Below are 56,447 nucleotides of genomic sequence, written 5' to 3'. Positions count from 1 at the left end.
AAGTGGTTCTTGTTGCCCTTGAGTCGAATTTTTGCCCGCACATAACCCGGCCCCAACTCCACCACGCTGAACCGGTTGCGCGGCGCGAAGGGAATCAGGGTGCCAATCAGTCTGTTGACCGCCGCGTAACTGCTGGTTTTTCGGGCCCACGCAAGGGGGTTTGCCAGCGTGGCACTGGAATCCGTCTGCGTGATCCATTTCCCGGTGGTTTCGATAAACGAGTCGATTAACGCCATCGCGCTACTCCTGTGTTCTGGCGGCCATCGTCAGCCGTATCGAAGCAGAATAAGGCCATTGCGCCAGTCCGGCAACTGAATCAGCCAGCTGCCAACGCCGGAGCGCTGGCGCTGACGACGGTTCTGGGCGTCTCACACCCGGAAACGGGATACATTATCGGAAAGCGCGTCCCCAATGCTCTGAATCTGGCCGCTGTGGACGTCATTCTCACTGGCAGACTTCGAGGCTTCCTGACCCTGATCGGCAATGCGGGTGATCGACGCATTCAGCTCCTCGGTCACTGAGGTCTGCTCTTCCGAGGCGGTGGCTATCTGTGAGGTCATTTCATTGATGGAGGTAATTGACTCGGCAATTCGATTCAGCGCCTCCATGGCATCCTGAGCCTTCTCCATACTGACATTCGAGACCGCCGTTGACTCTTTCATCACGCTGACCGCGTTATCCGCGCCCTGCTGGAGCTTGCCGATCATATTGTTGATTTCTTCGGTACTGGTCTGAGTCCGCTGAGCCAGATTTCGAACCTCGTCCGCGACGACAGCAAAGCCGCGCCCGGCCTCGCCTGCCCGTGCAGCTTCGATGGCGGCGTTCAGAGCCAACAGGTTGGTTTGCTCGGCGATGCTTTCGATCACTTCCAGGACGGTGGTGATGGAAGAAACGTCCTGCCCCAGCGTGTTGATCACCTCGGCAGCCGAGGTGACTTCCCGCGCCAGTTTCTGCACTGCGTCGCGGGATGCCGCCACGGTTTCCAGCGAGGCCCGGCTATCGATATCGGCGTTGTTGGCCGCATCCGCCGTACGCAGCGCATTTTCGGCAATTTCACTCGCTGCCGCGGACATTTCGTTGATTGCAGTCGCCACCATATCCACCTCGGCCTGCTGCATTTCCACACTGGACCGGCTGTTACTGGCGGTCTCCCGCAGAGAGGCGACGTGCTGCTTGAGGTCCTCACTACCCTGCTGGACGTCCCGAACCACGGTCTGGATGTTCTCCACGAACCGGTTGAAACTGTCCGCCAGCTGCGCGAACTCATCCCGCCCGGCAACATCCAATCTCCGGGTCAGGTCTGCTTCTCCGGACGCGATGTCCGCCATGGCTTCGTTCAGCCGGCGAACCGGTACCAGTAATGCCCGGATACCCACATGAAGCACCAGCAGAGACACGATCAAACCAATGAGTGCCAGCGTGATGCCGGTAACCCGGGCTTCACGTACCGGAGCATGGATGCGATCGTCGTTCACAAAGATCCCCATGTACCACTCCACGCCCCGCGCGTCGGAGATCGGGAAAAAACGGGCATACCAGGCATCGCCATCGCGCTCGTAATGCACGGGGGTGCCATCCAGCTTGACGGTTTCGCCAACCAGGCTCCGGATTTGCTTGCCGACAAGCTCTCTTTTCGGGTGGTAGATGATCATCCCATCGGCACTGACAAGCCCCGCGTAACCGGCACCCGCAAGTGATACGGCTTCCAGCTTTTTATCCAGCGCCTTCAGGCTGATGTCAGCACCGGCCACACCGGTGTATTCGCCCCGCTTAACCGGTGCCAGGGTCGAGATAATGGTCTCCCGGGTGCTGGCATCCACGTAGGGTTCGGTGAAAGACGCTCTGCCCTCACGCTCGGCTTTCTTGTACCAGGGCCGGGTGCGGGGATCATAGCCATCAGGCAAGGCTGCGTTATCCTCGGCAGTCTTCATGAGCATGGCACCGTTGCCACGCCCAACGTATACATCCTTAAAGCCCCCGCCTGCCGTAAACGAGCTCAGTATGACCCGCGCCTCACTGTCGCTGCGCGATGATTCCAGCGCCTTTGCGGCCGCTTCGGTCAACGCCAGCCGGGTATTGAGCCAATCCGCCACACTGGCCGTACTCTCGGCGACAGAGTCTTCGATCAGGGTTTCAACGTAGGTTCCCGTGGTCTTTTGCAGGCGCCAGTCCGCAGAAAAAGTAAATGCCGCCATAATAAGGACGATAAGAACACCAAATGCGACGAGCAGCTTCTGGCCAAAGGTTAGATTCACAGCGGGTCCTCTCTGAGCTCAAGCAGTAATAATGATAAAGGGCGTGCTGTCAGTGATAGTACCTACGCCAGCCCCCGCGGTCGGTTGTGATTGCGATGCGCTGTGTATCGGTCTGTTAGGGGAAGTCTTTAGCCTTGTCTGTTAGTATTTTTTATCTGTAGCTAGATGCCCGCTTTTTTCATCACTTCACCGGACATGGGAGCTGTACCGTATGGCGCACGAAGAACTCCATCTCAATCTTCGCAACCTGGAGCTGGACGACTACGACCAGCTCCAGGAACTGATGGACAGCATCTATGACGACATCGGCGGTGCCTGGCCAAAAGACACCATCAAGGCACTGGTGGAACAATTTCCGGACGGCCAGATCTGCATCGAGGACAGCGGCCAGCTCATCGCTGTAGCTCTGACGGTGTGCGTGAAGTACGACCAGTTCAGCAACCCGCACACCTACGATGACCTGATCCTGAAGAACGAAAAAATCCTCCATAACGCGGGCGGCGACTCGCTCTATGGACTGGATGTATTCATTCACCCCGAGTACCGGGGATACCGGCTTGGCCGCCGGCTGTACGAAGCCCGCAAGGAACTGTGCCGCTCCATGAACCTGCGAGCGATTCTCGCCGGTGGCCGGATTCCGAACTATTACAAGTATTCCGATCAGTACACCCCGGCGGAGTACATCCAGCGTGTCGACCGGAAGGAGATCTACGACCCCATCCTGACCTTCCAGCTGTCGAATGATTTCCAGGTTACCCGCCTGATGCACAAATACCTGCCGGAAGACCAAAAGTCCCTGGGTTATGCCACCCTCCTGGAATGGCGAAACATTCTCTATACGCCCCCTTCGGCGGTATTGAATGCGAAGAAAACCCAGGTTCGTCTCGGCGCGGTTCAATGGCAGATGCGGGAGTTCAATTCGGTCGAGGAGGTGCTCAAGCAGGTGGAGTACTTCGTCGATGCACTTTCGGACTACAAGAGTGATTTCGCAATCTTCCCGGAGTTTTTTAACGCACCGTTGATGGGACTGACCGATCAGATGGACCAGACCCGGGCGATTCGCTTCCTGGCCGGCTTTACCGACCAGTTCCGGGAGCAGATGTCGGAAATGGCGGTGAGCTACAACATCAACATCATCACCGGCTCCATGCCACTGCTGGAAAACGACCGGCTCTATAACGTGACCTACCTTTGCCACCGTGATGGCCGGGTGGATGAGCAGCGCAAAATTCATATCACGCCCCATGAACGCCGGGACTGGGTCATTGAAGGCGGCAATGATTTTCAGGTGTTTGAAACCGACGCCGGACGCGTGGCGATCATGATCTGCTACGACATTGAATTTCCCGAACTGGGGCGGATTGCGGCAGCTCAGGAAGTCGACATCATCATGGTACCCTTCTGGACTGACACCAAGAACGGGTACCTTCGCGTGCGCCAGTGCGCTCAGGCACGGGCGATCGAGAACGAGTGCTATGTGGTGATCACCGGCAGCGTGGGCAACCTGCCGAAAGTGGAAAACCTGGACGTCCAATACGCGCAGTCGTCCGTATTCTCACCGTCCGATTTTGCCTTCCCCCACGACGCGGTGATGGCGGAAACCACCCCGAATACGGAAATGATCATGTTCTCCGATATGGATCTGGAAAAACTGACTCTGGTACGCGCGGAAGGTTCAGTAACAAACCTGAAAGATCGCCGGACGGACTTGTACGAACTGCTGAAACGATAAAAAATCCGCATTGCCAATCCGCCTTCAGGTGATAAATTGCCTGAGGGCGGCTCGCTAGGCTACTGAAGATATTGTCAAACTCAGATTCAGTGTCTATGGTTTAATCAAGCTGACCCGGGTGCCCAGGCATTGGGCTGCAGTCGATAGGGATGTCATTAGAGAAATGTTTCCATGCGTGAACCGTTACCAGATCTCATCGCACGATTTCATATCAAGCAGAGCTTCTTCCGAAAGGAACTGGTTGAAGCGGGCGTCTATGACCTGGACGCCTATGGCTGTGTGATGAAGACCGACAAGATTTTCCAGCCCGGGGATACCATTGTTCTGGATCTGGTGATGGACATGCCGCTCAATGAAATACGGGCCGAAGGCATTACCGGGCTTATCACAGAGAAAACAAAGCACTGCAGCAATTTCTTTTATTCCATTGATTTCCCAGGAATTGGATCGGATAACAGCTCACCGACATCCGATAAACTCCGCCGCATTCGCGAAGTGGTGTTGAAAAAGCAATCTCTAAAATCCAGGCGCTCGCCCGGATCGGTCCCGGGCGCCCGCCAATCCGCCTAACTCTTCGTTATCGTCACATTCTCAGTTGCAAGGAGACTCTGCATGGGCAAGAAAGCCAAACCGAGTGTCGACAAGGTCGTCACCAAGGTTAACAAGGAATTCGAGAAAGCCTCATCCCAGATTGAAGGCCTGTTTAACGATGCGCTGAAGCAGTTCGATCATCTGCAGCAACAGGTTCAGGAACCGGTTCGAAAACTTCTGAAGGAGGTGGACGATCTGCGGGAACGAGAAATGAAGCGTTTCAACGATGAGTTTGAGCGCCGCATGGGTGAGTTCCGCGAATTGCAGGAATCCATACTGGACCGTTTGGGCGTTGCCGCCAAGTCCACGGAGAAAAAAGCCAAGCAAGCAAAAAAAGAGCTTGAGTCGAGCGCTAAAAAGGCCACCAAGCAGGCAAAAGCCAAGTCACCCGCCTCGCCCAAAAAGGCGACGCCCGCCAAGAAAAAGGCGACACCGAGCCCGCGAGCTTCCGCTAAACCGGCAAAAGCAACCGACAAGAGCGACCTGACAGCGATTAAAGGCATCGGCCCAGCCACAGCCAAAAAGATGAAAGATGCCGGCATCACCTCGATTGATCAGATCGCCAATCCCAGCGCGGCGGATCAGGAAAAGCTGGAGGCATTCTCCAGCGCAAAAGGGTTTGACCAGTTCAGCACTGAAGCCAAGAAACTGCTCTGATGCGAACGCCAGACCAGCCTGTCTTACGGGACATAGTCCTGGTAGGCGGAGGGCACAGCCACGTCGGTGTTCTGAAGCGGTTCGCGATGAACCCGGTACCCGGCGTTCGGCTGACTCTCATCTGCCGTGACACGCATACCCCCTACTCCGGAATGCTGCCTGGCTATGTGGCCGGGCACTACAGTTACGATGACGTGCACATCGATCTAAGCCGGCTCGCCGAGTTCGCCGGTGCCCGCTTCTATCGTGATGAAGCCATCGGTATCGATAGGGATCAGCAGCAGGTGCTGTGCCGGAGCCGGCCGAGCGTCCCCTACGACCTGTTATCAATCAACATTGGCTCCTCGCCCCGGGTTCACGATGTCGAGGGCGCAGCGGACTATGCGGTTCCTGTTAAACCCATCACTGGGTTCAACAACCGGTGGCTGTCTCTCCTGTCGCGGGTGGAAAGCCATGACGGGCCACTGACCGTTGCTGTCGTCGGTGCGGGAGCCGGAGGCGCCGAACTGACCCTGGCCATGCAGTTCCGCTTGCAAAAGGAATTGCGACAGCGAGGCAAAGATCCCGACGAATTACACTTCCACCTGTTCGACGCGTCTGACGAAATTTTGCCGACCCATAATCCCAAAGTGCGCGCTGTTTTCGAGCGCAAGCTTTCGGAGCGCGGCATCAAAACGCACCTCGGCTCACCCGTCCAGCGGCTTTCCGACGGCATCGTAATAACAGACGCGGGCGATACCCTTCAGGCCGACGAGGTATTGTGGGTGACTCGCGCGTCAGGCCCCGAATGGCTCGATAAGACCGGCATCAACCTGGATGACGGCCTCTTTATCCGCGTACGGGACACCCTGCAGACGGAGAACGACGACAATATCTTTGCGGTTGGCGATATTGCCAATGCGATCAACCATCCGAGGGAAAAAGCCGGCGTGTTCGCCGTGCGGCAAGGCCCGCCTCTGGCAGATAATCTCAGACGGATGGCGCTTGGAAAATCGCCCAAGCCTTTCAAGCCGCAGAAAAAGTGGCTGGCTTTGATCAGCACCGGCGACAAGTTCGCCGTCGCGTCACGGGGTGAGACGGAATTTCATGGTCGCCTGGTTTGGCGCTGGAAAGACTGGATCGACCGCAGGTTCATGAAGAAATTCAATGATCTGCCAAAAATGAAAGAAGACGCCAGTTTACCGGACACCTCGGCGGCGCAAACGCCTGAGGAAGCGACCCAGGCGATCTCTGCCGTCGCGATGAGATGCGGCGGGTGCGGGGCCAAGGTTGGCAGCACCGTGCTGTCACAGGCACTCGGGGAACTCCGCCCTATCGAGCGGGAGGATATAATTATCGGTCTGCACGCGCCGGATGACGCGGCCGTGCTTCGGGTGCCCCCCGGTAAGGCCGTCGTTCATACCGTCGATTTCTTCCGCGCCTTTATCGACGATCCCTATGTTTTCGGTCGAGTCGCCGCCAACCACAGCCTCGGCGATGTGTTTGCCATGGGTGCCGAGGCGCAGAGTGCCACCGCAGTGGCAACCGTTCCCTACGGCATCGAATCCAAAGTGCGGGACGTTGTGTTCCAGATGATGTCCGGAGCAGTTGAAGTTCTGAACGAAGCTGGCTGCGCCCTTGTTGGCGGGCATACCGGCGAAGGCAAGGAGTTGGCGCTCGGTTTCGCGGTAAACGGGCTGATTGATCCGGACAAAGTCATGAGCAAGGGCGGCCTGCAAGCCGGTGATGCGCTGATCCTGACCAAGCCGATCGGCACAGGAACCCTGTTCGCAGCCCATATGCGCCTGGCGGCCCGCGGCCGATGGATCGACAGCGCCCTTACATCGATGATGCACTCCAACAAAGTCGCCGCAGAATGCCTTCAGCGCTACGGCTCACGCGCGTGCACGGATGTCACCGGATTCGGGCTGCTTGGCCATCTGATCGAAATGACGCGCCCGTCCGGAGTGGATGCGGAACTCGATCTGTCGTCCATTCCCGTCTTGCCCGGTGCAGAGGAAACTGCAGCAGCGGGCATTCTCAGCTCGCTGCAGCCGGCCAACATTCGGTTGCGTCGGGGCATTCGGGATCAGGAAAAATGGGTCAATCACCCCCGGTATCCACTGGTTTTCGATCCACAGACCGCCGGCGGTCTCTTGGCCAGCGTAGCCGCAGATCAGGCAGAAGCATGCGTGCGGGAACTCCGTTCCCTGGGTTATCCGCATACAGCCATCATCGGCCGTGTGCTCCCGCAGGATCCCGAGGGCCCCATAGAGCCCATCAGGCTCCGGGAGTAAATTTGCTAGCCCTCATGTTCGGTCCGGCGCTGGATCGCAAGCTCCAGAGCTTGCGCCAGCCCGGCCTGCTCTCTCTCGGGGGTGAAACGCGGCGCTAGATTCGCTACCTGATGGGTCAATGTCGCGAGAAACGCAGGGTCACTTTCGACGCGAACCAAGAGTTCGGCCAACACAACTTCATCACCGGGCGGGAAATAGCCCTGGTAGCCATCGCCCAGCAGCCCCCGGTTACCGGGAATATCCGAAGCCAGAATGGGAAGCCCGGCCCGGCAGGCTTCTGACACAACGTTCGCGCCGCCTTCCATGATCGAACTGATCACCATTGCATGGGAGCTCTGAAGTAGTTGCGCCGTGCGTTCCCGATCCAGTTCACCGAGCCATTGAAACCGCTCATTCTCTGCCGTCTCATGCTCGGTTCGTGTTTGCCACTCTTTGTTGTGGGGTTTGCCGGCGCCAAGAATCCGAACCCGAGATTCAGGCGGAAGAAGTCGGGCTGCCCTGGCTGCGCGCAGAGAATCTTTCTCATCCCGGAGGTGGCCAATAACACAGACTCGGAATTCGCCCGAATCGGACTCCGGGCCAGTGCGCTCGAGAGTATCCGCCGACTGATAGACTGTTACCAATTTCGACCTGAACTCTTCTGGTATATCCTCGTACACGAGGTGGTGCAGCCCAATGAGCACATCAGCCGAAGCCATCGATGCCCGGGTTGGCAGTGGATATGCGTGCTGGTGATGGTAGATATCGGTTCCCGTGAGCACCACGATCAGGGGTGTCTCGGGCCAAGCCCGCCGAAACGACTGGATGGCATCATGGCTGCGCCAGGCGTGCAAGGCGATGAAAACATCACAGGGACCGCCTGAGTATTCGGTTACCGTGGTCACGCTGTGCCCCGCGTCTCCCAACAAGCGTGCCCAGCGCTCGGCCGTCGCCCTGTTACCAGAGCGCGAGCCGGGTGGTGCTGGCGTGATTATGATGATATCCATCAAACCCTCATCGAAAAGCCATTTTCAAGCCTATGATTTATTTGCGTTGAGCCATTTAGATATGGCCCCCGTATAGCTGTTCAGAGTTGCCTTTATTCGCGGTATCCTATGCGTAAATGGCTGTCTTGCGCTACTGTTCTTCTTGACCCATCCACCTAAAGTTCAAGGAAATCAAATGACTCTAAAGCCTATAAGGACGTTGCTTTCATCCGTAGCCCTGAGCATTGCCTGTTCAACCGCTTCAGCGGAAACCTTCGTTTTTACCGCCATCCCTGATGAAGACGAGACCAAGCTGGTAGAGCGTTTCCAGGGCATTGCAGATTACCTCTCGGAGGAGCTCGACACCGAGGTTCGCTACATACCGGTCAAGTCTTACGCGGCCGCCGTGTCAGCGTTCCGAAACAATCAGGTTCAGCTGGCCTGGTTCGGCGGTCTTTCGGGTGTGCAGGCGCGCAGACTGGTACCTGGCTCCGAAGCCATCGCGCAGGGCGTTGAAGACCCCGATTTCAAAACGTATTTCATCGCCAACACCAGCACCGGCATTGAGCCTGCTGACGACCTTGCCTCCCTGTCTGAAGATCTCAAAGGAAAGACGTTCACGTTCGGCTCGAAAGGTTCTACCTCAGGGCGCCTGATGCCTGAATACCACTTGCGTGAAACCTTTGACCAAGCCCCTGATGAACTTTTCTCCCGGGTCGGGTTCAGTGGCAATCACACCCGGACCCTGCGCCTGGTCGAAGCAGGCACCTACGAGGTGGGAGCACTGAATTACCAGGTGTGGGAGAAAGAAGTTGAGCAGGGCAATGTCGACACCGACGCTGTTCAGCTGATCTGGGAGACCCCTGGCTATCCGGACTACCAGTGGACCATCCGCGGTGATGTTGATGAACGTTTTGGTGAAGGCTTTAAAGAGAAGGTGAAAGAAGCCCTCATCAGCATGGACGACGAAGCGCTGCTGCAGAGTTTCCCGCGCTCAGGCTTTATCCCTGCCTCGAATGAGGACTTTGAGCCCATCCTGAATACGGCGGAAGACCTTGGGCTCATCGATTGATGGCGGGATTCGAACTCTCTGGCCTGTCAGCATCTTTCGGGGGCACCCGGGTCGTTGGCCCGCTGTCCCTGGCGATCAGGCCAGGAGAACAGGTAGCTCTCGTGGGCAAGAGCGGCGCAGGCAAGTCCACGCTGATCCGCCTTGTTCACGAAGAGGTTAATCGCCATACCTCCCTGGTTCCCCAGGAACTGGGGTTGGTGAACGCCCTGCCCGTTTTTCACAATGTGTTTATGGGGCAACTGGATCGGCACTCGGTCTGGTACAACACGGTAACGCTGATCAAGCCCTTTGCGGAAGATAAGAAAGCGATTCGCGCGCTGCTGACCGAACTCGACATGCCAGAGAAACTCTGGACGCCAGCGGCGGCGCTTTCCGGCGGTCAACGGCAGCGGGTCGCTATCGCCAGAGCCATGTACCGCAAGGCAGAACTGCTGCTGGCGGATGAGCCCGTGTCCGCTCTCGATGGCCCGATGGCACACTTGGTGATGCGGAGGCTCAAGCAGCATTTTCCCACCAGTCTTATTGCCTTACATGACGTGGAGCTGGCATTGGCTTACTGTACAAGGATTGTAGGTATTCAGGATGGACAGGTCGCTCTGGATGAGAGCAGCGACAAGCTGACCGCCTCGGACATTGTGTCACTTTACTAGCATACGGCCGCGCCATGTTCTCCTACCCGACGGTGAAAGTCAGCTTTATTTTCCTCGGCATTGCACTGCTGGGGCTGCTGGCAGCTGACATTGCCATCACCGCATCTTCGCCCTGGCGCGATCTTGGCAATTTCTTTCTGGGCGTGGTTACCCCTAATTTTTTCAGTACAGAAGGCTTGCTAACTGCGCTACTGAGAACCGTTGCTTTCGCCTTCGTGGGGGTTGCGCTGGGCAGTCTCGCTGGATTTGGTCTCGCACTCATCTACCGCTTCCTGCCCGTTCGCATTTTCTGCGCCTTTATTCGAGCCATTCACGAGTTATTCTGGGCACTGATCTTTCTTCAGTTTTTCGGCTTCCACCCATTAACCGGGGTGCTGGCCATTGCTATTCCCTACTCTGGAATCTTTGCCAAGGTGTATTCCGAGATTTTGGACGAGGCCGACCCAGAGCCAAGGCGACTCCTGCCACCGGGCACCGGCGTCATCTCCGCGTTTTTATACGCACGGATACCGGATTGCTGGGCCCAGATCCGAACCTATACCGCGTACCGGCTGGAATGTGGTATGCGCTCGAGCGCGATCCTGGGCTTTGTTGGATTGCCAACCCTCGGCTTTTATCTGGAATCGTCATTCTCACAAGGCCTATATTCCGATGCCGGGGCGATGTTGATCCTGTTCTACGTGTTAATTGCGACCATTCCACTCTGGGTTCGCCCCAGACTGTTGCCCTTGTACGTGCTCGCTGCGCCCTTTTTCCTAGGCGACGGCTTGCCTATTGTCTGGGGCAATGTGAAGCGTTTTTTCACCGAAGATATCGTGCCAAGCCCTATTCGTGATGGTGAAGGTCTCGGCGGTTTAATGCCCTGGCTTGGAGACCTCTTCGCGACCGAGGCGCTGCCCGGCATCTGGAACACAGTTGTACTCACCCAGATCGCACTCGTGGCGACCGGAATTCTCGCGTTGCTGACGTTTCCTCTGATCTCAAATCACTTTGGCGGCCCGGTACGGCGAACTGCCGGACATGTTTTTCTGGTCATCGCCCGATCAACACCCGAATACATATTGGCGTATATCCTGTTGCAGCTCTGGGGGCCGTCCATGCTCCCGGCAGTAGTGGCCCTGGCACTGCACAATGGGGCGATCATTGGACACCTCATCGGCCGGCAGACCAACACCATAATGCTCAGGTCGGATGCCATCGAGGGATTCAACCGCTATACCTGGGAGCTCGTTCCGAGAATCTACCGATCGTTTCTGGCGTTTTTGTTTTACCGGTGGGAGATCATCATGCGGGAAACGGCCATTCTCGGGATTCTCGGGATCTACACCCTCGGCTTTTATGTCGATAGCGCTATTCAGAACATCCAGTTCGATCGGGCGATGGTTCTCATTCTGATCACAGCGATGCTCAATATAGGGGTGGATGCCCTTGGCCGGTTTATACGTCGAAAATTGGCGCTGCAAACCATGCCCACCTGCTGAAATCCGGTACCCACAGTTGATCGCCAGGAAACAAAAAAAGCCGGGCATAAGCCCGGCTTCTGAGTAATCCCGCAGGAATTACTTGCGACGGCGACGCGACGCGCCAAAGCCAACCAGGCCGACGCCCAGAAGTGCCAGCGTGGAGGGCTCCGGAACGGACACTTCGAACTGCTGGTAGACACCACCATCGTCGTTCCTCAGAACCAGCACATTGGTCGATGAGTAGCCGCTGCCAATGTAGATGCCAGTTGACCCCACGCCGGGATCCGACATCGTTGTGCTGAGATCAGCAAACAGACTCGACCCTAGCGAGAATTGCAGCAATTCAATGCCGTCCTCGAGAGTGAAATTAAATCCATCCACTCCACCGGTTGCATTGGTAGCCGCAGTCCACGTCAGGAAGTCTGAAGTGCTGGTGCTAAACGATCCCATGGAATCGGCGTGCGTACCCAAGCTTTCAAATTTGAACGTTTCGTAGGAATCCAGATCCTGGTTTTCGAACTCCAGATCACCAAACCATTCAACGATGTTATCGGAGTCAACAACGCCAGGCGCGGTCCAGCGAACAGACCAGTTACGCGTGTTATTCTCATCGTTCCAGATGTAGTAACCCGCATTATCCAGATTCAAACCTGTGCTTGAGGTCGTTATCCCTGTGTACTGGGGAGTCGCGAATGCAGCACTTGCTGATGCTGCAAACACAAACCCAAGTGCGGTCCTTTTCAAGTTCATCCATCTTTCTCCATGAAGGCGGTAATGCTTTTAGGTGCAACCCGGCTGTCTCACATGGACCCGTGGCTTTCCGTCCCACTCTCTCGAATGGTTTGGCTACAGCGATGGTTTCCTTACCCATCCGCTTGGACTAATGCGAGAACCATGCCAATCAAGCCGAAGCCCCGTGGGAGAGAGGCTGCGCAATGCGTCGCCAATGACGGTGTAAAAAATTCCGACAGACCTAGTAAGTAATTAGAAACAAGACAGGCGGTAACTGAAAGCTTCAGGATGATGGTTTGCGTTTGCATCCGGGTCAGGTTTTCGTGAGACGTTTGATCGGGTTCACAGAAACATCAATTCGCTCAGTCATTTGGCTCGAACTGCCAAGCAAAACCGAGGCCTTAGTGGTTACATTGAGTTACAGTACGCGTGTGCGCTGAAATTGACAGGGAATGTGACGCAGATGACAAGTGGCCTGATTGTTGTGACAGAAATTACCTTGGTTGCCTTGTTGCTACTCATGGCCTTTCGAGTGCTTGCTCTGGTGCGGTCTGCGCCTGCGATGGACGCCGCCGCATCGCACGACGTCGCAAGTCTTAGCTTGAACCGGCCACAGCCATTCCATAATCAACATCTGTTGGCCAGTGACCGGGCGGAGCTTACTTCGAGGCTGCATATTCTTGCAGCGCTGCAAAATCGCGACAGCAAAACGAACGGGGTCTGCATCCATGATGCGCCACCCGTGGTCCGGGCTTACGCAGCCGCATGGCTGTATGGGGCGGCAGTTGCTCTCTGTGAGCCGCGAGCGCGATGTTCCGAACAGCTGACGGAGTTGGTGGCCCACATTGCGAAGCTAAAACTGGGAATTGAGGAGGAGGAAACCTGCGAAGTCATTGCAACGCTGACGGAAAGCAGTGCCACTCTTGCCTGCTACCGTGAGGGTCTGGAAGGAGCGAAGTTCTGGCAGCAGCACCAACACGTGTCGCCAGAACACAGTCTGCATGGAGCGGTAACATCCAACGCCTTTGTCTAGGCGGTCTGATTGGTTTTGGTTTCCAGCGTCCAGTCTGAGCCCAAAGAGACGGTGTCAGGCCGCTCAGGTTGAATTGCAGGCGTTCCCATGATTACCGGCTTTGAAAAACCACCATCCTCCAGGTGTCTCATGGTATCCACATCAACAGAGCGAACGATGTAGGTCTTACCATCATGAACAACGCGCGCTCGATGCGTCAGGCCAAATACGAACCGACAGTAATCGAGCTTTAGCTGAAGTAAATCCTGTTCCGCCTTGTAGATCTTTCTCAGCAGAACCTGCTGTACGCTTTTGCCATAATCCATAGTGTCTTCCCTGGCTAATGGTGTGAACGGCTCTCTGCATTGTACATATTGACGGCATATTATCAGCGGGATGCCTCACAATCCGGGCTGATCACGCGTTCAACGGCTGAAACAACAACTTCACAGAATTGATCGGCGGCGAATCGGCCTTACCTTGTAAATCCACCTGCCAGCGCATCTTTTCGCCGGTGCTGCAGAACGGAGCCGCAAACATTGCTTCGTAGCGTCCCTCCCCCGTCTGGCTCAACGGTATCGGGTATTCACCCATATACATGTCCACCCCGCGCAGTACCGCCATCAGGTTTCCAGATTCCTGCGGAGATTCCACAAGCAACAGGTACTTCGAGCCGTCGTCATCGTTCATCGGGCGTATCTGAACGGTCCAGCGGCCCTTTGCGTCGATCCACTGGCAGGATCTCTCGGCCAGCTCACAGGTTACCTGACGCTCCTCCCGTTCTGATTCGCCGGTCTTCAGCCAGCGAGGACCAAACACCGCGACAATTAATGCACTGAGGATTAAACCCGCAACCAAGAATACCCGTACCATGTCCTTTCCTTTGTCAAAGTCGGCGGCATTATGCCGCTTATCTGCATGCTGGCAAAGCGTTCTCATCCAGGGCGAGTCATGACAGAATACGCGGCATTCCAAGGGATTCATTTTTATGGCGGGCAAGACTGTGGAACCGGACATTTCCGTTAAACAGCTCAGCAAACAATACGGCGATGGATTTCAGGCCCTGAAGGACATCAACCTGGAGATTTATCGCGGCGAAATTTTTGCGCTGCTCGGCCCAAACGGTGCCGGCAAAACCACTCTGATCAGCATCATCTGTGGCATCGTAAACCTGTCCGACGGCGAGGTTAAAGCCGCGGGCTTCGACATCAAAAAGCAGTACCGGCAGGCCCGCCAGGCTATCGGCCTCGTTCCGCAGGAGCTGAACACCGATTCCTTCGAAACCGTTTGGAACGCCGTATCCTTCAGTCGCGGTCTGTTCGGGAAAGCACCCAATCCCGATCACATAGAGAAGGTGCTGAAAGACCTGTCCCTTTGGGACAAGCGCAACAATCGGATCATGTCACTCTCTGGCGGCATGAAGCGCCGAGTGATGATTGCCAAAGCCCTGTCACACGAACCGCAGATCCTCTTTCTGGACGAGCCCACGGCCGGCGTAGATGTAGAGCTGCGAAGGGATATGTGGGAGATGGTTCGCCAATTGCGCGAGAACGGCGTGACCATCATTCTGACCACCCACTACATTGAAGAAGCCGAGGAAATGGCAGATCGCATCGGGGTGATTCGCCAGGGCGAAATCATGCTGGTGGAAGATAAGCATCAGTTGATGAGCAAACTGGGCAAGAAAGAACTGCGGCTTCAGCTTCAGAACAAACTGGATCAGCTGCCAGGTGAGCTCACTCTTGAACCGATTGAGCTGTCTGAAGATGGTTATGAGCTGATCTACACGTTTGACTCCCAGCAAGAGCAGGCGGGAGTGGCCCGACTTCTTCGCACCCTGGGTGACCTGGGTATCGAATACCGCGACATTCAGACCCGCGAAAGTTCCCTGGAAGACATTTTCGTCGGTTTGGTTCACGAATAACACGCATTCGATAACGAGAGTTCATCATGAATTTCTACGGCGTTCGCGCGATATACAACTTCGAGATGGCTCGCATGAAGCGGACTCTCATGCAAAGCGTTTTATCGCCGGTCATCTCGACCTGTCTCTATTTCGTGGTGTTCGGCTCCGCGATTGGTTCGCGCATGGGTGACATCGACGGCATCAGCTATGGCGCGTACATCATTCCGGGCCTGGTGATGCTCTCGCTGCTGATGCAGAGCATCTCCAACGCCGCCTTCGGGATTTATATGCCGAAATTCTCAGGCACCATCTATGAAGTGCTCTCGGCCCCGGTATCGTACTTTGAGGTCGTGCTCGGTTACGTTGGGGCGGCCGCCAGCAAATCGGTTATCCTCGGCTTGATTATTCTGGCAACAGCGCGGCTGTTTGTGGACTACACCGTGCTGCATCCGTTCTGGATGCTGTCGTTCCTGGTGCTGACCTCGGTTACATTCAGCCTGTTCGGTTTTATCATTGGTATCTGGGCCGACGGTTTCGAGAAACTGCAGATCGTGCCCATGATGATTGTCACTCCCCTGGTATTCCTGGGGGGAACCTTTTACTCAATCGATATGTTGCCCCCGATCTGGCAGACCATCAGCTTCTTCAATCCTGTGGTATACCTGATCAGCGGGTTTCGCTGGGCCTTCTACGGTGTCTCGGACGTGCATATCGCTATCAGCATCGGCATGACGCTGGTCTTCCTGTTCGCCTGCCTGCTGACCATCTGGTACATCTTTCGCACCGGGTACCGCCTGCGGTCATGAAAAAGCGTCTTCGGGCATCAGCTGCTTGTGTACTCCTGTCCGTTTCGGTATCGGGGTGTGCCGCCAATTCGTCAACCCCGCAAGCCGAATTGCCGATAGAGCGGGCCTGTTTCGTTACCGATGAAGTTCGAGTACCGGTGCTACTGGAAGTGGCTCGCAAGCCCGAACAGCGCCAGACCGGGCTGATGGCCAGGACATCGCTCCCTGCAGACCAGGGCATGATGTTCGTGTATCCGTCAACCCAGCAACCAGACCGTGGATTCTGGATGTACAACACGCTGCTGGAGCTGGACATTGCCTACCTGAACGAGACAGGAACAATTAGCGCGATCCGGCGTATGACGCCCTGCCCTCCTGCGCAGGGTTTTGACTGCCCGACCTATCCGGCCGGGGTGCCCTTTACCTATGCCGTAGAGATGAACGCTGGTTTTTTCGAGAAGCACGGCGTGGAGGTGGGCGACAAGCTGATGGTCCAAAAAAACCAGTGCAACCCGGAATAAGCCACTACGATAAGGGAATCCAGTGACAGCTCACCACCCGAAACGCATCTACCTGGCCGGCCCCGAAGTCTTCTTTCCGGCCGACGCGCATAAAACCATACTGGCCCATAAGCTAAGCCTGCTTCGGGATGCCGGCTTGGAGGGTGTGGACCCGCTGGACACCACCATCAATTTCCCGCCCGACGAATCGCTAAAAGAGCGGGGCTTCCGGATATATCGAGCCAACCGGGACCTGATGGACAACTGCCACGGCGTCATCGCCAACCTGACTCCGTTCCGGGGAATCAGCGCCGATCCCGGCACCGTCTTCGAGGTCGGCTACATGATCGGACACGGAAAGCCCGCCTGTGGATTTACCGTCGACTCCCGCACCTATTACCGCCGCGCCGGAGCCACAGAGTTCGACGATGACGGCCTCACCATCGAAAACTTTGACCTTGAAGACAACCTCATGATTTCATGCAGCATTGTCGAAAGCGGGGGCGTGGTGGCAACCGGAGACACAGAAGCGCCAGAGCATGCCTTTTTCTGCGCCAAAGCTTTCATGCGCTGCGTGCAGACGCTTGCAGAACACTTAAGCTAATTGCAATTTCCCCTGTTCCCAACCCTCAAGAGATGCTTCCTTGGACTCTACCCGCATTAAAGGTTTGACGATTGCCGCCCTTGGAGTGCTTTTCCTTACCCCGGACGCCTTACTGGTCAAGATCACTTCTGTAGAAGCCGTCGTTTTCCTGTTTTGGCGAGGCCTACTGTTGGCATTCAGTTTTTTGATCATCAGTTGGGGTCGATACCGTACAACGCTCGGTCAACAAATCAGGCTGTGCGGCTCTAAGGGGATGTTCTGTGCATTCGCTTTTTCGCTAAGCACCCTGGGCTTTGTATTTGGCATGAAAAACACGGCAGCGGGGAACGTTCTGGTGATCCTCAATACTGCGCCGATGATCGCCGCGCTGATCGCCTGGATCTTCTGGAAAGAAACGCTTCCGCTGCGAACCTGGGGCATCATTTTAATCTGTGTCAGTGGTGCCAGCCTGATGGCCATCGGCGAAATGGGTCACGGTGAGCCATTGGGGCTGTTAATGGCAGCGCTGGCAGCGACTGCCCTCGCTTCCAACCTCAATGTTGCACGCTCCCGGCCAGAGGCCGACATGAGTGTCATGCTTATGTTTGGCGCCGCGCTGGTGGCCGGTGCCGCAGCTCTTTTTGGTGGTGCCCAGCTACCATCTGCCCGTGATGCATTCTTCATTGGCCTTCTGAGCCTGGTTTTTTTGCCCATTGCCAGCGTGCTTATCCAGATTGGCCCGCGCTACATCCCTGCTGCGGAAGTCAGTTTGATGCTGTTGTTGGAAACCGTTGTTGGATCGTTTCTGGTCTGGCTGTTTCTGGGAGAAGTTCCGCCCAGACTAAGCCTCTTTGGCGGCGCAATTATTTTGAGCGCACTGCTCATTCATGGCTGGATTGAGGTGCGGCGTTATCAGAATCTGAAAGCGACATCATAATCCAAACCTCAGGCACGAGCCCCAAAGACGGCGCTGTAAACTTTGAGTTGAACCTTCTTTACGTTAACTATCCGCTCACAAAGTTCCGAGAATAGCGAAAGCGCAACAAACAGGAACACAACCCACATAATCCGTTTGTATGCATGATCCCCAATGACATCATAAAAGTAAGAGGAAAAGGCATATATTATTGGCATATGTAAAATGAAGACCAGAATCGTATTCCTGGAAAAGAAATTGATTAAGCGACTAGAAAACAGCCTTCTCGCAAGCTGAAAACCTAAAAACGTGTTCGCAATGTATACCAGGGATATAACAATCGACTGCACCATTACACTCACGCCCGATTCCATGCCAGGCAATGACCGAAACGGGAATTCATTACCTACTGACAAGCCCCCACCGACCCACGCCCAAGTGAGAAGGCCCATCAGCCAGAGCAAGGCAATGGCCAGTGTGCCAGCGCCGAACTCTTTATCTTGCTTATCGGAAAGCCACATGCCCATCAAAAAGACGGAAAGCCAGTTAGGCAGCATCATATACGCCATAAAGTCTTTATTGATATAGGTTAATGCGGCTCGAAAAACGATCTCAAACACAAAAGCGCAACCGAACAGAGCCGGCGTGATGGACTTGCCACGAAGGAACAGCGCCCAAACCAGCAAAACATGTAAATAGGTGCCGATATACCAAGTCGTTGGGTTCGCAGGAAAATAATTGAAAAACACGTTTATCCCGGCAAAAAAAGGCAGATAATTGCTTTCGTTAATATCGCCTTTGGTAAACCAAAAAATGCCGCTCAGAATAAGTGCACAGATAATTCCGTAAAAATAGATTGGAAATAAGCGTTTGAATAAGACAGGCATCCAGTCGCCACGCTCCCGCGCCAAGCCCCAGCCCATAATGAATATAAAGAAAGCGACACCCAATTGCTTCGTATAGATCGGCTGGGCGACTTCATTGAACATGGCATGCGGGCTTCCCACTACATGGCCGGTCACAATCAGGAACATGCCAATTGCCTTCATCCAGTCGATAAATGCCTGCCTTTCCGTGGTGACCATCTGGGAATCAGCCTTCTTCTGGAGTCAGGTTTTTTATAAAACGCGCAGGGTTGCCTGACATCACCACCTGGGGTTTGGTATCGGTCGTTATGACCGATCCCGCTCCGATCATGCACCCTTCTCCGATGTTAGCAACGATGATGGCACCCTCGCCTACCCAGACATTTTTCGAGATAGTTATCTGAGTTAAGCGATCGGGCGAGTACGCACTCCAGGTTCCGTCTTCCTCCAGAATATGCAGCGCTCGGCCACTCAGAATGCTGACGCGGGAGCCGATGAGGCTGTGCTCTTGAATTTCAACCGCTCCGATCAGTGCGTAGCTTCCAATATAAACGTGATCTTTTATGATGGCTGAGCGGTGAGAGATGATCGTGCCAAAGCCGATATGGCAGTGATCGGAGCACTCCTCCAGTGTCAGCGAATAAAAGGCACGCCTCAGAAAAGCACCGGGCATGCCTGGAAGGATCGCAACGGCCTGGGAGCAGATATTGTAAACAAGCTCGGTATGGGGAGAGATTAGCCACTGCTCGAGTTTTGTGGGGACAGCCAACGGCAACACCAGTAACTTGCTGATCAGGTTCAGTATGGTTTTGAGGTGTTTCACCATATCAAACCTTCTCTCTTCTCATGCGCTTGAAACGTTGATTGAAGGTTGGCTCGTCGGTGATGATGATTTTTCCTGGCACCTTGTAGGACGGCAGTCTGTCTTTACAGTATTGAAAAACCCGCTTTTTGAGTTCCCTCAGCGGAAGCTCCTCGGCAAGACTGAATTTCGCGCAAACCACATTTCCGGTAATGCTGTGGCCGACCCCGTAAACCACGACATCATTGACCTCGGGCATACTGAGTAAAACACTCTCTACTTCCGCCGGAAATACCTTCAAACCACCCACGTTGATGATTTCACTGGCGCGCCCCAAAATGCGGATCCACTCACCGTCCTGCTCGACAAGATCACCGGTATCGAGATAACCGTCCTCGTCAAACGGGCTGGGAGCGTTTAGATAGCCCAGCATTCCAGAATCCGCTTTAACCCGCAGCGTCCCGCCGACGATTTTAGTTTTGAACTCGTCGCCACCCACCTTCATCCAGGTGGAATCCGATGATCGGGATTTCGAACGGAGAATCCCGACTTCTGATAAGCCGTAGGTTTGCTGCAAGGTTGCCTCCGGCAGGATCTCGCCTAGCTTGGACAGAGTGCTCTCCTGCATGGGCTCGGTACCGTAGGTGATCAGCTTTAGCGAAGAAAGGTCAAAGCGCTCGTAGGCTTTGGATAGCAATAGCAGATTCAGAAAAGTTGGTGAGGTCGGCAAAACTTCAGCGCCAAAACGCTCTACGGCCTCGCACACCTTATCTGGCGTGCGCGCATCAGAGACAATGGTCGTTCCTTTGTTGGCCAGCGAATACAGCAAGGAATTTACGCCACCGATATGGTCCAGCTGCAGGAAAATCAGCATGCGCATCGCTTTTCGAGGCTGCCGGAATTTACCCATCAGCTTTTCGAGGTTCTGCACAATCGCTTTGCTTTTCCCGGTGGAGCCCGAAGAGAAGAGCACCAATCCGGGTTGTCTCGCCTCACGAAGTTGCGTATAGAGCGGATGATAAGCCTTGCGACCCGTGACCACTAACTCAAGGGTGTCGCCATCAACGGTTATGTCGTACTCCGTCTCACCAATCTCTCGAAACTCGGCAAACTGCTTGCTCGAATCCTGAGACAGCGGAATCACAATGTTCCCTTTTCTGGCCAGCGTCATGAATAGCGCTATGGAGCCGGGCGAGTAGTCGCCACTAAAGGATACGACAGCGCCCTCAGGAATTTGATGGGCATCCAGCCATTTCTCATAGGCGCCTATCAATCGGGTTAATTGGCCGAAAGTCACCGAAAAATCAGAGGACACGACCGCTTCATGTTCCGGGGATGTGCGTAGGGATTCCAGGAAAAAATCAATCATCACGATACACCCCCCAGATACAGAACCTGGCCAGTGATAAATTCACTCTCAGGTCGCAAGTAAAAGTCCACCACGTTAATTACATCACGAGGTGTCGCCATTTTGTTGATGGACTGACGCTGCAAAAGCTCTTGTATTTTTTCTGGAGGCACCCCTTTGATCAGCGCGGTATCAATCGGGGAAGGCCCAATAGCATTGCAGGTGATGCCAAAATTGCCGTACTCCTTGGCAATGATTTTGGTGAGTGTTTCCACAGCGCTTTTGCTGGCGGCATAAATCGACTCACCTTCCAGTTGCAGCGGGACCGCTACGGTGGTGAAGTTGACGATCCGGCCATGGTCAGATCTTCTAAGCATGCCGAGAGCCTTCTGGCAACACAGATAGGTACCCTGAACATTAATGTTAAAAATCTGCTGGAAGGTATTGGCCGGCGTTAACGCGAAGGCATTCATGCTGGCGATGCCGGCGTTATTGATCAGTGCGTCCAGAGACTTGGTTTCTCGGCGCAAATCAAAAAAGAAGGCCTTTACTGACTCATCAGAGCCAATATCGACGGAAAAATGGTGATAGTTCTCGTGGCTCAGATCAGACGCGCCGCGGGAGCATCCATAGACAATATCCCCCTCTGCCAGGAGGTGCTCTGCGATCGCGCGCCCCAAGCCCCGGCTTGCGCCAGTTATCAGTATTCTACGGGGCTCCATCAGGATACCGACTCGTTAATCGTATCCTGGATATAGTTCTGTAGAGTTTTAACCGACCGAAACGGGCTTCTCGACTGAGACATGGCACGGTCATCGCTCAATGTTACCTCAATACCCTCGTCCAGCAGTGCTTCTTCGATGCTGATCAAGAGCCCCACCAGCTCCATGGAATCAAGCTCACCATCATTACCAAACAGCAGCGTATCTTCAGAAATCAGGATCTGACGATCATCTGCCCTTGCGTGATTGATCAACTCCAGTGCGTCAAAAATAATTCGCTGTATGTTTTCGCCGGGCATTACTACCTCCAATGTGCTACCCCTGTGTTACTCACCCTGCAACACTTTCTGAACCATTTCCGTCTGGTCTTGATATCCCCCCGGTTAATTGGCTTCGCTACACGCCGTTCGTTCCTTTGGGTAGGGAAACCACCCAGGCGAAGGGTGCTGAGTCTTTCCGCGAGATGGAAGTTACCAACACACTGTTTTATATAGTGGCTTAACTGGCCAAGACTGGCAAAGCCAGTAACGTGCGGCAGTTCCCTTTTTAGGCTCTCACCTGAGTCTGAGCTTCAGCCAGCGAACCTCCCGGTAAATCGAAAAATTTACCAACGCCTTCAGCATATCTCTAACATAGGTGATCAAAATCGTTGCAGGGCTGTATACAGGTGGTGCGCCGAAATCGTGCTGCTCGGGTTTAACGGGCGAGCGTGGCCTGGATTTGAATTTTTGCTGTACCCCGTCGTTCTGCATCATCAGCGCGAGCAAACGTGTGTACTGAGCTTCTTCTGAATCCGCTAACCGCTCACTCGCGTACCGGTAAAATTCATCGGCGCGCGCCAGAAAGTCTGGCGCTTCGGATTCCGCAAAGTAGTACATAAAACAAAACAGATTGGCTTTACGAATGTCCTGAGCGCACCAGGTGTCATTGGGAAATTCCAGCTTTTCAGGCGTATCCAGATAATACCGTTCGTTATTGAGCATCCAGTGGCCAAAGTGCAACAAACATTGTCTGGCGTACCAGTAATCTGGATCAATTGAGTTTAAGGATTCCTTGAGGAACAAAAAGCGGCCGACGGCCTGAAGAAATACCGTATAAAACCAACTGTTTTCTATATCATCCAGATTTCTCAGCGTGATATTTTCATCGGGATGGCAAGTTTGGCGAATCACGTACCCCATTTCCCGCAACAGGTGCCGGTTGCCAGTCACGTCGTAGCAATCGATCAGGGCATTGAGGTAATTTCCGATACCCCGATCCAGCGGATACCGGTAGCCAGGCGCTTTGATGCCAATGTTGGTGAACACGTTTTTCTTGAAGTCGATCGTCAGCAAACGGAAAGTGCGATCCAGCACTGTGCCATTGCCGTTGTAAAATTGCCGGATCCAATCGGTCAACTGAATGACTTTCTGTTTGGCCCTGGTATCACCGAATAAAAAGTACTGAAGCGCCAGTCCGGTGGTGTAACAGTGTTGCCCGCCCGGGCCACCCCCGCCCTGAAAATCCTGATACACAGCCGTATGGTGCTTTGAATAGGAACGATGACCAGAGGTTTCCGCCGGCAAATAATGATTGGTGTGCCAGAACAGGCCACCGTTATATTCCGCCTTGTCCTGATCGGTGTCGTAGATGTCGATATCCTGGATATGCAGATTCAGTGGTTGCACCAACTCCAGCCACTGGGTTTGCCCGTGTTGCAAGTATTGAAGAGTCATGCCCATTAACGGATCGTACTGATTGTTGTAATGGGAAATAAAATAAGGTTTCGGTTCCAAACCGTGACATTCGTGGTCCGCCCATAAGTCACCGAAGTTACGCCAACCGAATTCATCAACGCGTTCACGCTTTTCATAAAAACTGCAAGATCCACTCAGGCCTGCCTGGATCAAGTCGGTCAGATCACTTTTTTCATCCGTAAAATGAAGGTGCGGTAAGACCTCACATTCATTGAGGTAATTTTGGTTGTACGCAACAAGAGGGACGCGGAAGGCATTGCGCTTGAACGTCGGCGTACCTGCTTTTGGGTACACCCTGCCTTTTATTGACCAGGTTTTGCTTTCGCCCCCACATAACTCCGTCTTTTCGGGAAACAGATCCAAGCTTAACTTGTTCTTGGAGGCGTTAATTCTGGCCGGAAAGTTCTGCCAGAAATCCTGCGGCTGCAACACCATACACTGATCGTCGAATTTCAGCTGCAAAACTGGTTCTGCTCGGAGGCCACTGGCGAGCTGCTCCCCTTCACCACGAGTAACGACAAATCCATTGGCTTTGACGGTTGAGCGCTTGCTCTCGTCCCAGTGGACTGGGCTTTGCCAGTTCTCGCCACCACTTCCCGTCTGATGCAGTTCAAAATCACCATCGGCCACGGAGTAAACTGGCACCGCATCAACGCCATCACCTCGTGCCGATCCGGTATCCTCGCACAGGAGCTGGATCTCTGTTTCCTCTGGCTCTGTTGGGGCAAGGCAGAGCCTGAAAAGGTTTATATAGCGACTGCCCGAATCCCCCAAATCCCAACAGCCGTCCGGGTGGGACGCTGCTGACGGGTTGTGTATGCGAACCTTCAACTCGAACTCACCGGTGTCGTGGCAAAAGCAAAAGATGAGGGTGAGATTGAGGGGCAAGGGCGAGCCCTCTTCGCCAGGTAATTCCGACGTTACGCAGTCAAAACGGATGGTTTGCCACAATGTATCGGTATTTTTATCAGGCTCAGCTTTTGCCAATAACCATTCACGGGCTGAATCATTCCCGTCCACGTCAATTTCAAAATGCATGGCCAGGCTGTTGAACAACTGCCAGGCAGCAGATTCGTCCTGCGTCGCCTGCGAGCCCCTGTTGTTAAGCCGCTCGATCGGTAATGTTTCACTCGCCGCAGGCTGGCGCCGCGGCCTCTCGTCCACGCACAGATCAATCGACCCTGCCTGATTAACAATCGCTTCACATAGCATCCAACGCAAAGAACCGTCAGGCCAGTGCGACAGGGCTTTGATCCGGCATTCCAGCGGCGCACCATCCTTCATCAGTCGCACGGCAGCTGGATCAAACACCGTTGAGCGCGGGCATGGCAAACCGAATCTCGCTAACGATGCTCGCTGCAAGGGGGTATGTGTGAGGGTCACAACGCTGTCGAAAAAGGTGCTCATTGAGAGGTGGGCATACCCGGTGTGCTGATTTGTTAGCAAAGTGTAACCTGCCACGCTGGGGTTTGATCGGACCGGGAACACATTCCAGCCATCCTCCGCGAGTCCGAGTGGTCTGGCCAGGTTACCGAATCGCTGCAGATGACGATGATTTGTCTGCGTTTACAGACTCGCACTCTTCATGACGTAATTTTGTGTTCTCCGTCTGCCTAATTGTAGGCGGAATCAATCCGGCTGCGCACACACCGAATGAGGAGATGATCAAATCCGTTTTATATCGGCCGGTGCCAAATCTTCTGCCGTAGAAAATTGCCCGAATAGCAGTCTGGAGAGATCGCTGATGAGAAGGAAACCTAACTGTTTTTCTAATGGTGCCCGGAGCCGGAATCGAACCGGCACGACCGTGAGGTCGAGAGATTTTAAGTTATTTGTGTGCTTGTTTGACGGATTTTGAAGATATTTTAATAACCAATATAAAACAGCCTATTACAGACATTTTCTCGAAACCGTCGTTTGCCGTTGTTTGAAGAAATCCGATAGAATTTGACCGATTTTGTCTACATAGTGTCTACATGGGGACACAAGAGACTCACAGGGAGACTTCCGTGGATCGGTCCGAAACGACGTACACCCGCCTTCAGAACTTCATCGAACAGCGCATGTCGATGTCGCACATTTACCATCCGGTCATGCTTGCGTACCTGCTCGAACATCACGGCGAGGCCTCGGCGGAAGACATTGCCGAATCCATCCTCCTGCACGACGATTCTCAGCTCCGTTACTACCGCGAAATCGTCAAAAAGATGCCCGGCCAGGTGTTGGCGAAACATGGGATCGTGGAAAAGGGTCCTCGCGGGTCCAGTCGTTATTTCTTAGCCGGGTATGACGAACTCTCTCCGTCCGAGCGCAAACGGCTCCAGCTGCTCTGTGAGATTCGCCTCGCCGAGTACATCGAAAAGCGCGGCAAGGAGGCGATCTTCGCCCACCGCGACCACAGCCGCGACGAGATTCCGGGATCGCTGCGCTATGAGGCGCTGAAGCGCGCCGAATTCCGGTGCCAGCTATGTGGCGTGCTAGCGTCCGAGAAAGCCCTGGAAGTGGACCACATCATCCCGGTCAATCACGGCGGCACCAACGATCTAAACAATCTGCAGGCCCTCTGTTATTCCTGCAACGCCATGAAGCGGGACCGAGACGATACCGATTTCCGGGACTGGCCCAAGCAATACGAACACCGGGCGCCCGATTGCCTGTTCTGCCACCCCGAACAGAACCAGATTACCGTGCTCGCGGAAAACGAGCTCGCCCTGCTGCTGAAAGACAATTTCCCGGTCTCGCCAGGGCACTGTCTGGCCATCCCCCGACGACACGTCCAAACCTATTTCGATCTGAACCCGGCGGAACTCAACGCGATCAACGCCCTGCTCCACGAGCGCCGCGCTGTTCTAATGGAAGAAGATCCCTCGATTACCGGCTTCAACATGGGCACCAATGCCGGTGCCAGTGCCGGACAGTCGGTCTTTCACGCGCACATCCATCTGATTCCCCGCCGAGACGGCGATCAGGAGAACCCGCGCGGCGGCGTCCGCAAGGTGTTCCCGGACAAAGCGGATTATTGAGGGGCCAGCCATGCGAATCACCAAGAGCTTTGTCGATAAGGTCGAGATTCCCGCCCCCAAGCCGGACGGATCGGCCGCCCAGGCGTTTTACCGGGATTCGGCCATCGCCGGGTTTGGCCTGCGCGTCACCAGTGGCGGCGCCAAGTCTTTCATCGTTGAAAAGCGCGTCGATGGACGGGTTAAACGAAAGACGCTCGGCCGTTACGGCAACCTGACGGTCGAACAGGCGCGCAAAGAGGCGATGAAGTTTTTGGGCAAAGTTGCCTCGGGCGTTGACCCGATTCGGGAGGTTCAGGAAAAACGAGCTCAACGCGTTACGCTCAAGGACGCCTTCGAGGATTATCTGGCCACCCGGAAGAACCTGAAGCCGAACACGCTGAACGACTACCACCGCTCCATGCGGGAGATGTTCAAGGACTGGCAGAGCAAGCCGCTCAAGGACATTTCCCGCGATATGGTCCTCAGCCGTCACGCCGAGTATGGCCAACGCAGCCATGCCCGCGCCGATAACGGAATGCGAATTCTGCGCGCCGTGTTCAATCATGCGCTGCAGCGCTATCAGGATGCGTCCGGAAAGCCGTTCCTGGTCGCGAATCCGGTTAACGTGCTCAGCCATCAGCGCGCCTGGTACAAGGTGGAAAAGCGCCAGTCCCTGATCAAGGATCACCAGCTCAAACCGTGGTACGACGCCACGCTGCAGCTGAACAACCAGACAACCCGCGATTATCTGCACCTGGTGTTATTGACGGGCCTTCGACGGACGGAAGCTGCCACCCTCACCTGGGATCAAATCGACTTCCACGACAAAACCATTACGATCACGGCGACGAAGAACAGCCGCATCCATTGTTTGCCATTCAGTAACGCCATCGAAGCGTTATTAAGCCGACGCTTCAAGGAGCGCAGCAGTCCCTACGTGTTTCCGAGCGATGCCGAGCGCGGTCACCTGTCTGAGCCGAGAACAGCGATTAACAGAGTCGCGAAGCTCTCCGGCGTCGAGTTCACACTCCACGATTTGCGACGAACCTTTATCACCGCAGCCGAACGACTCGATATCCCGGCCTATGCTCTCAAGCGATTGATGAACCAAAAAGATCCCAATGATGTGACTGAGGGGTACATTATTTTTGATGTTGAGCGTTTGCGAGTGCCCATGCAGAAAATCACGAATTTCTTTCTGACCAAAGCAGAGATTATTCCCCACTCATCAACTGAAGAACCTGGAGCGTAACGATGTTGACGGACTTTGATCACCTGAGCATATGGGAGATTGCTCACCGTTGGCACAACACCGATCCAAATACATCAGACCCGGATGCACCACCTCTCCCTGTGCAAGACCTGCTGCGCAGCATTACTAATATGCAGGTGCGTCACCACTTGCCAATTCTTACGAAAGCCGGAGTCGAGCTGAAAAGCGAACGTAATTTTCCATCGTTCAGCGAACACCTCGCAGGCATAGAGAAACCTCATGACCTCAAGAACGAGGATGTTTGGTACGCTGAAATGCGCGAAACCTATTTTGAGCGGAAGGAGCGATGGTGCAAACGCCATGATGAGGCCGCAGAGGGATTAGAGCAGTGCTACAAGTACCGCGTTTACGATAAAGAAAAGCTCGATAGCATCCACTTAGACCGCGGAATCATTGAAGAGTTTTGCCGCAAAAAGGGTGTCGACCTGCCCGACTTTTGGTTCACCAAAGAAGAAAAGGAACGGTTTGCCGAGGGAGAGGACGTCGAGGATACCGTTGCTAAAGAAACATCGCCCAGCGACGACGAGGAACCGCTCACAACGGTCGGAAAGATCAAGCAAGCAGAGGCGGACCGTTTTTGGAGCCGACTAACGGACGCCCAGCGGCACCGGATGCTTTGCAGAGAAGTGGCAGGTAACCTCTGGAAAGCAGATAAAACCCTAACCCAGGGCGCCATCATGGATCACCCGGTGATTCGAGAGTATTGCGGCGCAAAATATTACACGGACCCCAATACCGTTCGTAACTGGATAAAAGACCTCGACCCCCGCCCCGAAGATAAACGACGAGGCAGGCCGAAAGGCTAACGGTTCCTCCAGCTCAAGGTTATCTTGCGCAGGTCAACCAACCCTGATCTGTGCATTTCCCGAACAAACAGACGTTGCTTCGGAGCTAATTGTTTCTTTTTGTTTTTTTATAGGTTTTTTGAATGGATTTCCAAAGCGGAAATCGTTTAACTGGGTGCGCAACCTTTGAAAATAAAATAACTAATCCGTCGCGCTGGCGGAGAACACGGCAAGGTGCAATATCCATGGAACTATTCAAAGATCAAAACAATAAGCTCGACTTAGAGTTCACGTCTCCCAAAACTGAAGACGAGGTCTTTCAGATTTTGGAAAAAGCACTTGGCACTGAATTTCAGCTGGTCAAGATGAAACCTAAGAAAAAGAAAACTGATACACGCGACCTATATTGCCGCGTAAAAACTAAAATGCTTTCCCCAACTGTGTCAGTCGCTGGCCCCATCTCTTTGATGGTCAAGGATGCCCGCGCCAAAGTGATGATCGACGGGGAGACGAGAGCGAATCGATGGTTCCTCTTTTTGTTCGTAATCAGCGTTTTCTTCCCTCCCCTTTTTCTTATTCTGGGCGTCCTGTTCATGAGCCAGAAAAAAGCATCCAAGCACGCATTTGAGCGAGTGACCGAGCGTCTCGACTTCGATACTGCGCAGTTCGAGTGAACTGGGAAACGCGCTAAATTCACAGAAGATGAAGAACCTTTCTAGTTTCGGATTAGACGTTTCCATGCTTTCAGATCAGCAAATTCAAATAGAATTTATGGTCTACACATAAAAAATACTGGTCTAACTTAGACCATATTTTTCTCTCCCCCACCGGGAGGCACTGTACCCCTGTCATTTGAATTTACGTGCAGGGGTACACATGAACCATTCACTCTTTACAACCAAAGAAGCCGCTCAGTTCTTGGGCGTCAGCAAAGCATTCCTTGAGCGCGACCGCTGGGCTGGAGCTCGCGTCCCGTTTATTAAAGTCGGCAGCCGTGCTGTTCGATACCGCCTATCCGACCTTGAAGAGTACGTCGAGCGCCAAATCAGACATTCAACTTCTGAGGTCGCTTGATGGTTACTCGACCCGATCAGTTGACGGCCCAAAAGCCCGTTAACGGTTCCCTGCGCAGGATATCCATAACAGGTTCCGTTAACGATCTAGGCAGCTTCCGCAAACCGTTAACGAAGGGACCCGGACCTTATAGGGGCACACCCAGTCCGTTAAGGGGTGTACCTGTATCCAACGTGGACCTAGTCGGGTCGCTCCCCGGAAGAACTGAGGAGCGTTTACGTTGAACCCCTCAGCCCAACAGCAATTCAGGTACTACCGGACCCAAGGCCGGCTTTACACCATCGGTACCCGCCAAACCCGGCAGGCAGTCACCCGTTTTCGCGAACGGTTCCCCTTGGTGTTTCCCAGGCTTGAACCCCGCCTGTACCTAATAGGTCAGGATCGGGGGTGCATTGCGCTGGAAATGGAGTTGGAAGCACTGGAATCAAAGCTGCAACGACGCGACCTGAAGTTCACGCTGGATGATGCTCAGCTAAAAGATTTCGCTAGATCCAGAGCAAAAGTCTGCAGCGAAACAGACGCCCGCTTCAAAGACACAGCCCAAACGCTCAAAGCCATCCAAAAGCTACTAGCTCGATACGGGTTCGAGCTCCCGAAGAGTCAGACACACAAAGGCTGTATCGAGAGAGCCAAGGACGAAGTCTGGTGGCGACGACTTATTCGAAAGAAACAAAAGCGGGTATTGGACAATGTAGCTCGAGACTACGGCCTTGTTTCCAAGCAAAAAGCCGTCTACGTATCGGATTGGGGATTAAAGCTCCACCAAGAGCAGATCTCCCGTAATCGCTCCCTCCTCGAAGAAATGATCGCTGTTAACGATCAGTGCCAGGAATACACTCTTGCGGAGCTGGCCGCCCTGTCAGTCAGCAATCCCTTCGTACGCCGTTCTGAGTTAATCGTCCGCGCCTCAGGATTCGAAAAGATCGCGCAGGACCTGAGTCATGTTGGGGTATTTCTCACGATCACGACTCCCAGCAAATACCACCCGGTCAAAGTGACAGGCCAACCAAACCCGAAATACAACGGATCGACTCCCAGCGAAGCCCAACGCTACCTGAACTCGGTCTGGGCCCGCATTCGTGCTCAGCTGGATCGGGAAGAAGTACGGACCTACGGGCTACGGATTGTCGAACCCCACCATGACGGGACCCCGCATTGGCATTTGATGCTCTTTGTTGAGCCTGAACAGAAAAGGCGTATGGTCGAAATCATTCGGGACTACGCATTGCTTGAGGATGGCGACGAACCCGGAGCGCAAGAAGCCAGATTCGAGGCGGTCGATATTGACTACGACCGAGGGTCAGCAACCGGCTACATCGTGAAGTACATCTGCAAGAACATCGACGGCGAGTTTCAGGAAAACGGTGAGGATGCTGAGGATTGGTACGGAAACCTAACTAAGGACGTTGCCGCTCGTGTTCGTGCTTGGGCCAGTATCCACGGAATCCGACAATTCCAGCAGATCGGCGGACCGCCTGTAACCGTCTGGAGAGAACTTCGTCGCTTGGACCATGCTGATGACGAGATTGTTGAGAAGGCTCGACAAGCAGCGGATAAAAGTGATTGGGCTGGCTTTATCGAAGCCATGAATGGGCCGGTTGCGAAACGGGCAAACCAACCGATGTAAACGGCCAAATGGCTGGAGGTCGATCAGGGAACCGGCGAGTACCTGGATAGCCCTGTTAACCAATATGGAGAGCCTGCCAAGGGCAAACTGTTTGGCCTACTCGCTCAAGGTCGCTACTGGATAACTCGGGCTTTGCGCTGGGAAGTAAAGCGACCGAAAAAAGCTGCGCCAGCACTTAATTCCGACTCCTCTTGGCTGGATCGCCTCAAGCAGCTAACTCAGGTACGGACTCCGACAGAAGCAGAAATCGCCGCATTGCCCGACGACACCGCTTATGCCTGGGAGAAGCTGAGTGGTGAGGTTCACTCGCCACCTTGGAGTTCTGTCAATAACTGTACGGAGGTGCCCGTCTCAGGTGGGTTTCAATCAATAGCCCTACAGGATAGAGGAATGGGGGCGCCATCGTTCATAGCGTTAGGTTGACCGCTGGCGCAATAAAAATCTCTACAGCCTAATAAGTCCGAGTAGGTTCACTTGTCCTGGGGAGTAGGCTGACCCCACTAGACCGATATGAATGTGCTGCGCTGATCACTCATCCCGCGCCTGCTGAAATAGCTGAACGGTCGTTTCCAGCCATTCGAATATTGGCCGAAAGGCTTCACAATCTTGTAATGTCGCGTTGGCTTGAAAGTACTCCGAAAATGGAATTTTGGACTGTTCATCAACCTTTTGCACCAGATAACGATCATCATCTTCAAGATGTCGACCAAGCTCATCAGATATGTTGACTGGTACTTCAAAATTTGCATTTTTTGCTTTAGTCATTTCATCGCTGAACGAGATTTCACCAGCAGCAATCGATGCCGCCATGAACTCTTTTGAGACCAGCGTTTCTATGGTTACCGGAAGTTGAGCTTCGCGCCCCTGGTCCTTGAGCGTTGCCTCAGCCGCCGTCACCCAGTCGGGCTTAGGCAAGAACCCTAGATAGATTCCTCGAACACCATCTAGGGTTCTTAATTGAGTGCCCGCAAGCGATCGGTAAGAATTCTGTTTGTTCACATTAAATTGACTTCTCCCTTCGTGATCGTCGTCAAGAAGCCCTGTAATAGGAAATGGGTATTCCCTTCCGAGATCTGCCACACCAAGCACAAAAGATACTACCTTTTTTGCGCTTGCAGCTGATATAAACTCAAAGATTGGGGCTTGATCAGGGTATAGGAGCCCATAGACATGATTCAGAATTGTAACATCGGTCGGGCCTTCCACTATCACCTGAGGCGTTTCCGCATCTTGCAAACGACCCCTAAGCTCTTCTGAGGAAACCTGCAACAGCTCTATTTGATCATGTAACTCCTTCGCCCTCTCAGATATAAGCGCCGCCACACCCACTGACTTATCGAAGTCGGCGACAGAGTCTAGCGAAAATGCAGCAGTGGCTTTACCTGAAAAATCATGCCCGTCGCAACTTTTTACCAGCCATTTTTTGACGTTATCCTGATCCAGCGAATAAAAAGCGGGCGAATGAGTTGATAGAAATATTTGGTTATTTCTCGCAAATTCCGCTTGGAACTGATCAGCGAGATCAAACGCTCTGCCCATCTCTAAAGAGTTTTCAGGCTCCTCGTAACCCCAAATGTGGTTTTTTCTGGACTGTGATGCAACGAAGCTGAGTATGAAAGGAATGTGTCTTGCTTGAATTCCATCTCCGCGCTTTTTTAGCGGGACTTCGTGATGAGAGAATTTTGTTGTGAAATCCAATGCCGTAAACAAATGCTTTAGATCTCGCGGCATGCCTATAGAGCTCTCGAAACCCAGCCTCGCCTCAATGTCCTTAGCCATCTCCTCAGTGCTTTGATTGATTCGCGTCACGAGCCCAGTGGAAGCTTCTGAGATACCTGCTTTTTCATCATCTATGAGGGCATCGTGGAGCATGGTCAAATAATGCGAAAAAATATCGCGCCCTCGGACGGCTGGTACGTAGTGAAAGGCGATTTTTGAAAGGAATCGTCCAAGAGTCGTGTTCGGGATTTTCTTCTTACTCCCCACAACGACCGTTTCAGGCTGGTCGGAATACCGTGTCCACGTGCGCTTAACCACGAAAGTTTCCGGAAGGGAGCTCCAATTTTCGTAGTTTCTAAATGTAACTTTTATCCAGATCGTGGTTTTGCCCTTGGCGGCACGTGCCTCCTCGGCGCGTGATCGCGATAGATCCTCCAAAAATTCTACCGGCGATGTCAGTTCTGTTTCGTTATTAAAGAAAAGGTTGAGCGCCTTGAGGATATTAGACTTACCCGCATCATTCTGTCCGATAAGAATGTTTACATCCTGACACTTGGCCAATGAGAGCGAGTAGACAGAGCGAAAGTAACTAATTTCAACCTTTTCAATAATCTTCATTTTATTCAGCACTTACCTATCTAATTATTTTTTTCTCGCCCCAGTCGAAGCGAACCGGCAGTAGACGAGTGTCACTAGTGATTAGCCATTGTGAAGGCACCAAGGGTCACGAAGATCAAAAAGGGAGGTGCTGCTTTTCAATGAAGCTATGAAAATATTTGTCTACATTGCGTCTACATGAAAAAACGAAACTAAGAATGAAAAATTAGAAATTCGTAACACTCTGTTTTTATTGGTGCCCGGAGCCGGAATCGAACCGGCACGGCCTTGCGGCCGAGAGATTTTAAGTCTCTTGTGTCTACCAATTTCACCATCCGGGCATTCGAAGGGAGGGACAGCGGAACGCATTGTATAAGCGCAGGTGCGGTAACGCAATTCCACAATTTTGAGCCACCAAAGTGAGATTGGTCAGGCCTTAACCGCCCGCCCTTTGTACACATACCCTGCTATTTTGGGCGTCTTGGGGATATACAGGTTTTCGAGCTCCAGAATTTTGAACCCGCTCTGCTGAATGAGATCGCCAATCGGCCGGTTCAGGTGGCAGCCGCCTGCAAACTTTTTCCACACCGGTGTGACTCGATGCTGCCATTTGCAGACGCTCGCATCCGGTGACTGGCCGTGCTCCAGAAACAGCAGCTCCCCACCCGGCTTCAGAACCCGCTTCATCTGCTGCAGAGCCGCCGACCAATCCGGAATGGTGCACAGGGTGAAGGTGAGCAGCACAGTATCGACGCTATCATCGGCAAGCGGAATCTTCTCGCCTGGCAAATCCAGCCACTCTACCGGCACTGGAGACCGCTCAAGGTTACTATGAGCTTTACGCCGCATGCCCTCGGAAGGCTCCAGCCCATACACAAGTTTTACGGCTTCCGGGGAGTAAAATTCCAGGTTAATGGCAGACCCCATGCCGACCTCCAAGACGGTGCCTTTGGCATGGGGTACAACCTGGCTACGAAGCTTCATTACCTGACCATCCGAGCAGACCCAGTCGATGAGGTGCGGCAGAACACGATCTTCATAGAAGCTCACAGCGGCACCTCCGGTGGCCAGTTCAGTCTTAGCGTGTTTCCACTACTTCGAAAGTCAGACCGGCTTTGCTCGTCAGTCGTTCCAGCAGGTCACCATCCAGCAGAGTAGATGGTGTCCAGAAGCCGCCTTCCTTGTCACTCGGCACATCGAACGCCAGGCACATGCCAGCTTCACCAAGCATTTTACCGGTCGATCCGTAGCCAGGATCCCGATCGCCGGTCACTTTGGTGATCATGGTCTTGCCGTCTGCCGTTCGCCCAACGAAACGCAGGTCATAAAAGCCGTTCTTCTGCTCGTCCGGCGTGGGACCTTCACCAGGCTGAGGGACAAATTTGCCAACCAACCAGCGAGTGGGTTTGAACGCAGAGGCGGTGAAGAAACCGGCCAGTGCTCCCGTTACACCGTAAGCGCCCAGGCGGCCCTTGTTGCCTTTCCCGGTCATCATGGCTTCGTCGTAGGTAAACTCCTTGCCATACCGCGCGCCCTGGAGTGCGTTGGAGCGATGCACGATGCGGGTATTGATAGCCCCCATCACAAACGGGGCCAGCCAGACGTCAAAAGTCTTGTCGAACTCGGCGTTTTTAAGGCTTGGCTGACGGGTTTCAGAGCGGTGCTCCGGAGGGCACAGCGAGAACGGGTTTGCCAGCTCTTTACGAAGCTGGGGGTCTGCTCCGGCTTCCCGGGCAATATTCATCATGGAGGCAACGGTGCCACCTGACATTCCGCCTTTTGCTGCCTTTACGCGCATACGCACGTCCTCGCAGGGCCCGCCAAAGGTTTCCTCGGCTTTGTTCTGCAGGAACCAGACGCCCATATCCGATGGAATCGAGTCGAAACCGCAGCAGTGAACTATTCGAGCTCCAGATGCCTTGGCCTGCTCTTCGTATTGCTGGATCATCCGGCGAATCCACTGCACCTCGCCAGTCAGGTCGCAGTAGTCGGTGCCGGTTTCGACGCAGGCCTTGACCAATGGCTCGCCATAGAGCGCGTAAGGGCCAACGGTGGAAATAATCACCCGGGTTTGCTCGCACATGGCGCGGAGTGCGGTTTCATCGGCGGCATCCGCGATAATGAGCGGAATGTCTTTGGCGCCTTCGCCCAGATCCGACTTCAGGGTTTTGAGCTTGCTCTCGGAGCGCCCGGCCAGCGCCCAATTAACCGTCTTTCCGACGCCGTAAGTGGATAGTAGGTAGTTAGTAAGGATCTGGCCGACAAAACTGGTCGCGCCAAACACCACTATATCGTAAGCCGTCTTTTCCGATTTGGTCATTTTTTATCCCTTTTATCCAGACAGGTGAGATTTAATAAGAGCCGGTAGCTGGCCTTGTTCCGCCCAGTATCCGCATGATAACGGCCACGCCAAGCCCCCAGGCTCCGTTCAGAAGAAAGCCGCCTATCCAAGTCTGAGCGCTGACATCCAGACCCTTGAGCGGGAATACCAACAGCATGGCCACTGCAGTCGGCGCAAGAGCGCCGAGCACGATATGCCCAAGCCAGTACCTTGCAGACGGCAGCCGGCCCACCACAAGCCAAAGCGCCATAGCCCACAATCCACCGAAGAAACTTATGGAAACCACCGAAGGCACACCGAGCGGCGGAACCGGTGTCATGTTGTAAGCAGGAACTGGTGTCATTCCTCCCAAATGCAGCAACGCGAACAACCCTTGATGGAATATCAGCGTCGATAAAAAACCAGCAACAAATGCCTTTAACCAGATCATGATCGATTCCTTGATCAATGGATGGGTTTAATTCATTGATTCTGCACGGTGAATCGGTGTAACGCAATTCATGGTACCAGTGGATAGGCGTTAACTTCTTTCACCTTCTGGCTGATTTCACTGTCTTCAGAGCCAATCGATTGTCATAATTCCAGAGGCAAACTGCCACGGAATACTCCCTTAGGCCAAGGAGGCTTTAATTGGCTACGTTTCTTATCGCGCTCACCCTGCTGTTGGTCGCCTTCAGTGCTTTTCTTTGCTGGCAACTGATCATGCAGCAGCAACTCATCACCCGAATGCTGAAAGAAAACGACCTTGCCGGGTCTATGGAGGAGCCAGAGCTGGTTCTGACCTTGCGTGTGATTGACCCCATCGGTCTGGCAAAAAGAGAATCCAAGTCAGCACGAGTGCTGGCTGACAAGTTGCCGATCATGGTTCGCAAAATGGTGTACCAGGAAGTCATGAAAGAGCTGCAGCAGGAGATGTCCGAGCGCAATATTCCTGTGAAAATGCACATAGAATACCGCTAGGAGTTTGACGAATGTCGGCTTTGTCCAGCGCCACACTCCTGCTCCAACTGATTGCACTGGGCTTGCTAAGCTATGCAGCCCTCCTGCTGCGGCGCACCAGAAAACACCTGCGTCTGTTGCTGAGTCATCAAATCGCGGCTCAAAGCGCGATCCAGAAAACACGGCTGGATATGCTGGAACTGAGAAATCGTACCAGGCTACTTGAAGGGGCCGTCACCAGTGGGGCAACGGCAGTGGAAAAGGTTCACAAGGCGATAACAAATACCACCTTTGGCCTTATTGACCTGTTTTCAAAGGACGAAGAGTTCAAATCCAGCGCCCGCCAGGTGAAAACCAGCCACGACGAGACGAGCCAATCGTTCTACCAGACCGTGCGCACAACCAACCGTACCTTGCGGAGCCTCGCTGACGTCATCATCGTGAATAAAGTCGAAAAAAAGATCGCGTCGGAAAAAGACTCGAAGCCAACCTCCCCCGGTCCAATTCGGTCAAAGGATTGAGCAAAGGCTTTATGTTTTCACGTGCCGGGGGCTTTTGCTCGCAAACTGAGCACGAATGGGCAAGGCTCTGGGGAAAAGAGTCCCTTGGATGCCAACATTTGCATTATTTTGAGTGCATGGACCGCACCGCCCAGAGCGGGCGCAACCCTCGCTGCTAAGCCCCATAAATCAGGAGTACGGCACTCTCATCACTCATTGGGTGCAGGGTTCGCCTGAACCGATCTAAAGGAGCGGAGAATCACATCTACCGTCACCATTATGGAATCAAGCGCTTCCGCTTTCGCCTTTCCCTCTGCGCTGGCTCGGTAAAGATGCGGTGTCATCGCCAGCAGATCGAAGATTTGCTCCTGCTTGTCTAAGGCCTGCACATAAGTCATCCGGTTTTCCTCCACAAGCTCATAGCCTGAAGGAAGCTCCCGTACATTACCCTCTGGCTTCAGTTCCGGGTAGATGATCTCGCGTAGTTCCCGAAGATGGTCAGGCCCGGCATCGACCTGAATCAGAATCCCCCCGGGCCTGAGCACTCGGCTGAATTCGTTGTAAATGGGAAAGCCAAAGAGTGATAGCACGACATCTAGCGTGTCCGTTTGTATCGGCAGGTTCGCGTTGCTTGCCACAATCCAGCGAACACCCGTCCGCTGTTGCTGCGCCGCCTTGAGTACGGCCCACTTCGAGATATCATTGCCGATCAGCGCGCACTTTGTTTTATCCGTCAATGCCGCGCTCAGTTTTCGAAGGTAGTAGCCCTCTCCGCAGCCAGCATCAAGGCAGCAGATGGTTTCGCCACCCTCGCTGGCACGCATCACCGCCTCGTTAACCGCGCTGGATATCGGATCGTAAAAACCTTGCGCCAGAAACCGCTGCCGGGCCGCTATCATGTCTTTACTGTCCCCCGGTTCCAGCGATTTCTTCTTCTGCACCGGCAGCAGATGGATATAGCCCTGACGGGCGACATCGAAGCTGTGACCTCGGGCACATTGCCACGTCTTTTCGGACTGATTGAGAGGTTCGCCATCGAGAGGGCAAGCGAGGGCATCAAACGGGGCAAGGATCACGAGCATCAGAATCCAGATCGGGTTTCGGCGGTAGGCGCCAGTGCAGTGTAGGTGGTAAAAACGAAAAAAGGCACCCGGATTGGGTGCCTTTTTCTGACTGAATCGAAAGTTACAGAACTTTCTTCAGTTCTTCTTCCAGCTGCGGTACCGCTTCGAACAGATCTGCAACCAGACCATAGTCAGCAACCTGGAAGATCGGTGCTTCTTCGTCCTTGTTGATCGCAACGATCACCTTGGAGTCAGACATACCCGCCAGGTGCTGGATAGCACCGGAGATGCCAACAGCGATGTAAAGCTGCGGGGCAACGATTTTACCGGTCTGACCAACTTGCATGTCGTTCGGAACGAAGCCGGCATCAACCGCTGCACGGGATGCACCAACGGCAGCGCCCAGCAGATCAGCAACGCTTTCCAGCATCTTGAAGTTGTCGCCGTTCTGCATGCCGCGGCCGCCGGACACAACGATGCCGGCGCTACCCAGATCGGGACGATCGGATTCTGCCAGTTCTTCGCTTACGAACACCGACAGACCGGCATCCTTGACCGTATCCAGCTGCTCAACCGCTGCAGAACCGCCTTCGGCAGCGACAGGATCAAATGCGGTTGGGCGCACAGTGATGACTTTGGTGCTATCGCTGGACTTAACCGTCGCAATCGCGTTACCCGCGTAAATCGGACGAACGAAAGTGTCCTCAGATTCCACGCGGATGATGTCAGACACCTGAGCAACGTCCAGCAGTGCAGCAACGCGTGGCATGAAATCTTTGCCAGTGGTGCCGGCGGCAGCCAGAATGTGGCTATAGCCTTTGCCAGCTTCTGCGACCAGTTCACCGAGGTTCTCGGCCAGGAAGTGGCCGTAAGCGGCGTTGTCAGCAACCAGTACCTTATTCACGCCTTCTGCCTTGGCAGCAGCTTCAGCAACGGCACCACAGTTTTCGCCAGCAACCAGCACGTCTACGTCACCGCCGATCGCCTTGGCAGCCGCTACAACATTCAGGGTAGCCTGCTTCAGGCTGCTGTTGTCGTGTTCAGCAATTACCAGGATGCTCATTTAGATCACCTTCGCTTCGTTCTTCAGTTTATCGACCAGCTCAGCTACGTCAGCCACCTTCACACCGGCCTGGCGAGAGGCTGGCGCTTCAACTTTCAGGGTGGACAGGCGCGGTGAAATATCGACACCCAGGTCGGCCGGGCTTGTGGCGTCCAGCGGCTTCTTCTTGGCCTTCATGATATTCGGCAGAGAAGCGTAACGCGGCTCATTCAAACGCAGGTCAGTGGTAACAACCGCCGGCAGGTTCAGGCCAACAGTGATCAGGCCGCCATCAACTTCGCGGGTTACGTTAACCTTGTCACCGTCCACAACCACTTCGGAAGCAAAGGTGCCCTGCCCCATGCCAGTCAGCGCGGCAAGCATCTGGCCAGTCTGGTTGTTGTCGGAATCGATAGACTGCTTACCGAGGATAACCAGCTTCGGCTCTTCCTTCTCAACAACCGCTTTCAGCAGTTTGGCGGCCTCGAGAGACTGAACCTCGTCGTCAGTTTCAACGTGGATACCGCGATCAGCACCCAGCGCCAGCGCGGTACGAATTTGCTCCTGGGCAGCCTTCGGACCAATGGAAACCACAACGATTTCACTGGCAACGCCCTTCTCTTTCAGGCGAACCGCTTCTTCGACTGCGATTTCGCAGAACGGGTTCATTGCCATCTTTACGTTGGCGAGATCAACACCGGTGTTGTCCGGCTTGACGCGCACCTTTACGTTGTAGTCGATTACTCGTTTTACAGCGACCAGAACCTTCATAGATTCCTCGTTCTTCTACGATGGGTTTAAAGACGTCATCAGGGAAATTCGTTACTCGGCGCCGCTAAAGACGCACTTCAAGGCGATCCTGATGCCTGTCATGTTGGCGTGGAACCGAAATTATGGGTGCCCTCGCCAAACGTTACAAACAGCTAGCTGGGTGGCCCGGCTGTCATGGCGGACTAATACTGCAATCAAAGTAAAGGCGGGTCAATAGGCCCGGCTTACCAACCATCCGCGTAGTCAGGGCCAATCCAGCCGCGATTCCCGGAGCCCGGGAGGCTTTCGGAGAATACGTACAATGCCAAAGACGCCCCGGAATTTCAAACAAACGTTTGTTTGAACCCGCAAATGCGATATCCTCAGGAGCAGTAAACCGTGGGGAGGCTGTGATCGGTGGTCGTCTGTACGCAATTTTACCGGTATCATATCGCCCTTCAAATTAGCCTGCGGGCACTCTAATCATTAAAGAAGTTGAGGAGACCAACGTGGAACGCGAATCGATGGAATTTGATGTTCTTATCGTCGGCGGCGGCCCTGCGGGCCTGTCGGCAGCCTGCCGAGTCATGCAGTTGGCACAGGAGGCTGGCGAAGAACTGACCGTATGTGTGGTAGAAAAAGGGTCTGAGATCGGCGCGCACATCCTCGCCGGTACCGTTTTCGAGCCAACTGCCCTCAATGAACTGTTCCCGGACTGGAAAGAGAAAGGCGCTCCGCTGAATACTCCGGTTACCCGGGATGACATCTTCCTGCTGAAGAACCAGGAAACCGCCAGCAAGATTCCAAATGGCTTTGTGCCCAAGAACATGCACAACCATGGCAACTACATTATCAGCCTCGGAAACCTGTGCCGCTGGCTCGCCGAACAGGCCGAACAGTTGGGCGTCGAGGTCTATCCGGGATTCGCGGCTTCTGAGACCATCATTGAAGATGGCCAGGTTAAAGGCATTATCACGGGTGACATGGGCGTAGCCCGTGACGGTTCCGAGAAAGACGGATTCATGCCGGGCATGGAACTCCGCGCCAAGTACACTCTTTTCACCGAAGGTTGTCGCGGCCACCTGGGCAAGCGCCTGATCAAGGAATACAGCCTCGATGAAGGCAAAGACCCCCAGCACTACGGTATCGGCATCAAGGAGTTGTGGGATATCGACCCGGCCAAGCATGAACCCGGCCTGGTTGTGCACACCACTGGCTGGCCGCTGAACGAGAGTGGCTCCACCGGCGGCTCTTTTCTGTATCACCTTGAAAACGGCCAGGTGTATGTCGGCCTGATCACCGATCTGTCCTACAGCAACCCGCATCTGAGCCCGTTTGAAGAATTCCAGCGCCTGAAGCTGCACCCGGAAATCCGGAAATACCTGGAGGGTGGCAAGCGCGTATCCTATGGTGCCCGCGCGATCGCCAAAGGTGGCTACAACGCCCTGCCCAAAATGAGCTTCCCGGGCGGTCTGCTGCTCGGCTGCGATGCCGGAACTCTGAACAGCTCCAAGATCAAGGGCTCCCACACCGCCATGAAATCCGGCCTGCTCGGTGCAGAAGCGGTATTCGAAGCCCTCAAGGAAGGCAAAGCCGGGGAAGAGATCACCGGCTTCCAACAACGCTTTGAAGACAGCTGGCTGTACAAGGAGCTCTACGCCGAGCGCAACTTTGGCCCGGCCATGCACAAGTTCGGCAACATCGTTGGTGGTGCGATTGCGTTCTTTGAACAGAACATCCTGCGCGGCAGCCTGCCGTTCACCTTCCACGACACGACGCCGGATTACGCAACTCTGAAGCCCGCCTCGGAAGCCAAGAAAATCGACTACCCGAAGCCAGACAATACGCTGACCTTCGACCGTCTGTCCTCGGTGTTCATCTCCAACACCAACCACGAGGAAGACCAGCCGATCCACCTGAAGCTGACGGATCCTGACATTCCGATTCAAGAAAATCTGCCGAAGTTCAACGAACCGGCGCAGCGGTACTGCCCGGCAGGCGTATACGAAGTGGTGGAAAGCGACGACGGGAGCGGTCAGCGCTTTCAGATCAATGCCCAGAACTGTGTTCACTGCAAGACTTGTGACATCAAGGACCCTGCGCAGAACATTACCTGGGTAACGCCTGAAGGCGGTGGCGGTCCGAACTACCCGAATATGTAATTCGTTTACGTGCACGAAAAACGGCCCTCGCGAGGGCCGTTTTTTTTGACCAATGCAGAGACAAAAAAACGGCTCCCGAAGGAGCCGTTTTTGCCGAAGCTTCGGAACAAGGCTTAGTGCACGTGGCCGTGCTCTTGCTCTTCATCCGTCGCTTCGCGAGCCTCAACGATTTCTACGTCGAAGTGCAGAGTCTGACCTGCCAGCGGATGGTTGGCATCGATGGTCACGGTTTCCTCAGCTACTTCAACAACGCGAACAACCTGGGGGCCGCCCGGAGTCTGCGCCTGGAACTGCATGCCCGGCTCGATGGTATCAACACCTTCGAAAGCGGAACGGGGTACCGGCTGAATCAGCTCTTCGTTCACCTCGCCGTAGCCTTCAGCCGGATCTACGGATACTTTCAGCTGCTCACCCGCCTGCTTTTCCTGCAGAGCGTTTTCGAGTCCGCCGATGATGTTTTGCGCACCTTCCAGGTAAGACAGCGGCTCACGACCGTCAACACGGGAGGAGTCGAGCTGCTCTCCCTGATCATTGGTGAGCGTGTAATGGATGGTGACAACACGAGGTTGGGCCATGGGATCTCCTTGCGGGTCGTAATGACTGTTTGAGTATGTTTGGGTAATCGAATCTGATCTTGGACAGCCTCACTGAACAGAGGATCTAACGACCACCAAGCCTCGTTATAAACTCTCATAACAAGATAGAAAGCACAGTGTAACAATGGACACTTTACGTTTTCTACCGTTTATCATGGGGCCGGCGTAGGGGTTTTCAACCACCTTCGGCAATCGCGAAGAATTCACCTGCGCTATAGACTCCGAACACGGATCGGCCCTCATAACACTCTTCAACAACATGTTCCGCCAATTCGTAATAGGCGGCGGTCACAAGGCGGGCCTCCACGCCATGGCGAACCCAGACAACCGGCCGGGGCTCACCAGAGCCCTCGTAGCTGCCAACTTCCAGGGGATGCGCGCTGCCAAGCTGAAGAACCTCGCCAACGTTGGTTCTCAGGGTCATTACCTGGCTCCTGCCCTCCCCGCTGACTTCCAGGGAGTGCGCCAGCAGCGGAGCGTCATCAACCTGAATCCGCCACTTCTCAACCGGTGTGACCAGATAGAATTCGCCGTCGGCCTCCCGGCGCAGAATACTGGAGAACAACCTGACGATTGCCTCTCGCTTGATAGGTTCGTTCCGGTAAAACCACTGGCCGTCCCGATGGATGCGCATATCCATCACCCCAGACAATTCAGGATGCCACTGATCCAGAGGCGGACTGCCCATCTGCTTGATGGCATCACCAACACGCGTCGCCAGACCTTCCGGCTCCATGCTCATACTGTCACCTTGTTGTGAGTTACAGGCCGCGCATCCATTCAGCCCGAAGTGGGACCGCGCCCGGACTGGTGATGGCAAGGCGAATTTGTTCGAGCATCTGCCGCTTGTCGCGACCAAGAATGCCCTTCAGTACCAGATAATTAGACGCGTGATCGCTTCTGAACACAGTATTTTCGAGCTCAAGATGCTCGAGAAAGACCCGAATCTCCTCGAACAGCCCCTGCTGGGACAGCGGCACGAAATCGTTGCCGAATCCTTCCCGGAAGCGTTCTTCGCCTTGCGGAAAGCTGACAACAAGGGTGGACAGATAATCGGGTTGGGCTTCATTGCACAGCGTTGCGGTATTGACCGCATGCTGGCGCGACAGGACTTCGCCGCCCAGACCATTCAGGACCATCACCGAGCTTGTCAGCCCGGCCTCCCGAATTTTCAGCAGCGCGGAGCGAGTCGACTCCCAGGTCTCACCTTTATTGACTCGTCGCAAAACCTCATCGTCACCGGATTCCATTCCCACGTAGAGCATCTGGAGGCCTGCTTCACGTAGCTGCTTCAATTCTTGCACCGTCTTTTTCGCGAGGTTGCGTGGCAGGCAGTAGCTTGAAACGCGCTCAAGGCCCGGGAATGCAGATTTCAGATCAGTGAGAATTTCAAGTAGACGGCGTGTCGGCAATACCATGGCGTCGCCATCCGCAAGGAATACCCGCTTGACTCCCCCGAGGGCTCGCGCAGCCTTATCGATATCGGCGCGAATCTGCTCAGGCTTTCGGGCACGAAACTTCTTTTGCGGCTGAGTATACATTTCACAGAAAGTGCATTTATTCCATGAACAGCCATTCGTCACCGGCAAAATCAGGGATTTTGCCTCGCTGGGCGGGCGAAAAACCGGTTCGATGTAATCAATCGGAAAACTGTACATAGCGTTGAACGGTCTCAAATACGGGTGTCATGCAGATGTATTCAGGGCAAAAACTGGTCTTTCAAGTCGGCACAACCCGGACCGACAACAGGAAGGTCGAGCAGCACCGCCTGGGCCGTCATAAACGGAATGCCGCGCCGATGGCCATCCACCAGCAGTGTCGAAAAGCCACCCACGAAGGGCATGTGGGAAACAAGCATGAGCGGATATTCGTCCGTTTCCAGCAGAGCATCCAGGCACTGCCCGGGATCATCATCCGGCGTCAAAAATTCACGCTCTTCGACCGGGCAATTGAGGATTTCAGACACGATGGCCGCGGTTTGCCGCGCGCGCACGAAAGGGCTGCTCCAGATTATACGGGGGCGCCACTCGGACTCAGCGATCTGCGCCGCGACTTCAGCGACCTGATATCGACCGGCCTCGGTCAATTCGCGCTGATTATCCAGCGTATGCCAGCCAGCCTCGCCATGGCGCATGATGAACAGTTCCATTTGCCGCTGCCGCCTCCCGTCACTGACTGATGGTACGCGGCAGAATGAACTCCACGTCGGAGTTCTGAACTGCCATCATCAGGCTATTAATGACGGCTCTGATCGAGGCAGAGCCATAGAGAATTTCATACAACCCGCGAACCAGGGGCATATAAATGCCGACGCTTTCAGCCTTCTCTTTCACCAGCTCCAAGGTATAGATGCCTTCCGCCACCTGCCCCAGCTCCTTCACGGCCTCATCCAGGGATTTTCCTTTGCCGACGGCGTGCCCAACCCGGAAATTACGGCTTTTGGACGACGTACAGGTCACGATCAGGTCGCCCACACCTGCCAGCCCCATAAAGGTCATGGGATTGGCTCCAAGACTGACCGCAAACCGGCTCATCTCCGCCAGGCCGCGGGTGATCAGCATCGCTTGCGCGTTTTCGCCCATTTCCAGGGCCTCAGCCAGGCCGGCAACGATGGCATAGATGTTTTTCAGCGCCCCCGCGAGCTCAACACCATAGACATCGACGTTGGCATAGACGCGAAAGTATTCACAACCAAGCAGATCCTGAACCGTGCGACGAACCTCAGGATCCTTGGCGGCAATGACCGTGGCGGTCAGGTCGCGGGCGGCAATCTCCGCCGCCAGGTTTGGGCCACTGAGCACGCCGATACGACAACGCGGAATCTCCTCCTGAAGGATTTCCGACATCAGCTTGAATCCGTCCCGCTCAATACCCTTGGTCAGACTGATGACAATCTGACCATCGCGAAAATCAGACTTGTGCTGTCTGATTACGGCCCGAAAAGCCTTACTGGGAATGGCGACAAACACAATTTCGGCGTTGGCGATGGCCGACGCCATATCGGTGGTTGGCTGGATATCACCGCTGAGCTCCACACCGGGCATGTAGCGGCTGTTTACCCCTGTAGCCTCGATTTCTGCGGCCTGCTTTTGGTCCCGCATCCAGAAATGCACGGTATGACCGTTTTCTCCAAGTACCTTCGCCATGGCAGTACCGAAGCTGCCACCACCAAGCACCGCAACGTCGTGGGCTGCTCCCTTTGCCCCGTTTTTTTGGGGCGAGTTTGATTCCGGCATAGCTAATCCGTGTTGTTATGGTCTGGGTGAACACCCGATTAGGTTCAGGCAGCGGTTTGCGCCATTCAACTTGGCTCTTCGCACTCCAGCGCCTGCACCAGATTCTTGAATTCTTCTCTGTTACGGCTATTTAGCCCCATCAGAACCTTGTGAGCATCCAGCACCTTGTCACGAACCTGTTGTTCGCTGGCTTTCAGAACGGGAATTTCCTCAAGCTCTTCGATTCGGGATGCGGGTTCGCGGACAATGATGAAGATTTTGTCGAACCCCATGGACGTGATGATGCGGGTTACATCGGGGTTGGTGGAGATGAGTGTGGGCAGGAAGTGGCTTTGCTGCTGGGCTGCCATTGCGATTTTAGCAAGCAGACCGAGCGTGGTGCTGTCGATGACCTCAGTTTCGGTAAGGTCGATCACCACGGTCTTGAACTGGGGGTCTCGGGTGATGGATTCCACCAGATTATCCAGCGTTGAACACAGATTCAGGCGAATTTCCCCGATAAACTTCAGGACATAAATGCCCTGGCTTTCAGCCTGCAGGATCTTATAACCAGCCATTATGCTCCACACTGTCACTCGGTCGACGACGGGGAATCTGACGTATTCAAGGTATCAGTCACCGAAACGATAGCTATATCGTCAGGTAATTCCGTGATCTCGTCGAGATTAAGAGCCTCATTTAAAGAGGCGATAGTGTGACGCCCACCTGACACGAGTTCAAGTAACGTCTTCTCCTTATCGTCAAGTCCCCGGGCCCGAATCACCTCGAGAATGCCGTCAGAGAACAGAATCAGGTGGAATGGTTTGTCCAGAGGGGTCTCGTAAACCTCCCACTCAGGACTTTCAAACAATCCCACCGGAAGACCACTCCCCTCAAGAAACGCGGTGGTGCCCCCCTCAAACGACAGAATGGGCATCGGGAAATGCGCCCCAACGGCGTAGGTTAACGTACGCTTGCTGAGTGAAATCAGGCCAACGAATACCGTTACGTGTTTACCCAGCCCTGTATCCAGCAATTCCGAATTGATCCGCTCTAGAAACCGCTGGGGATAAAGAATATCGTCGCTGGATCCACGACGCAGATTGCGCTGCAGGCGGTTAGTCAGGTTCTTGAGCAAAACGGTTACGAACGCCGAACTGGCACCATGCCCTGAAACGTCAGCAATATAGACCAGAACCTGGTCTTCGGTAATCTGAAAATAATCCAGGAAATCACCGCTAAGGTAGAGCGACGGTTTGATCAGATGCTCCACGTGCAGACCCACAATGTCCTGCTCGCGGTCGGGCAACATTTTGAGCTGAACCTTGCGACCGGCGCGCTGATCGGCCCTCAGCTCTGCGATGCCATTGCGCAGATCCCGATTGGCTTCTTCGAGTTCCTGCCGGTAAAGCTGATTCAGTCGATTGACCCGCACCCGGTCAAACAGCTTTTCGATGACGTCATCCAATGCGGCCTTGTCGCCTTTACAGGGCTTGAGCAGGAAGTCTGAGGCCCCCGCCCGAAGCGCAGCGACCACGTCTGCACTCGTTCTGCCAGCCGAACAGCAAACAATCGGCGTGAAGCTCTCCGCCTCTTCAAGCCGGTTCGCCAGCTCCCGGATCGTATCCGGTGGAAGGTCGACAAAGATTACGTCTGGAATCCCCTCAACAAACACTGCCTCGGCAGAGACAACATCGGCGAATCCGGACACATAAAAGCCGCGGGCTTCCAGATAGTGGGCAAGGTTGGTTCGGGCCGTTTCATCGGCGTCGATTATTAGAATGCGCTCGGTGCGCGAGGTCATGGCTGTTGCCCTAAGCTACCAGCGATAAACAAGAAAATGACAATACTAAGCCTATTCTGGCACGGCTCTGTGATATAACAAGGGCTGTTTCGCCAAATCAGGAGATTCAGCGACATGAGACGTGCAGTGAACGACTTGCTTGGCGCCTATGACAAGCTCATCATGGATCCAGTTCACGGTGGGATTCCGCTCTATCGGCATGAAATCCAGGTCATTGATCACCCTCTGTTCCAACGTCTCCGTAATATTTGTCAGAACGACATTCTGAGCCTGGTATTCCCCGGTGCGACTCACTCCCGTTTTTTGCACAGTATTGGCGTCATGCACGTGGGAACCCGTATGTTTCGGTCGATGATCGATGCGTACCTGAGAGAGCGAAAGCTCAGTGAGTGCGCAGATCTCAGCCTGAGCCAGCTCGACGCCATTGATTACCTTGCCAAGATCATCCGGCTCGGCTGCCTGTTGCACGATAGTGGCCACTCTAGTTTTTCGCATCAGTTCACCAGGGCCCGGCGCATCCGCGAACTGATGTCACGCCCGGAACGCTTTGCGGATCTGTGGCAAGGCATGGACGCCTCGATCTATCACAGCCGGGAACCAGAAGAGCTGGAGCACGAGCACTATTCCGTACGCGTTGCCCATGAGGTTTTGTCCGCTGTAGACCTCGCCGGCGCGGGCCTGTTCGCCCGGGACGTTATCAGTATCATGGAGACCACTGAAGTCAGCCCCAGTGACGCTTTCCGGAAACACGCCCACACCTTCTGGGAATTTATTGCCGGTCCGGAAGCCCGGTCCGATGCAATGAGCGGTACGGACATACCGCGAATGGTGAGGGACCTCCTGAAATCGATTGTTTCCGGCGAAATCGACGCCGATCGGGCGGACTATATGCTCAGGGACGGATTTCACTCCTCCGTCACCATCGGTGGTTTCAACCTTGACCATCTGTTGAGCAACCTCCGTTTCGGGTGGAATGTATCAGAGCCCTGGCTGGGGCTGGCGATAACCCAAAAAGGTCTCGGCGCGTTGGAGGATTTTGTCTACAGCCGCCACCAGATGTACCGCAAAGTCTACGCCCACAAAACCGCCCTCGGCTTCGACTGGCTTCTGCGGGAAGCCATCAATGAAGTACTCGAAGACCCGGAGAATTTCGACTGGGTGGATACCTGCCTGAGCAATATGGATTTCTTCGCGGAACTGACCGACAACTTCTTCTGGGAAGCCTTCCGTAAAGAAGCCCGAAAGAATCCTGCCAGCTACTCCTTCTGCATCGTCAATCGGGTCAAGCTGAATCATCTGGATACCCGGGAAGACCTGAGCGAGGCCGGCATCGTTGACCATGCCACCTGGTTGGCCAGTGCGCTTGGTCTGAAACCTGAGGACGTCGTTACCTGCTCCATGAGAGCCCGTTTCTCGAACATTCAGGACAACTTCAACGGCATTAAAGTACTCACCCGTGATCCGATCAACCGGTCGAGGTCGCTGCACAAAATTACCGACGTGAGTGCGTTTTTCAGCAAGTTCCGCGACGGCACCATCACGCACTTCTACACACGCCCGTCGCCGATCAAGAACTGACTATCATGCCCTGGGTAGCGTCAGCGTTCGTCAATGAGGGCGTCAATCAGGCTGCAAGCGCTGTTGAAGGCACCCTCCACTCGCCCACCGCTCAACCAGTCTCCGGCCAGGCCAATGCGATGGTCCGGAAACCACAGGTGTCCGGGACGCTCAGCATCCTCCGATCGGGCATACAACCAGCGATGAGCCAGCACGGTATCCGGCTCATCGACGTACCCGATTAACTCACGGAACGCTGAGAGCACCTGACTGGCGACGTCTTCCGGCGACGCATCGACCTGTTCCTGGCTCCACTGCGGATTAGCGTGCAGCACCCACCATTGGCCATCGTCTTGGCGACCGGGCTTACTCGAATTATTGGCCACCCAGTACAGCACCGAGTCCTCCACTCGCATGCCGTCGTGATCGGTCCACGGGGCTTTTTCGAAGTGTGCCACCACCGCCCAACACGGCAACATGGCCTTCACCTGGTCGTCCAGACTTTCGGCTTCCTGCGCCAAACCGCTGGCCGCAAGCAGATCCTGACTCTGAGCCGGCGGCGCGGTCAGGATGATCTGGTCGAAAGCGCCGAGTGAACTATTCTGAGTGTCATAGAGAAGCCATCGGTTACCGTGCCGTTCGAATCGCTCCACGCGGGTTTCAGACACCACAGTTACATGACCCGAAAGTGCCCGGGTTATTGCCGTCATCCGTGGGCAGCCAACGTAACGGGATTCTTCCGGAAATTGTCCCCACTGTCCGCTTTCCGCCCTGAATCCAAGGCGAGCTTGCCAGACATCGAAACAGCCTTCGCCGGCGTACTGGCGAAGAAAAGGAAGGAATGCCGGATTTCGGGCAGTGAAGTACTGGGCGCCAATATCGGCCGAGCCTCCAGGAACACGCTTGGCGGCAAGACGCCCTCCGGGGCCCCGGCTTTTTTCGAAGACGGTTACCTCCTGCCCGGCCTGCTTCAGGAGAATTCCTGCTGTCAGGCCTGCCACGCCTGAACCAACAATGGCAGTGCGACGTACCGAAGGTGACAATTCATTTGGTTTAGGCATTGATCAGGTGCATCCAAAATAACAGGTTTGAACGTATAACCATTTGAACATGCTGCCGGAATCAGTCTCAAAACAATACCGGCGACTTTGAATTCGACGACGGAAGGTGTACAGGGTATGACCCGAACAAATGGCTGGCTTTTGAATATTCTGCGGTGGTTCGACTCCGAAGCCGGTTCAGATCACATCGACACATCGTCACGACAGTTTAATGTGATCAGAGTGATCCCGTTCCTGTTTTTGCATCTCGCGTGCTTCCTGGCCTTCTTTACCGGCGTAAGCACCTTTGCCCTGGTTTTCGCGGTTGGCTTTTTCCTGGTCAGAATGTTCGCCATTACCGGGTTCTATCATCGCTATTTCGCTCACAAAACGTTCAAGACCAGCCGCCCGGCGCAATTCATGTTTGCCCTGCTTGGCGCAAGTGCTGCGCAACGAGGCCCACTGTGGTGGGCGGCACACCATCGCCACCACCACCAGCATTCAGACCAGGAGCAGGATCTGCACTCACCCCATCAGGGCGGGTTCTGGTGGTCTCACATCGGTTGGTTCACCTGTGACGCGGGCTTCGCCACCAACGAACGTCGTGTGCGCGATTGGCTAAAGTTTCCTGAACTGCGCTGGCTAAACCGGTTTGACGCTGCCATACCGGCCATTTCAGCGGTACTCATCTTCGGCCTTGGTGAAGCGCTCGCCGCTTGGGCGCCTCAGCTGGGTACCAACGGCTTTCAACTGCTGGTTTGGGGGTTCTTCATCTCCACCGTTGCCCTGTTCCATTCCACTGTCACGATCAATTCGCTGTGTCACGTGTGGGGCCACCGACGCTTTGACACGCCAGACGGCAGCCGGAATAACTTCTTTCTCGCGCTGATCACCCTGGGTGAAGGCTGGCATAACAACCACCACCGGTGGCCTCAGTCGGTGCGGCAGGGCTTTCGCTGGTACGAAATCGACATCACCTGGTACGTACTCTGGGTGATGGCTCGCCTTGGCATCATCTGGGACCTGAACCCGATACCGGAACACATTCAGGAAGAAACACGAAAACTGGACACTGCAGGGAGGAAACGCTCATGAGAACCGCCTCAGCCGTCGACATGGGAGCAGCGAACCTTGCCGTTCCTGCAACACTCGATCGCTTTACTGCCCTGTTTAACGAGCTCGACAAGGACAACATGCACCGGCTCCCGGAGATATACAGCGACGACGTTCGCTTTCAGGATCCGCTTGGTTCCGTGCAAGGCCTCGACGAGCTGACCCATTATTTCAACGCAGCGTACGCCAATGCCATCAGCTGCCAGTTCGAGTTCGCTGATCCTGTGGTTGACGACCAACGAGTCGCCATTCCCTGGGTAATGCATTTGAGGCACAAAAGAATCAACCGAGGCCGGGAAATCGCTGTCCAGGGCATCAGCCACCTGACTATCCGGGACAGCAAAGTCTGCTATCACCGCGATTACTTTGATGCAGGCCAGTTGCTGTACGAAAACCTGCCGATGGTTGGCAAAGTCATTCGCTGGGTGAAGGGATACGCCGGATGAGTCAACGCCTTGAATCCGCCACAAACATCTGGATTACCGGTGCTGGCACGGGCATTGGAGAAGCGGTGACCCGGGCCCTCGCTCGGGGCGGGCACCGACTGATACTCACTGGCCGCCGTTCGAAACCATTGGAGGCGCTGTGTGAACTAGCCCCGGAGCGGATGGTCACAGCGCCGGGCGACACCACCAGCAAAAAGGACCTGGAACAGATCGCCAGTGTTCTGGAAAACCAGGGTGACCTGCACATGGCCATCCTGAACGCCGGCACCTGCCAGTACCTCGACGTGACCGAGTACGACAGCCATGTCATCGAACAGAACATACACACCAACGTCATCGGCACCGCCCGCTGCGTGGACATTGCCTTGCCGGCGCTGCGCCGCACACGCGCCAAAGGGCTGCCGGCAACGCTGGTGATCGTGAGTTCGTCGGCGTGGTGGTTTCCTTTTGGTCGCGCTGAAGGCTACGGGGCATCCAAGGCTGCCCTGACCTATTTCGCGCACTCGCTTCGGGCCGATCTGGCCCCCGAAGGAATCGACGTCGTTGTGGTATCTCCGGGGTTTGTAAAAACGCCCCTGACCGATCGCAACGATTTTCCCATGCCGTTCCTGGTGTCCGCCGAAGACGCGGCAGAACGAATCGTCAGCGGGCTGGCCAAAGGTAAAAACGACATTGATTTCCCCAAGCGATTCACCTGGACACTGAAATTGCTCAGCAACCTTCCCCAAGGGCTTATCGATCGAATTGCCGCCAATATGGCGCGCAAGGGAACCTAACAACAGGACATCACTGGATGAGTAACGAACGTCAGCGTATTGCTGTCATCGGGGCCGGCGTTTCCGGCCTCACAGCCGCATGGCTGCTAGCTGAACACCACGACGTACAACTGTTTGAAGCGGCCGGTTACGCAGGCGGTCACACCAACACCGAACATGTTGAGGCTGGGGGCAGAAGCTGGCCCGTCAACACCGGATTCATTGTCTTCAACGACTGGACCTACCCGAACTTCATGCGGCTCATGGATCGTCTGGGCGTGCCGTCGGAAGTCAGTGACATGAGTTTCAGTGTTGAAAGCCGCTACACCGGCCTTCAATACAACGGGACCAACCTGAACAAGCTGTTTGCTCAGCGCAAGAACCTGCTCAACCCCTCGTTCCTGCGGATGATCCGGGAAATTCTGCGGTTTAATCGGGAGACCCGTGAAGATCTCGAAGCGGGCGCAATTACGGATCAGGAGACTTTGGGCAGTTACCTGAACCGTAACGGTTACTCCCGATATTTCCGCGACTACTACATCGTGCCGATGGGCGCGGCCATCTGGTCGGCACCAGAAATCGTGCTGGCTCAGTTTCCAATCCGGTTCTTCCTGCAGTTTTTTAACAACCACGGCATGCTTTCGGTAGACGATCGCCCCACGTGGCGCGTGATCTCGGGCGGATCGGCCCAGTACGTGACCAGGATGATGGAACGTCTGGAACCGCATACCCATCTGAACAGCCCGATTGAGCGTGTAAAACGGGACGATGATGGGGTCAGTCTCTGGACTGATGGGCAGGAGCAGCGTTTCGACCAGGTTATTTTCGCCTGCCACAGCGACCAGGCGCTCTCGATACTTGGCGATGATGCCACTGAGCAGGAGCGCGAGGTGTTGGGTGCTATCGGCTATCAGGACAACGACGTGGTCCTTCATACCGACAGCCAGGTGCTGCCCAGCACGAAACTCGCCTGGGCTGCCTGGAATTACTACATTCCGAGCCACAGTACGGAGCCGGTGTCGGTTACCTACAACATGAACATTTTGCAGAACTTCCACGATGCGCCGGAAACCTTCTGCGTCACCCTGAACCGCAGCCATGACATCGACCCGACAAAGATCATCAAGAAATTCCGCTACGCGCATCCGGTCTTCACGCTCGAAGCTGTGGCGGCCCAGAACCGATACGAGGACATTGGAAACCGAAACCGCAGCCATTTCTGCGGCGCCTACTGGTTCAATGGGTTCCACGAAGATGGCGTACGCAGCGCATTACGGGTGACCGAGGACTTTGGGGTGGAGTTATAGCCATGAACAGCCAGTGGCTCGAAGGCTCTGTGCGGCACCGGCGAATGCAACCTACCCGGCACCGGTTTGAATACAACACCGGCATGCTTGCGGTGGACCTTGATGAATGGAACTGGGTGACCGGCATCAGCCCCCTGTTCTCGCTCGAACGATTCAACTGGCTGTCGCTTCGGCGCGCCGATTACTTCAAGCCGGAGAATGGCCCACTCAAAGACGTCATCAGCCAACACGTGGAACAGGCCACAGGCTGGCGCCCGGACGGCCGCATTGAGCTGATCACCCATCCCCGCTACATCGGCTATGTTTTCAATCCCGTCAGTTTCTACTTCTGCTACTCTCCGGGTGACGATCCCATAGAAGGCGCGGTGCCCAGGGTCATCCTGGCTCAGATAACCAACACGCCCTGGCATGAGCGCCATGTCTACTGCCTGGAAACCACCGACACCGAACCCAACACGGCCGGCTGGCGAACCCAGCGTTTCGGCTTCGAAAAGCGATTTCACGTATCGCCATTTAACGGCATGGAGCAGCTGTACCAGTGGACGTTCAGCTTTCGCGGTCCGGAACTGCGCATTCACATGAATGTGCAGGAGAACCACAGCAAGCATTTTGACGCCACACTGGTAGTCCAGCGAGCCCCTCTCACTCGTAAAGAACTCCACAGAAGCCTGCGCCAGTTTCCACTGGAAGCGCTCAAGGTCACCGGTGGTATTTACTGGCATGCGTTGAAACTCAAACTCAAGGGCACGCCGTTTTACACCCACCCTGACAAGCTGCCACCGGAGGACCCGGCGTTCCGCCGTGGTCGGGAAGACGCGGGCCTTGATGTTTCATCCAACGTACATAATCACGAATCTCGCGGAAGGGTCAGCTCATGGAGAACCTGAACACCTCGGTGCACACCTCAGGCCAGTCACAGGCAGCACGCCCCCTGGGCAGCCGGCTTGCCAGAAAGCTGGTCATCCAGCAGTTCGAGCGGCTTGGCCACGGACGCCTGGTAATCAAGGAACCCGACGGCGAGACGCTCACTTTTGGTGACCATGACCTGCACCATCCAGTGGCAGAGCTGGTCATCCACGACAGCTCTACCTGGAAAGACCTGCTTACCGGCGGCAGCATTGGCGCCGCAGAAGCCTTCGTCGCCGGCGACTGGACTTCCCCCGACCTGGTCGGCCTGCTTCGCTTCTTCACCCGAAATATCGACCGGATGAACGCCTTTGAGGACCGCTACAGCTGGGTCACCAAGCCCGCGCTGAAAGGCTTGCACTGGCTCAACAGGAACACCAAAGAAGGGTCGCGCAAAAACATCAGCGCCCACTACGATCTGGGCAACGATCTTTTTGAGCTGTTCCTCGACCCGACCATGATGTACTCCTCTGCCATCTACCCCCACGAGCAAGCCTCGCTGGAAGAAGCCGCAGAGAACAAACTCGATATTATCTGCCGGAAGCTGGATCTCAAGCCGGGCGACCGCGTGATCGAGATTGGCACCGGCTGGGGCGGGTTTGCCATCCACGCGGCCAAGCATTATGGCTGTCACGTCACCACAACCACCATTTCCAGCGAACAGCTCGAAATGGCCCGCGCAAGAGTCAACGAAGAAGGTCTGGAGGACCGCATCACCCTGCTGTTCGATGACTACCGGGATCTGCAAGGTCAGTTCGACAAACTGGTGTCCATCGAGATGATTGAGGCCGTCGGGCCGCAGTTCCTGAACAGCTACATTGGCCAGATCAGTCAGCTGCTCAAACCTGACGGGCTGGCACTGATTCAGGCCATAAACATGCCGGAGCAACGCTACCAGCGGGCCCTGAAGAACGTAGATTTCATTCAGCGCTACATTTTCCCGGGCAGCTTCATTCCATCGTTTGGCGCCATACTCGATGCGGTGCGCTCTGGCAGCGATCTGGTCATGACCCACGCCGAAGACATAGGATTTCACTACGCCAGGACCCTGAATGACTGGTGTAAACGGTTCCTGTCCCGGCCGGAAGAACTGGAGAAACTCGGATACGATCAGGCATTCCGACGCCTATGGCAGTTTTACTTTGCCTATTGCGAGGCTGGCTTCAGCGAGCGTGCCATCGGGGTGTCGCAGCTCGTTCTGGCCAAACCTGGAAACAAACGAGCCAACATCATCAGCCTATGATCGCGTCAGAAACGGTTCGTA

The 56,447-nt window shown here is 54.7% G+C and carries 57 protein-coding genes, 1 tRNA gene and 1 riboswitch (2 of these 59 cut by a window edge); of the genes, 30 read left to right on the top strand and 28 right to left on the bottom strand.

The features are described from left to right. Window positions 1-236 carry the beginning of a PaaI family thioesterase gene (locus tag LPB19_RS11760; protein ID WP_206643092.1) on the bottom strand. It extends 319 nt beyond the left edge of the window, so 236 of the gene's 555 nt are visible here — the first part of the coding sequence; its start codon is at window positions 234-236; the stop codon falls past the left edge of the window. A gap of 132 nt (window positions 237-368) precedes the next feature. Then, entirely contained in the window at window positions 369-2,255 is a 1,887-nt protein-coding gene (locus LPB19_RS11755; RefSeq protein ID WP_206643091.1) for a methyl-accepting chemotaxis protein, read from the bottom strand. Between the two features lie 211 nt (window positions 2,256-2,466). On the opposite strand from LPB19_RS11755, the gene LPB19_RS11750 reads away from it, so the two are divergent. The 4 genes from LPB19_RS11750 to selD all read left to right on the top strand — a co-directional run bounded on the left by LPB19_RS11750 (window position 2,467) and on the right by selD (window position 7,511). Next, window positions 2,467-3,987, top strand: coding sequence for a bifunctional GNAT family N-acetyltransferase/carbon-nitrogen hydrolase family protein (locus LPB19_RS11750; RefSeq protein ID WP_206643090.1), 1,521 nt, complete (start codon window positions 2,467-2,469; stop codon window positions 3,985-3,987). Between the two features lie 171 nt (window positions 3,988-4,158). Next, window positions 4,159-4,557, top strand: coding sequence for a hypothetical protein (locus LPB19_RS11745; RefSeq protein WP_206643089.1), 399 nt, complete (start codon window positions 4,159-4,161; stop codon window positions 4,555-4,557). A gap of 42 nt (window positions 4,558-4,599) precedes the next feature. Then, complete coding sequence (locus LPB19_RS11740) at window positions 4,600-5,235, top strand: helix-hairpin-helix domain-containing protein (RefSeq protein ID WP_206643088.1); 636 nt, start codon at window positions 4,600-4,602, stop codon at window positions 5,233-5,235. Next, entirely contained in the window at window positions 5,235-7,511 is a 2,277-nt protein-coding gene (gene selD, locus LPB19_RS11735) for a selenide, water dikinase SelD (RefSeq protein WP_206643087.1), read from the top strand. The genes LPB19_RS11740 and selD overlap by 1 nt, the downstream gene beginning before the upstream one ends. 5 nt (window positions 7,512-7,516) lie before the next feature. On the opposite strand, the gene senB is transcribed toward selD, so the two are convergent. Continuing rightward, window positions 7,517-8,497, bottom strand: a complete 981-nt coding sequence (gene senB, locus LPB19_RS11730) for a selenoneine biosynthesis selenosugar synthase SenB (RefSeq protein WP_206643086.1) — start codon at window positions 8,495-8,497, stop codon at window positions 7,517-7,519. 175 nt (window positions 8,498-8,672) lie between these two features. On the opposite strand from senB, the gene LPB19_RS11725 reads away from it, so the two are divergent. From LPB19_RS11725 to LPB19_RS11715, 3 genes are read left to right on the top strand one after another with little or no spacing between them, the layout of a single operon-like run. Further along, window positions 8,673-9,548, top strand: a complete 876-nt coding sequence (locus LPB19_RS11725; protein ID WP_206643085.1) for a putative selenate ABC transporter substrate-binding protein — start codon at window positions 8,673-8,675, stop codon at window positions 9,546-9,548. Further along, complete coding sequence (locus tag LPB19_RS11720; RefSeq protein ID WP_206643084.1) at window positions 9,548-10,198, top strand: phosphonate ABC transporter ATP-binding protein; 651 nt, start codon at window positions 9,548-9,550, stop codon at window positions 10,196-10,198. Before LPB19_RS11725 ends, LPB19_RS11720 begins: the two co-directional genes overlap by 1 nt. A 14-nt stretch (window positions 10,199-10,212) precedes the next feature. Beyond that, entirely contained in the window at window positions 10,213-11,679 is a 1,467-nt protein-coding gene (locus tag LPB19_RS11715; RefSeq protein WP_206643083.1) for a PhnE/PtxC family ABC transporter permease, read from the top strand. Window positions 11,680-11,757: 78 nt separating this feature from the next. Here LPB19_RS11715 and LPB19_RS17115 read toward each other — a convergent pair whose 3' ends face one another. After that, window positions 11,758-12,411 carry a PEP-CTERM sorting domain-containing protein gene (locus tag LPB19_RS17115; RefSeq protein ID WP_228289100.1) on the bottom strand — a complete coding sequence of 218 codons (654 nt, stop codon included), beginning with the start codon at window positions 12,409-12,411 and terminating at the stop codon, window positions 11,758-11,760. A gap of 32 nt (window positions 12,412-12,443) precedes the next feature. Then, a riboswitch (cyclic di-GMP riboswitch) is annotated at window positions 12,444-12,518 on the bottom strand. Between the two features lie 338 nt (window positions 12,519-12,856). Between LPB19_RS17115 and LPB19_RS11705 the strand changes: the two genes are divergently transcribed. Further along, complete coding sequence (locus tag LPB19_RS11705; protein WP_206643082.1) at window positions 12,857-13,426, top strand: hypothetical protein; 570 nt, start codon at window positions 12,857-12,859, stop codon at window positions 13,424-13,426. Here LPB19_RS11705 and LPB19_RS11700 read toward each other — a convergent pair. Both LPB19_RS11700 and LPB19_RS11695 read right to left on the bottom strand, forming a co-directional pair. Beyond that, a complete protein-coding gene (locus LPB19_RS11700) occupies window positions 13,423-13,731 on the bottom strand; it encodes a hypothetical protein (protein WP_206643081.1) in 309 nt (102 codons plus the stop codon). The genes LPB19_RS11705 and LPB19_RS11700 overlap by 4 nt on opposite strands. Before the next feature lie 91 nt (window positions 13,732-13,822). Continuing rightward, window positions 13,823-14,278 (bottom strand): hypothetical protein, encoded by a 456-nt coding sequence (locus LPB19_RS11695; protein ID WP_206643080.1) that lies wholly within the window; start codon window positions 14,276-14,278, stop codon window positions 13,823-13,825. A gap of 130 nt (window positions 14,279-14,408) precedes the next feature. Between LPB19_RS11695 and LPB19_RS11690 the strand changes: the two genes are divergently transcribed. From LPB19_RS11690 to LPB19_RS11670, 5 genes are read left to right on the top strand one after another with little or no spacing between them, the layout of a single operon-like run. Next, a complete protein-coding gene (locus tag LPB19_RS11690) occupies window positions 14,409-15,329 on the top strand; it encodes an ABC transporter ATP-binding protein (RefSeq protein ID WP_206645784.1) in 921 nt (306 codons plus the stop codon). A 26-nt stretch (window positions 15,330-15,355) separates the two neighbouring features. Further along, window positions 15,356-16,117, top strand: coding sequence for an ABC transporter permease (locus LPB19_RS11685; protein ID WP_206643079.1), 762 nt, complete (start codon window positions 15,356-15,358; stop codon window positions 16,115-16,117). Next, complete coding sequence (locus LPB19_RS11680) at window positions 16,114-16,617, top strand: DUF192 domain-containing protein (protein WP_206643078.1); 504 nt, start codon at window positions 16,114-16,116, stop codon at window positions 16,615-16,617. The genes LPB19_RS11685 and LPB19_RS11680 overlap by 4 nt, the downstream gene beginning before the upstream one ends. 22 nt (window positions 16,618-16,639) lie before the next feature. After that, window positions 16,640-17,200 carry a nucleoside 2-deoxyribosyltransferase gene (locus LPB19_RS11675; RefSeq protein ID WP_206643077.1) on the top strand — a complete coding sequence of 187 codons (561 nt, stop codon included), beginning with the start codon at window positions 16,640-16,642 and terminating at the stop codon, window positions 17,198-17,200. Window positions 17,201-17,240: 40 nt separating this feature from the next. Then, window positions 17,241-18,116, top strand: coding sequence for a DMT family transporter (locus tag LPB19_RS11670; protein WP_206643076.1), 876 nt, complete (start codon window positions 17,241-17,243; stop codon window positions 18,114-18,116). An 8-nt stretch (window positions 18,117-18,124) separates the two neighbouring features. On the opposite strand, the gene LPB19_RS11665 is transcribed toward LPB19_RS11670, so the two are convergent. From LPB19_RS11665 to LPB19_RS11640, 6 genes are all read right to left on the bottom strand, one after another. After that, window positions 18,125-19,180, bottom strand: a complete 1,056-nt coding sequence (locus tag LPB19_RS11665; protein ID WP_206643075.1) for an acyltransferase family protein — start codon at window positions 19,178-19,180, stop codon at window positions 18,125-18,127. Between the two features lie 7 nt (window positions 19,181-19,187). Continuing rightward, window positions 19,188-19,787: an acyltransferase gene (locus tag LPB19_RS11660; protein WP_206643074.1), complete on the bottom strand. Its 600-nt coding sequence runs from the start codon at window positions 19,785-19,787 to the stop codon at window positions 19,188-19,190. A gap of 1 nt (window position 19,788) precedes the next feature. After that, complete coding sequence (locus LPB19_RS11655; protein ID WP_228289275.1) at window positions 19,789-21,132, bottom strand: AMP-binding protein; 1,344 nt, start codon at window positions 21,130-21,132, stop codon at window positions 19,789-19,791. Further along, entirely contained in the window at window positions 21,132-21,833 is a 702-nt protein-coding gene (locus LPB19_RS11650) for an SDR family NAD(P)-dependent oxidoreductase (protein WP_206643072.1), read from the bottom strand. Before LPB19_RS11650 ends, LPB19_RS11655 begins: the two co-directional genes overlap by 1 nt. Beyond that, on the bottom strand, window positions 21,833-22,132 hold the full coding sequence (locus tag LPB19_RS11645) for a hypothetical protein (protein ID WP_206643071.1): 300 nt from the start codon (window positions 22,130-22,132) through the stop codon (window positions 21,833-21,835). The genes LPB19_RS11650 and LPB19_RS11645 overlap by 1 nt, the downstream gene beginning before the upstream one ends. A gap of 255 nt (window positions 22,133-22,387) precedes the next feature. Next, window positions 22,388-24,976 carry a hypothetical protein gene (locus LPB19_RS11640; protein ID WP_206643070.1) on the bottom strand — a complete coding sequence of 863 codons (2,589 nt, stop codon included), beginning with the start codon at window positions 24,974-24,976 and terminating at the stop codon, window positions 22,388-22,390. A 602-nt stretch (window positions 24,977-25,578) separates the two neighbouring features. On the opposite strand from LPB19_RS11640, the gene LPB19_RS11635 reads away from it, so the two are divergent. The 6 genes from LPB19_RS11635 to LPB19_RS11610 all read left to right on the top strand — a co-directional run bounded on the left by LPB19_RS11635 (window position 25,579) and on the right by LPB19_RS11610 (window position 31,330). Beyond that, complete coding sequence (locus LPB19_RS11635) at window positions 25,579-26,592, top strand: HIT domain-containing protein (RefSeq protein WP_206643069.1); 1,014 nt, start codon at window positions 25,579-25,581, stop codon at window positions 26,590-26,592. Window positions 26,593-26,602: 10 nt separating this feature from the next. Continuing rightward, window positions 26,603-27,823 carry a tyrosine-type recombinase/integrase gene (locus LPB19_RS11630; protein ID WP_206643068.1) on the top strand — a complete coding sequence of 407 codons (1,221 nt, stop codon included), beginning with the start codon at window positions 26,603-26,605 and terminating at the stop codon, window positions 27,821-27,823. A 2-nt stretch (window positions 27,824-27,825) separates the two neighbouring features. Further along, window positions 27,826-28,650 carry a hypothetical protein gene (locus LPB19_RS11625; protein WP_206643067.1) on the top strand — a complete coding sequence of 275 codons (825 nt, stop codon included), beginning with the start codon at window positions 27,826-27,828 and terminating at the stop codon, window positions 28,648-28,650. Between the two features lie 224 nt (window positions 28,651-28,874). Then, window positions 28,875-29,303, top strand: coding sequence for a hypothetical protein (locus LPB19_RS11620; RefSeq protein WP_206643066.1), 429 nt, complete (start codon window positions 28,875-28,877; stop codon window positions 29,301-29,303). Window positions 29,304-29,505: 202 nt separating this feature from the next. Then, window positions 29,506-29,703 (top strand): helix-turn-helix transcriptional regulator, encoded by a 198-nt coding sequence (locus LPB19_RS11615; protein ID WP_206643065.1) that lies wholly within the window; start codon window positions 29,506-29,508, stop codon window positions 29,701-29,703. Window positions 29,704-30,112: 409 nt separating this feature from the next. Beyond that, a complete protein-coding gene (locus LPB19_RS11610) occupies window positions 30,113-31,330 on the top strand; it encodes a replication endonuclease (protein WP_206643064.1) in 1,218 nt (405 codons plus the stop codon). Between the two features lie 528 nt (window positions 31,331-31,858). Here the strand turns inward: LPB19_RS11610 and LPB19_RS11605 are convergent. The 5 genes from LPB19_RS11605 to LPB19_RS11585 all read right to left on the bottom strand — a co-directional run bounded on the left by LPB19_RS11605 (window position 31,859) and on the right by LPB19_RS11585 (window position 36,417). Continuing rightward, on the bottom strand, window positions 31,859-33,667 hold the full coding sequence (locus LPB19_RS11605; protein ID WP_206643063.1) for an ATP-dependent nuclease: 1,809 nt from the start codon (window positions 33,665-33,667) through the stop codon (window positions 31,859-31,861). Window positions 33,668-33,900: 233 nt separating this feature from the next. Continuing rightward, window positions 33,901-33,987 (bottom strand) — tRNA-Leu (locus LPB19_RS11600). 88 nt (window positions 33,988-34,075) lie between these two features. Beyond that, window positions 34,076-34,696 (bottom strand): class I SAM-dependent methyltransferase, encoded by a 621-nt coding sequence (locus LPB19_RS11595; RefSeq protein WP_206643062.1) that lies wholly within the window; start codon window positions 34,694-34,696, stop codon window positions 34,076-34,078. Window positions 34,697-34,724: 28 nt separating this feature from the next. Next, window positions 34,725-35,966: a saccharopine dehydrogenase family protein gene (locus LPB19_RS11590; protein WP_206643061.1), complete on the bottom strand. Its 1,242-nt coding sequence runs from the start codon at window positions 35,964-35,966 to the stop codon at window positions 34,725-34,727. A 31-nt stretch (window positions 35,967-35,997) separates the two neighbouring features. Continuing rightward, window positions 35,998-36,417, bottom strand: coding sequence for a hypothetical protein (locus LPB19_RS11585; protein ID WP_206643060.1), 420 nt, complete (start codon window positions 36,415-36,417; stop codon window positions 35,998-36,000). A gap of 200 nt (window positions 36,418-36,617) precedes the next feature. Between LPB19_RS11585 and LPB19_RS11580 the strand changes: the two genes are divergently transcribed. Continuing rightward, window positions 36,618-36,947, top strand: a complete 330-nt coding sequence (locus tag LPB19_RS11580) for a hypothetical protein (RefSeq protein WP_206643059.1) — start codon at window positions 36,618-36,620, stop codon at window positions 36,945-36,947. An 11-nt stretch (window positions 36,948-36,958) separates the two neighbouring features. Continuing rightward, window positions 36,959-37,447: a hypothetical protein gene (locus LPB19_RS11575; protein WP_206643058.1), complete on the top strand. Its 489-nt coding sequence runs from the start codon at window positions 36,959-36,961 to the stop codon at window positions 37,445-37,447. A 188-nt stretch (window positions 37,448-37,635) separates the two neighbouring features. On the opposite strand, the gene LPB19_RS11570 is transcribed toward LPB19_RS11575, so the two are convergent. The 3 genes from LPB19_RS11570 to LPB19_RS11560 form a co-directional block, all read right to left on the bottom strand. Further along, on the bottom strand, window positions 37,636-38,508 hold the full coding sequence (locus tag LPB19_RS11570; RefSeq protein ID WP_206643057.1) for a putative RNA methyltransferase: 873 nt from the start codon (window positions 38,506-38,508) through the stop codon (window positions 37,636-37,638). Between the two features lie 103 nt (window positions 38,509-38,611). Then, window positions 38,612-39,553, bottom strand: a complete 942-nt coding sequence (locus LPB19_RS11565; RefSeq protein ID WP_206643056.1) for an electron transfer flavoprotein subunit alpha/FixB family protein — start codon at window positions 39,551-39,553, stop codon at window positions 38,612-38,614. Beyond that, a complete protein-coding gene (locus LPB19_RS11560) occupies window positions 39,554-40,303 on the bottom strand; it encodes an electron transfer flavoprotein subunit beta/FixA family protein (protein ID WP_206643055.1) in 750 nt (249 codons plus the stop codon). Window positions 40,304-40,791: 488 nt separating this feature from the next. Here LPB19_RS11560 and LPB19_RS11555 point away from each other — a divergent pair, with 488 nt between their 5' ends. Further along, window positions 40,792-42,444 (top strand): electron transfer flavoprotein-ubiquinone oxidoreductase, encoded by a 1,653-nt coding sequence (locus tag LPB19_RS11555; RefSeq protein WP_206643054.1) that lies wholly within the window; start codon window positions 40,792-40,794, stop codon window positions 42,442-42,444. A 113-nt stretch (window positions 42,445-42,557) separates the two neighbouring features. Here the strand turns inward: LPB19_RS11555 and LPB19_RS11550 are convergent, their stop codons facing one another. From LPB19_RS11550 to LPB19_RS11520, 7 genes are all read right to left on the bottom strand, one after another. Then, window positions 42,558-43,019, bottom strand: a complete 462-nt coding sequence (locus LPB19_RS11550; RefSeq protein ID WP_206643053.1) for an FKBP-type peptidyl-prolyl cis-trans isomerase — start codon at window positions 43,017-43,019, stop codon at window positions 42,558-42,560. 196 nt (window positions 43,020-43,215) lie between these two features. After that, window positions 43,216-43,782, bottom strand: coding sequence for a DUF1285 domain-containing protein (locus LPB19_RS11545; RefSeq protein WP_206643052.1), 567 nt, complete (start codon window positions 43,780-43,782; stop codon window positions 43,216-43,218). 19 nt (window positions 43,783-43,801) lie between these two features. Next, the gene (locus tag LPB19_RS11540) at window positions 43,802-44,698 is read right to left on the bottom strand and encodes a radical SAM protein (protein ID WP_206643051.1); all 897 of its coding nucleotides are present in this window, start codon (window positions 44,696-44,698) and stop codon (window positions 43,802-43,804) included. A 41-nt stretch (window positions 44,699-44,739) separates the two neighbouring features. Then, window positions 44,740-45,189 carry a phosphohistidine phosphatase SixA gene (gene sixA, locus LPB19_RS11535; RefSeq protein ID WP_206643050.1) on the bottom strand — a complete coding sequence of 150 codons (450 nt, stop codon included), beginning with the start codon at window positions 45,187-45,189 and terminating at the stop codon, window positions 44,740-44,742. A 19-nt stretch (window positions 45,190-45,208) separates the two neighbouring features. Then, on the bottom strand, window positions 45,209-46,276 hold the full coding sequence (locus tag LPB19_RS11530) for an NAD(P)H-dependent glycerol-3-phosphate dehydrogenase (RefSeq protein ID WP_206643049.1): 1,068 nt from the start codon (window positions 46,274-46,276) through the stop codon (window positions 45,209-45,211). 65 nt (window positions 46,277-46,341) lie between these two features. Continuing rightward, window positions 46,342-46,833, bottom strand: coding sequence for an STAS domain-containing protein (locus LPB19_RS11525; RefSeq protein WP_206643048.1), 492 nt, complete (start codon window positions 46,831-46,833; stop codon window positions 46,342-46,344). Window positions 46,834-46,847: 14 nt separating this feature from the next. After that, window positions 46,848-48,059 carry a PP2C family protein-serine/threonine phosphatase gene (locus LPB19_RS11520; protein ID WP_206643047.1) on the bottom strand — a complete coding sequence of 404 codons (1,212 nt, stop codon included), beginning with the start codon at window positions 48,057-48,059 and terminating at the stop codon, window positions 46,848-46,850. Between the two features lie 114 nt (window positions 48,060-48,173). Here LPB19_RS11520 and LPB19_RS11515 point away from each other — a divergent pair, with 114 nt between their 5' ends. Continuing rightward, entirely contained in the window at window positions 48,174-49,637 is a 1,464-nt protein-coding gene (locus LPB19_RS11515; protein ID WP_206643046.1) for an HD domain-containing protein, read from the top strand. Window positions 49,638-49,657: 20 nt separating this feature from the next. On the opposite strand, the gene LPB19_RS11510 is transcribed toward LPB19_RS11515, so the two are convergent. After that, window positions 49,658-50,677: an NAD(P)/FAD-dependent oxidoreductase gene (locus tag LPB19_RS11510; RefSeq protein WP_206643045.1), complete on the bottom strand. Its 1,020-nt coding sequence runs from the start codon at window positions 50,675-50,677 to the stop codon at window positions 49,658-49,660. Between the two features lie 117 nt (window positions 50,678-50,794). On the opposite strand from LPB19_RS11510, the gene LPB19_RS11505 reads away from it, so the two are divergent. The 7 genes in view from LPB19_RS11505 to LPB19_RS11475 are tightly spaced (at most 17 nt apart) and all read left to right on the top strand, a layout consistent with a single transcriptional unit that may run on beyond the window. Beyond that, window positions 50,795-51,751 (top strand): acyl-CoA desaturase, encoded by a 957-nt coding sequence (locus tag LPB19_RS11505; protein ID WP_206643044.1) that lies wholly within the window; start codon window positions 50,795-50,797, stop codon window positions 51,749-51,751. Beyond that, complete coding sequence (locus tag LPB19_RS11500; protein WP_206643043.1) at window positions 51,748-52,215, top strand: nuclear transport factor 2 family protein; 468 nt, start codon at window positions 51,748-51,750, stop codon at window positions 52,213-52,215. The genes LPB19_RS11505 and LPB19_RS11500 overlap by 4 nt, the downstream gene beginning before the upstream one ends. Beyond that, window positions 52,212-52,991 carry an SDR family NAD(P)-dependent oxidoreductase gene (locus LPB19_RS11495; RefSeq protein WP_206643042.1) on the top strand — a complete coding sequence of 260 codons (780 nt, stop codon included), beginning with the start codon at window positions 52,212-52,214 and terminating at the stop codon, window positions 52,989-52,991. The genes LPB19_RS11500 and LPB19_RS11495 overlap by 4 nt, the downstream gene beginning before the upstream one ends. Window positions 52,992-53,008: 17 nt before the next feature. Continuing rightward, window positions 53,009-54,277 carry an NAD(P)/FAD-dependent oxidoreductase gene (locus LPB19_RS11490; protein WP_206643041.1) on the top strand — a complete coding sequence of 423 codons (1,269 nt, stop codon included), beginning with the start codon at window positions 53,009-53,011 and terminating at the stop codon, window positions 54,275-54,277. A gap of 2 nt (window positions 54,278-54,279) precedes the next feature. Then, window positions 54,280-55,164: a DUF1365 domain-containing protein gene (locus LPB19_RS11485; RefSeq protein WP_206643040.1), complete on the top strand. Its 885-nt coding sequence runs from the start codon at window positions 54,280-54,282 to the stop codon at window positions 55,162-55,164. Then, complete coding sequence (locus tag LPB19_RS11480) at window positions 55,152-56,426, top strand: SAM-dependent methyltransferase (protein ID WP_206643039.1); 1,275 nt, start codon at window positions 55,152-55,154, stop codon at window positions 56,424-56,426. Before LPB19_RS11485 ends, LPB19_RS11480 begins: the two co-directional genes overlap by 13 nt. Then, window positions 56,423-56,447 carry the start of a DUF2878 domain-containing protein gene (locus LPB19_RS11475; protein WP_206643038.1) on the top strand. The gene runs 497 nt beyond the window's last position, so 25 of the gene's 522 nt are visible here — the first part of the coding sequence; its start codon is at window positions 56,423-56,425; its stop codon lies beyond the right edge, outside the window. Before LPB19_RS11480 ends, LPB19_RS11475 begins: the two co-directional genes overlap by 4 nt.

The sequence above is a fragment of the Marinobacter salinisoli genome, from assembly GCF_017301335.1.
Classification (GTDB): Bacteria; Pseudomonadota; Gammaproteobacteria; order Pseudomonadales; family Oleiphilaceae; genus Marinobacter; species Marinobacter salinisoli.
Note: the sequence above shows the minus strand (reverse complement) of the source record. Positions and strands in the feature narration are given on the sequence as shown.

What these genes read in the sequence shown, in the direction of transcription:
- LPB19_RS11640 (WP_206643070.1), bottom strand. Translation starts at nt 24,976, where the DNA reads ATGAGCACCTTTTTCGACAGCGTTGTGACCCTCACACATACCCCCTTG.
- LPB19_RS11505 (WP_206643044.1), top strand. Translation starts at nt 50,795, where the DNA reads ATGACCCGAACAAATGGCTGGCTTTTGAATATTCTGCGGTGGTTCGAC.
- LPB19_RS11750 (WP_206643090.1), top strand. Translation starts at nt 2,467, where the DNA reads ATGGCGCACGAAGAACTCCATCTCAATCTTCGCAACCTGGAGCTGGAC.
- LPB19_RS11530 (WP_206643049.1), bottom strand. Translation starts at nt 46,276, where the DNA reads ATGCCGGAATCAAACTCGCCCCAAAAAAACGGGGCAAAGGGAGCAGCC.
- LPB19_RS11680 (WP_206643078.1), top strand. Translation starts at nt 16,114, where the DNA reads ATGAAAAAGCGTCTTCGGGCATCAGCTGCTTGTGTACTCCTGTCCGTT.
- LPB19_RS11620 (WP_206643066.1), top strand. Translation starts at nt 28,875, where the DNA reads ATGGAACTATTCAAAGATCAAAACAATAAGCTCGACTTAGAGTTCACG.
- LPB19_RS11570 (WP_206643057.1), bottom strand. Translation starts at nt 38,508, where the DNA reads ATGCTCGTGATCCTTGCCCCGTTTGATGCCCTCGCTTGCCCTCTCGAT.
- LPB19_RS11525 (WP_206643048.1), bottom strand. Translation starts at nt 46,833, where the DNA reads ATGGCTGGTTATAAGATCCTGCAGGCTGAAAGCCAGGGCATTTATGTC.
- LPB19_RS11745 (WP_206643089.1), top strand. Translation starts at nt 4,159, where the DNA reads ATGCGTGAACCGTTACCAGATCTCATCGCACGATTTCATATCAAGCAG.
- LPB19_RS11590 (WP_206643061.1), bottom strand. Translation starts at nt 35,966, where the DNA reads ATGACCAAATCGGAAAAGACGGCTTACGATATAGTGGTGTTTGGCGCG.
- LPB19_RS11490 (WP_206643041.1), top strand. Translation starts at nt 53,009, where the DNA reads ATGAGTAACGAACGTCAGCGTATTGCTGTCATCGGGGCCGGCGTTTCC.
- LPB19_RS11575 (WP_206643058.1), top strand. Translation starts at nt 36,959, where the DNA reads ATGTCGGCTTTGTCCAGCGCCACACTCCTGCTCCAACTGATTGCACTG.
- LPB19_RS17115 (WP_228289100.1), bottom strand. Translation starts at nt 12,411, where the DNA reads ATGAACTTGAAAAGGACCGCACTTGGGTTTGTGTTTGCAGCATCAGCA.
- LPB19_RS11740 (WP_206643088.1), top strand. Translation starts at nt 4,600, where the DNA reads ATGGGCAAGAAAGCCAAACCGAGTGTCGACAAGGTCGTCACCAAGGTT.
- LPB19_RS11715 (WP_206643083.1), top strand. Translation starts at nt 10,213, where the DNA reads ATGTTCTCCTACCCGACGGTGAAAGTCAGCTTTATTTTCCTCGGCATT.
- LPB19_RS11550 (WP_206643053.1), bottom strand. Translation starts at nt 43,019, where the DNA reads ATGGCCCAACCTCGTGTTGTCACCATCCATTACACGCTCACCAATGAT.
- LPB19_RS11510 (WP_206643045.1), bottom strand. Translation starts at nt 50,677, where the DNA reads ATGCCTAAACCAAATGAATTGTCACCTTCGGTACGTCGCACTGCCATT.
- LPB19_RS11655 (WP_228289275.1), bottom strand. Translation starts at nt 21,132, where the DNA reads ATGATTGATTTTTTCCTGGAATCCCTACGCACATCCCCGGAACATGAA.
- LPB19_RS11485 (WP_206643040.1), top strand. Translation starts at nt 54,280, where the DNA reads ATGAACAGCCAGTGGCTCGAAGGCTCTGTGCGGCACCGGCGAATGCAA.
- LPB19_RS11705 (WP_206643082.1), top strand. Translation starts at nt 12,857, where the DNA reads ATGACAAGTGGCCTGATTGTTGTGACAGAAATTACCTTGGTTGCCTTG.
- LPB19_RS11480 (WP_206643039.1), top strand. Translation starts at nt 55,152, where the DNA reads ATGGAGAACCTGAACACCTCGGTGCACACCTCAGGCCAGTCACAGGCA.
- LPB19_RS11660 (WP_206643074.1), bottom strand. Translation starts at nt 19,787, where the DNA reads ATGGTGAAACACCTCAAAACCATACTGAACCTGATCAGCAAGTTACTG.
- senB (WP_206643086.1), bottom strand. Translation starts at nt 8,497, where the DNA reads ATGGATATCATCATAATCACGCCAGCACCACCCGGCTCGCGCTCTGGT.
- LPB19_RS11725 (WP_206643085.1), top strand. Translation starts at nt 8,673, where the DNA reads ATGACTCTAAAGCCTATAAGGACGTTGCTTTCATCCGTAGCCCTGAGC.
- LPB19_RS11625 (WP_206643067.1), top strand. Translation starts at nt 27,826, where the DNA reads ATGTTGACGGACTTTGATCACCTGAGCATATGGGAGATTGCTCACCGT.
- LPB19_RS11685 (WP_206643079.1), top strand. Translation starts at nt 15,356, where the DNA reads ATGAATTTCTACGGCGTTCGCGCGATATACAACTTCGAGATGGCTCGC.
- LPB19_RS11650 (WP_206643072.1), bottom strand. Translation starts at nt 21,833, where the DNA reads ATGGAGCCCCGTAGAATACTGATAACTGGCGCAAGCCGGGGCTTGGGG.
- LPB19_RS11665 (WP_206643075.1), bottom strand. Translation starts at nt 19,180, where the DNA reads ATGGTCACCACGGAAAGGCAGGCATTTATCGACTGGATGAAGGCAATT.
- LPB19_RS11500 (WP_206643043.1), top strand. Translation starts at nt 51,748, where the DNA reads ATGAGAACCGCCTCAGCCGTCGACATGGGAGCAGCGAACCTTGCCGTT.
- LPB19_RS11565 (WP_206643056.1), bottom strand. Translation starts at nt 39,553, where the DNA reads ATGAGCATCCTGGTAATTGCTGAACACGACAACAGCAGCCTGAAGCAG.
- LPB19_RS11560 (WP_206643055.1), bottom strand. Translation starts at nt 40,303, where the DNA reads ATGAAGGTTCTGGTCGCTGTAAAACGAGTAATCGACTACAACGTAAAG.
- LPB19_RS11540 (WP_206643051.1), bottom strand. Translation starts at nt 44,698, where the DNA reads ATGTACAGTTTTCCGATTGATTACATCGAACCGGTTTTTCGCCCGCCC.
- LPB19_RS11720 (WP_206643084.1), top strand. Translation starts at nt 9,548, where the DNA reads ATGGCGGGATTCGAACTCTCTGGCCTGTCAGCATCTTTCGGGGGCACC.
- LPB19_RS11700 (WP_206643081.1), bottom strand. Translation starts at nt 13,731, where the DNA reads ATGGATTATGGCAAAAGCGTACAGCAGGTTCTGCTGAGAAAGATCTAC.
- LPB19_RS11515 (WP_206643046.1), top strand. Translation starts at nt 48,174, where the DNA reads ATGAGACGTGCAGTGAACGACTTGCTTGGCGCCTATGACAAGCTCATC.
- LPB19_RS11585 (WP_206643060.1), bottom strand. Translation starts at nt 36,417, where the DNA reads ATGATCTGGTTAAAGGCATTTGTTGCTGGTTTTTTATCGACGCTGATA.
- sixA (WP_206643050.1), bottom strand. Translation starts at nt 45,189, where the DNA reads ATGGAACTGTTCATCATGCGCCATGGCGAGGCTGGCTGGCATACGCTG.
- LPB19_RS11630 (WP_206643068.1), top strand. Translation starts at nt 26,603, where the DNA reads ATGCGAATCACCAAGAGCTTTGTCGATAAGGTCGAGATTCCCGCCCCC.
- LPB19_RS11615 (WP_206643065.1), top strand. Translation starts at nt 29,506, where the DNA reads ATGAACCATTCACTCTTTACAACCAAAGAAGCCGCTCAGTTCTTGGGC.
- LPB19_RS11695 (WP_206643080.1), bottom strand. Translation starts at nt 14,278, where the DNA reads ATGGTACGGGTATTCTTGGTTGCGGGTTTAATCCTCAGTGCATTAATT.
- selD (WP_206643087.1), top strand. Translation starts at nt 5,235, where the DNA reads ATGCGAACGCCAGACCAGCCTGTCTTACGGGACATAGTCCTGGTAGGC.
- LPB19_RS11520 (WP_206643047.1), bottom strand. Translation starts at nt 48,059, where the DNA reads ATGACCTCGCGCACCGAGCGCATTCTAATAATCGACGCCGATGAAACG.
- LPB19_RS11545 (WP_206643052.1), bottom strand. Translation starts at nt 43,782, where the DNA reads ATGAGCATGGAGCCGGAAGGTCTGGCGACGCGTGTTGGTGATGCCATC.
- LPB19_RS11645 (WP_206643071.1), bottom strand. Translation starts at nt 22,132, where the DNA reads ATGCCCGGCGAAAACATACAGCGAATTATTTTTGACGCACTGGAGTTG.
- LPB19_RS11605 (WP_206643063.1), bottom strand. Translation starts at nt 33,667, where the DNA reads ATGAAGATTATTGAAAAGGTTGAAATTAGTTACTTTCGCTCTGTCTAC.
- LPB19_RS11495 (WP_206643042.1), top strand. Translation starts at nt 52,212, where the DNA reads ATGAGTCAACGCCTTGAATCCGCCACAAACATCTGGATTACCGGTGCT.